Source organism: Rubrobacter taiwanensis, from assembly GCF_004337705.1.
GTDB lineage: Bacteria > Actinomycetota > Rubrobacteria > Rubrobacterales > Rubrobacteraceae > Rubrobacter_C > Rubrobacter_C taiwanensis.
This window is the reverse complement of record NZ_SKBU01000015.1, coordinates 1-56,774: the sequence shown is the minus strand read 5'-3', so window position 1 is coordinate 56,774 and position 56,774 is coordinate 1. Positions and strand designations below refer to the sequence as shown.

General features: G+C 67.4%; 58 protein-coding genes (1 of these 58 running past the window's edge). 48 read left to right on the top strand and 10 right to left on the bottom strand.

The features are described 5' to 3' along the window. The 48 genes from fabG to E0L93_RS07690 all read left to right on the top strand — a co-directional run. Nucleotides 1-709 carry the 3' portion of a 3-oxoacyl-[acyl-carrier-protein] reductase gene (gene fabG, locus E0L93_RS07925; RefSeq protein WP_132690711.1) on the top strand. 32 nt of this gene lie to the left of the window's left edge, so the window shows 709 of its 741 coding nt (coding positions 33-741); its start codon lies off the left edge, out of view; it ends in the stop codon at nucleotides 707-709. A 56-nt stretch (nucleotides 710-765) separates the two neighbouring features. Beyond that, nucleotides 766-1,011: an acyl carrier protein gene (acpP, locus tag E0L93_RS07920; RefSeq protein ID WP_132690709.1), complete on the top strand. Its 246-nt coding sequence runs from the start codon at nucleotides 766-768 to the stop codon at nucleotides 1,009-1,011. Further along, a complete protein-coding gene (gene fabF / locus E0L93_RS07915) occupies nucleotides 1,008-2,252 on the top strand; it encodes a beta-ketoacyl-ACP synthase II (RefSeq protein WP_132690707.1) in 1,245 nt (414 codons plus the stop codon). The genes acpP and fabF overlap by 4 nt, the downstream gene beginning before the upstream one ends. A 13-nt stretch (nucleotides 2,253-2,265) precedes the next feature. Next, entirely contained in the window at nucleotides 2,266-2,925 is a 660-nt protein-coding gene (locus E0L93_RS07910; protein WP_165874239.1) for a ribonuclease III family protein, read from the top strand. Nucleotides 2,926-3,000: 75 nt separating this feature from the next. Then, nucleotides 3,001-6,285, top strand: a complete 3,285-nt coding sequence (gene smc / locus E0L93_RS07905) for a chromosome segregation protein SMC (protein WP_132690703.1) — start codon at nucleotides 3,001-3,003, stop codon at nucleotides 6,283-6,285. A 1-nt stretch (nucleotide 6,286) separates the two neighbouring features. Continuing rightward, nucleotides 6,287-7,315: a signal recognition particle-docking protein FtsY gene (gene ftsY / locus E0L93_RS07900; RefSeq protein ID WP_132690701.1), complete on the top strand. Its 1,029-nt coding sequence runs from the start codon at nucleotides 6,287-6,289 to the stop codon at nucleotides 7,313-7,315. A 43-nt stretch (nucleotides 7,316-7,358) separates the two neighbouring features. Next, nucleotides 7,359-8,684 carry a signal recognition particle protein gene (gene ffh / locus E0L93_RS07895; RefSeq protein ID WP_132690699.1) on the top strand — a complete coding sequence of 442 codons (1,326 nt, stop codon included), beginning with the start codon at nucleotides 7,359-7,361 and terminating at the stop codon, nucleotides 8,682-8,684. A 20-nt stretch (nucleotides 8,685-8,704) separates the two neighbouring features. Next, the gene (gene rpsP / locus E0L93_RS07890; RefSeq protein ID WP_132690697.1) at nucleotides 8,705-8,953 is read left to right on the top strand and encodes a 30S ribosomal protein S16; all 249 of its coding nucleotides are present in this window, start codon (nucleotides 8,705-8,707) and stop codon (nucleotides 8,951-8,953) included. Between the two features lie 63 nt (nucleotides 8,954-9,016). Beyond that, nucleotides 9,017-9,247, top strand: a complete 231-nt coding sequence (locus tag E0L93_RS07885; protein WP_132691318.1) for a KH domain-containing protein — start codon at nucleotides 9,017-9,019, stop codon at nucleotides 9,245-9,247. A gap of 19 nt (nucleotides 9,248-9,266) precedes the next feature. Then, nucleotides 9,267-9,737 carry a ribosome maturation factor RimM gene (gene rimM, locus E0L93_RS07880; protein WP_165874238.1) on the top strand — a complete coding sequence of 157 codons (471 nt, stop codon included), beginning with the start codon at nucleotides 9,267-9,269 and terminating at the stop codon, nucleotides 9,735-9,737. A gap of 10 nt (nucleotides 9,738-9,747) precedes the next feature. Continuing rightward, a complete protein-coding gene (gene trmD, locus E0L93_RS07875) occupies nucleotides 9,748-10,458 on the top strand; it encodes a tRNA (guanosine(37)-N1)-methyltransferase TrmD (protein ID WP_132690693.1) in 711 nt (236 codons plus the stop codon). A 2-nt stretch (nucleotides 10,459-10,460) separates the two neighbouring features. After that, nucleotides 10,461-10,787, top strand: a complete 327-nt coding sequence (gene rplS / locus E0L93_RS07870; protein WP_132690691.1) for a 50S ribosomal protein L19 — start codon at nucleotides 10,461-10,463, stop codon at nucleotides 10,785-10,787. Nucleotides 10,788-10,796: 9 nt separating this feature from the next. Further along, entirely contained in the window at nucleotides 10,797-11,396 is a 600-nt protein-coding gene (locus E0L93_RS07865) for a ribonuclease HII (protein ID WP_132690689.1), read from the top strand. Continuing rightward, nucleotides 11,339-11,746 (top strand): YraN family protein, encoded by a 408-nt coding sequence (locus E0L93_RS07860; RefSeq protein ID WP_207890377.1) that lies wholly within the window; start codon nucleotides 11,339-11,341, stop codon nucleotides 11,744-11,746. Before E0L93_RS07865 ends, E0L93_RS07860 begins: the two co-directional genes overlap by 58 nt. A gap of 130 nt (nucleotides 11,747-11,876) precedes the next feature. Continuing rightward, on the top strand, nucleotides 11,877-13,385 hold the full coding sequence (locus tag E0L93_RS07855) for a YifB family Mg chelatase-like AAA ATPase (protein WP_132690687.1): 1,509 nt from the start codon (nucleotides 11,877-11,879) through the stop codon (nucleotides 13,383-13,385). After that, nucleotides 13,378-14,469, top strand: coding sequence for a DNA-processing protein DprA (gene dprA, locus E0L93_RS07850; protein WP_132690685.1), 1,092 nt, complete (start codon nucleotides 13,378-13,380; stop codon nucleotides 14,467-14,469). The genes E0L93_RS07855 and dprA overlap by 8 nt, the downstream gene beginning before the upstream one ends. Further along, complete coding sequence (locus E0L93_RS07845) at nucleotides 14,466-15,284, top strand: FliA/WhiG family RNA polymerase sigma factor (RefSeq protein WP_132690683.1); 819 nt, start codon at nucleotides 14,466-14,468, stop codon at nucleotides 15,282-15,284. Before dprA ends, E0L93_RS07845 begins: the two co-directional genes overlap by 4 nt. A 149-nt stretch (nucleotides 15,285-15,433) precedes the next feature. After that, a complete protein-coding gene (gene rpsB, locus E0L93_RS07840) occupies nucleotides 15,434-16,390 on the top strand; it encodes a 30S ribosomal protein S2 (protein ID WP_243638160.1) in 957 nt (318 codons plus the stop codon). Between the two features lies 1 nt (nucleotide 16,391). Continuing rightward, the gene (locus E0L93_RS07835; protein WP_243638159.1) at nucleotides 16,392-16,979 is read left to right on the top strand and encodes a translation elongation factor Ts; all 588 of its coding nucleotides are present in this window, start codon (nucleotides 16,392-16,394) and stop codon (nucleotides 16,977-16,979) included. Nucleotides 16,980-16,983: 4 nt separating this feature from the next. Continuing rightward, a complete protein-coding gene (pyrH, locus tag E0L93_RS07830) occupies nucleotides 16,984-17,736 on the top strand; it encodes a UMP kinase (RefSeq protein ID WP_243638158.1) in 753 nt (250 codons plus the stop codon). A 4-nt stretch (nucleotides 17,737-17,740) separates the two neighbouring features. After that, nucleotides 17,741-18,301 carry a ribosome recycling factor gene (gene frr / locus E0L93_RS07825; RefSeq protein WP_132690679.1) on the top strand — a complete coding sequence of 187 codons (561 nt, stop codon included), beginning with the start codon at nucleotides 17,741-17,743 and terminating at the stop codon, nucleotides 18,299-18,301. A gap of 3 nt (nucleotides 18,302-18,304) precedes the next feature. Beyond that, nucleotides 18,305-19,048 (top strand): polyprenyl diphosphate synthase, encoded by a 744-nt coding sequence (gene uppS, locus E0L93_RS07820; protein ID WP_424511425.1) that lies wholly within the window; start codon nucleotides 18,305-18,307, stop codon nucleotides 19,046-19,048. Nucleotides 19,049-19,051: 3 nt separating this feature from the next. Then, complete coding sequence (locus E0L93_RS07815) at nucleotides 19,052-19,828, top strand: phosphatidate cytidylyltransferase (RefSeq protein ID WP_132690675.1); 777 nt, start codon at nucleotides 19,052-19,054, stop codon at nucleotides 19,826-19,828. 8 nt (nucleotides 19,829-19,836) lie between these two features. Further along, nucleotides 19,837-20,946 carry a 1-deoxy-D-xylulose-5-phosphate reductoisomerase gene (gene dxr, locus E0L93_RS07810; protein WP_207890376.1) on the top strand — a complete coding sequence of 370 codons (1,110 nt, stop codon included), beginning with the start codon at nucleotides 19,837-19,839 and terminating at the stop codon, nucleotides 20,944-20,946. Next, nucleotides 20,943-21,995 (top strand): M50 family metallopeptidase, encoded by a 1,053-nt coding sequence (locus E0L93_RS07805; RefSeq protein WP_132690671.1) that lies wholly within the window; start codon nucleotides 20,943-20,945, stop codon nucleotides 21,993-21,995. Before dxr ends, E0L93_RS07805 begins: the two co-directional genes overlap by 4 nt. 72 nt (nucleotides 21,996-22,067) lie before the next feature. Then, a complete protein-coding gene (gene ispG, locus E0L93_RS07800) occupies nucleotides 22,068-23,141 on the top strand; it encodes a flavodoxin-dependent (E)-4-hydroxy-3-methylbut-2-enyl-diphosphate synthase (protein WP_132690669.1) in 1,074 nt (357 codons plus the stop codon). 127 nt (nucleotides 23,142-23,268) lie between these two features. After that, a complete protein-coding gene (locus tag E0L93_RS07795; RefSeq protein ID WP_132690667.1) occupies nucleotides 23,269-23,721 on the top strand; it encodes a ribosome maturation factor RimP in 453 nt (150 codons plus the stop codon). Next, nucleotides 23,718-24,833 carry a transcription termination factor NusA gene (gene nusA, locus E0L93_RS07790; protein ID WP_132690665.1) on the top strand — a complete coding sequence of 372 codons (1,116 nt, stop codon included), beginning with the start codon at nucleotides 23,718-23,720 and terminating at the stop codon, nucleotides 24,831-24,833. The genes E0L93_RS07795 and nusA overlap by 4 nt, the downstream gene beginning before the upstream one ends. A 74-nt stretch (nucleotides 24,834-24,907) precedes the next feature. Then, entirely contained in the window at nucleotides 24,908-26,896 is a 1,989-nt protein-coding gene (gene infB, locus E0L93_RS07785) for a translation initiation factor IF-2 (RefSeq protein WP_424511424.1), read from the top strand. Nucleotides 26,897-26,908: 12 nt separating this feature from the next. After that, on the top strand, nucleotides 26,909-27,190 hold the full coding sequence (locus E0L93_RS07780) for a DUF503 domain-containing protein (RefSeq protein WP_132690661.1): 282 nt from the start codon (nucleotides 26,909-26,911) through the stop codon (nucleotides 27,188-27,190). Next, on the top strand, nucleotides 27,187-27,549 hold the full coding sequence (rbfA, locus tag E0L93_RS07775) for a 30S ribosome-binding factor RbfA (protein ID WP_132690659.1): 363 nt from the start codon (nucleotides 27,187-27,189) through the stop codon (nucleotides 27,547-27,549). Before E0L93_RS07780 ends, rbfA begins: the two co-directional genes overlap by 4 nt. Continuing rightward, nucleotides 27,515-28,471, top strand: a complete 957-nt coding sequence (locus E0L93_RS07770) for a DHH family phosphoesterase (protein WP_132690657.1) — start codon at nucleotides 27,515-27,517, stop codon at nucleotides 28,469-28,471. The genes rbfA and E0L93_RS07770 overlap by 35 nt, the downstream gene beginning before the upstream one ends. Beyond that, on the top strand, nucleotides 28,468-29,337 hold the full coding sequence (truB, locus tag E0L93_RS07765; protein ID WP_132690655.1) for a tRNA pseudouridine(55) synthase TruB: 870 nt from the start codon (nucleotides 28,468-28,470) through the stop codon (nucleotides 29,335-29,337). The genes E0L93_RS07770 and truB overlap by 4 nt, the downstream gene beginning before the upstream one ends. Continuing rightward, the gene (locus E0L93_RS07760; RefSeq protein WP_207890375.1) at nucleotides 29,325-30,218 is read left to right on the top strand and encodes a bifunctional riboflavin kinase/FAD synthetase; all 894 of its coding nucleotides are present in this window, start codon (nucleotides 29,325-29,327) and stop codon (nucleotides 30,216-30,218) included. The genes truB and E0L93_RS07760 overlap by 13 nt, the downstream gene beginning before the upstream one ends. A 73-nt stretch (nucleotides 30,219-30,291) precedes the next feature. Then, nucleotides 30,292-30,558 carry a 30S ribosomal protein S15 gene (rpsO, locus tag E0L93_RS07755; protein ID WP_243638156.1) on the top strand — a complete coding sequence of 89 codons (267 nt, stop codon included), beginning with the start codon at nucleotides 30,292-30,294 and terminating at the stop codon, nucleotides 30,556-30,558. Nucleotides 30,559-30,584: 26 nt separating this feature from the next. Then, complete coding sequence (locus E0L93_RS07750; protein WP_132691309.1) at nucleotides 30,585-32,642, top strand: polyribonucleotide nucleotidyltransferase; 2,058 nt, start codon at nucleotides 30,585-30,587, stop codon at nucleotides 32,640-32,642. A 4-nt stretch (nucleotides 32,643-32,646) separates the two neighbouring features. Beyond that, complete coding sequence (locus tag E0L93_RS07745) at nucleotides 32,647-33,909, top strand: M16 family metallopeptidase (protein ID WP_132690651.1); 1,263 nt, start codon at nucleotides 32,647-32,649, stop codon at nucleotides 33,907-33,909. Between the two features lie 18 nt (nucleotides 33,910-33,927). Beyond that, nucleotides 33,928-35,592: a ribonuclease J gene (locus E0L93_RS07740; RefSeq protein WP_243638154.1), complete on the top strand. Its 1,665-nt coding sequence runs from the start codon at nucleotides 33,928-33,930 to the stop codon at nucleotides 35,590-35,592. Between the two features lie 125 nt (nucleotides 35,593-35,717). Further along, nucleotides 35,718-37,877: an FtsK/SpoIIIE family DNA translocase gene (locus E0L93_RS07735; RefSeq protein WP_132690649.1), complete on the top strand. Its 2,160-nt coding sequence runs from the start codon at nucleotides 35,718-35,720 to the stop codon at nucleotides 37,875-37,877. Nucleotides 37,878-37,907: 30 nt separating this feature from the next. Then, nucleotides 37,908-38,777, top strand: a complete 870-nt coding sequence (locus E0L93_RS07730) for a helix-turn-helix domain-containing protein (RefSeq protein ID WP_132690647.1) — start codon at nucleotides 37,908-37,910, stop codon at nucleotides 38,775-38,777. A gap of 77 nt (nucleotides 38,778-38,854) precedes the next feature. Next, nucleotides 38,855-39,877 (top strand): recombinase RecA, encoded by a 1,023-nt coding sequence (gene recA, locus E0L93_RS07725; protein ID WP_132690645.1) that lies wholly within the window; start codon nucleotides 38,855-38,857, stop codon nucleotides 39,875-39,877. Nucleotides 39,878-39,881: 4 nt separating this feature from the next. Beyond that, entirely contained in the window at nucleotides 39,882-40,493 is a 612-nt protein-coding gene (locus E0L93_RS07720) for a regulatory protein RecX (RefSeq protein WP_132690643.1), read from the top strand. A 76-nt stretch (nucleotides 40,494-40,569) separates the two neighbouring features. Continuing rightward, nucleotides 40,570-42,114 carry a ribonuclease Y gene (rny, locus tag E0L93_RS07715; RefSeq protein ID WP_132691305.1) on the top strand — a complete coding sequence of 515 codons (1,545 nt, stop codon included), beginning with the start codon at nucleotides 40,570-40,572 and terminating at the stop codon, nucleotides 42,112-42,114. Nucleotides 42,115-42,120: 6 nt separating this feature from the next. Further along, entirely contained in the window at nucleotides 42,121-43,023 is a 903-nt protein-coding gene (locus tag E0L93_RS07710) for an ATP-binding protein (protein ID WP_132690641.1), read from the top strand. Next, on the top strand, nucleotides 43,016-44,347 hold the full coding sequence (locus E0L93_RS07705; RefSeq protein WP_165874237.1) for a MiaB/RimO family radical SAM methylthiotransferase: 1,332 nt from the start codon (nucleotides 43,016-43,018) through the stop codon (nucleotides 44,345-44,347). Before E0L93_RS07710 ends, E0L93_RS07705 begins: the two co-directional genes overlap by 8 nt. Before the next feature lie 104 nt (nucleotides 44,348-44,451). Then, on the top strand, nucleotides 44,452-45,168 hold the full coding sequence (locus E0L93_RS07700) for a hypothetical protein (protein ID WP_132690637.1): 717 nt from the start codon (nucleotides 44,452-44,454) through the stop codon (nucleotides 45,166-45,168). Next, nucleotides 45,165-46,412 (top strand): GTPase HflX, encoded by a 1,248-nt coding sequence (hflX, locus tag E0L93_RS07695; protein WP_132690635.1) that lies wholly within the window; start codon nucleotides 45,165-45,167, stop codon nucleotides 46,410-46,412. The genes E0L93_RS07700 and hflX overlap by 4 nt, the downstream gene beginning before the upstream one ends. Nucleotides 46,413-46,492: 80 nt before the next feature. Beyond that, the gene (locus E0L93_RS07690; protein ID WP_132690633.1) at nucleotides 46,493-48,346 is read left to right on the top strand and encodes a heparinase II/III domain-containing protein; all 1,854 of its coding nucleotides are present in this window, start codon (nucleotides 46,493-46,495) and stop codon (nucleotides 48,344-48,346) included. 222 nt (nucleotides 48,347-48,568) lie between these two features. Here E0L93_RS07690 and E0L93_RS07685 read toward each other — a convergent pair whose 3' ends face one another. From E0L93_RS07685 to E0L93_RS07640, 10 genes are all read right to left on the bottom strand, one after another. Beyond that, on the bottom strand, nucleotides 48,569-49,504 hold the full coding sequence (locus E0L93_RS07685) for a tyrosine-type recombinase/integrase (protein WP_279387463.1): 936 nt from the start codon (nucleotides 49,502-49,504) through the stop codon (nucleotides 48,569-48,571). Next, nucleotides 49,491-50,024, bottom strand: a complete 534-nt coding sequence (locus E0L93_RS07680) for an adenine phosphoribosyltransferase (RefSeq protein WP_132690629.1) — start codon at nucleotides 50,022-50,024, stop codon at nucleotides 49,491-49,493. Before E0L93_RS07680 ends, E0L93_RS07685 begins: the two co-directional genes overlap by 14 nt. A 1-nt stretch (nucleotide 50,025) precedes the next feature. Then, complete coding sequence (gene ftsR / locus E0L93_RS07675) at nucleotides 50,026-50,697, bottom strand: transcriptional regulator FtsR (RefSeq protein ID WP_132690627.1); 672 nt, start codon at nucleotides 50,695-50,697, stop codon at nucleotides 50,026-50,028. Between the two features lie 14 nt (nucleotides 50,698-50,711). After that, complete coding sequence (locus E0L93_RS07670; RefSeq protein ID WP_132690625.1) at nucleotides 50,712-51,152, bottom strand: FHA domain-containing protein; 441 nt, start codon at nucleotides 51,150-51,152, stop codon at nucleotides 50,712-50,714. Continuing rightward, nucleotides 51,145-51,375: an RsiG family protein gene (locus E0L93_RS07665; RefSeq protein WP_132690623.1), complete on the bottom strand. Its 231-nt coding sequence runs from the start codon at nucleotides 51,373-51,375 to the stop codon at nucleotides 51,145-51,147. The genes E0L93_RS07670 and E0L93_RS07665 overlap by 8 nt, the downstream gene beginning before the upstream one ends. A gap of 39 nt (nucleotides 51,376-51,414) precedes the next feature. After that, nucleotides 51,415-53,892, bottom strand: coding sequence for a sugar phosphate nucleotidyltransferase (locus tag E0L93_RS07660; RefSeq protein WP_165874235.1), 2,478 nt, complete (start codon nucleotides 53,890-53,892; stop codon nucleotides 51,415-51,417). Then, a complete protein-coding gene (locus E0L93_RS07655; RefSeq protein WP_132690619.1) occupies nucleotides 53,889-54,410 on the bottom strand; it encodes a CDP-alcohol phosphatidyltransferase family protein in 522 nt (173 codons plus the stop codon). Before E0L93_RS07655 ends, E0L93_RS07660 begins: the two co-directional genes overlap by 4 nt. Nucleotides 54,411-54,431: 21 nt before the next feature. Beyond that, nucleotides 54,432-55,724 (bottom strand): ribosome biogenesis GTPase Der, encoded by a 1,293-nt coding sequence (gene der / locus E0L93_RS07650; protein ID WP_132690617.1) that lies wholly within the window; start codon nucleotides 55,722-55,724, stop codon nucleotides 54,432-54,434. Beyond that, nucleotides 55,721-56,332, bottom strand: coding sequence for a lysophospholipid acyltransferase family protein (locus E0L93_RS07645; RefSeq protein ID WP_132690615.1), 612 nt, complete (start codon nucleotides 56,330-56,332; stop codon nucleotides 55,721-55,723). The genes der and E0L93_RS07645 overlap by 4 nt, the downstream gene beginning before the upstream one ends. 1 nt (nucleotide 56,333) lies before the next feature. Continuing rightward, nucleotides 56,334-56,774, bottom strand: a 441-nt coding sequence (locus E0L93_RS07640) for a (d)CMP kinase (protein ID WP_132690613.1), incomplete at its 5' end; no start/stop codon positions are given.

Genomic DNA, 56,774 nt, shown 5'->3' with positions numbered 1-56,774 from the left:
CGGGCGCGGGATAGGCCGGGCCGTCGCCGAGCGTTTGGGCCGGGAGGGAGCTCGCGTGGCGGTCGTCTACCGCTCCAACGATGCCGCGGCCGAGGAGACCGCCGGGCTGGTGGAGGCGGCCGGCGGCGAGGTGGAGCTGTTCCGGGGGGATGTCGCCTCCGCCGAAGATGTCAGGGGTATCTTCAAGCAGATACTCGAGACCTTCGGCGGGGTGGACATCCTGGTGAACAACGCGGGCATAACCCGCGACAATCTGCTGCTCAGGATGAAGGACTCCGAGTTCGACGAGGTCATAAACACCAACCTGCGCGGGACGTACTACTGCACCAGGGCTGCGCTGCGGCCCATGATCCGGGCGCGCTACGGCAGGATCATCAACATAAGCTCGGTGGTGGGGCTCATGGGCAACGCCGGGCAGGCCAACTATGCGGCCTCCAAGGCCGGGATCATCGGGTTCACCAAGAGCGTGGCGCGCGAGCTGGCCGAGCGGGGTATCACCGCCAACGCCGTTACCCCGGGCTACATCGAGACGGACATCACCGGGGAGCTGCCGGAGTCCGTGCAGCAGCAGATACTCGCCCAGATCCCGGTGGGGCGCTTCGGGCGGCCGGAGGAGGTGGCGGAGGTCGTGGCCTTTCTGGCGCGGGAGTCCGCCGGGTACATCACCGGTCAGACCATCGGGGTGGACGGCGGAATGGTGATGCAATAGTCTTTTGGGTTACACTACGCAGCTAGCGAGAGGAAGCGTTGACAAGGAGACCCTGTATGACGAGAGAAGAGGTGTTCGAGAAGATCCGGGAGATCTCCGCCGACCGGCTCGGGATAGACGAGAGCGAGATAACCCCCGAATCCTCCTTCCGGGAGGATCTGGAGGCCGACTCGCTGGACCTCGTCGAGCTCATCATGGAGCTGGAGGAGCAGTTCGGCATGGAGATCCCGGACGAGGAGGCCGAGAAGATCACGACCGTCGAGGAGGCGGTTGATTACGTGATGGAGAACCAGCCCGCGTGACCGGCGGCAACGGTCACGCCCTCATAACCGGCACCGGGGCCGTCACCCCGCTGGGGACCGGCACGGAGGCCTTCTGGGACGCTGCCCTGCACGGCAAGAGCGGTATCGGGGAGATCACGCTCTTCGATCCGACGCCCTTCCCCTCGCACATCGCGGGCGAGTGCCGGGACTTCGATCCGCTGGATTTTATGTCCAGGAAGGAGGCCCGGCGGATGGACCGATTCGCCCAGTTTGGCATCGCCGCCGGGATTCAGGCGGTCGAGGAGGCTGGGGTTGCGGAGGCGATCCGGAAGAATCCGGAGCGCACGGCTATAGTCATGGGGAGCGGCATCGGGGGGCTCTCGACCTGGGAGCGGGAATACCGCGTGATGCACGAACGGGGGCCGGGGAGGGTCAGCCCGTTCATGATCACGATGATGGTCCCCAACATGGCCGCCGGGCAGTTGGCGATCATGCTCGGGGCGACCGGCCCGACGCAGTGTCCGGTGCTGGCCTGCGCCACCGGTGGGGAGGCGATCGCCGAGGGGTTGGAGATGATCCGGCGCGGGGATGCCGACATCGTCATAGCGGGGGCCTCCGAAGCCCCGATAACCCCCCTGTCCATGGCTGGTTTCTGCGCCATCCGGGCCATCTCCCGGCGCAACGACGAGCCGCACCGGGCGAGCCGCCCGTTCGACCGCGACCGCGACGGCTTCGTGATGAGCGAGGGCGCGGGAGCCGTAGTGCTGGAGAGCCCGGAGCACGCCGAGCGGCGCGGCGCCGAGCCGCTGGCCGCCGTGGCCGGGTACGGACGCAGCACCGACGCCTACCACATCACCGCGCCCGACGAGGAGGGACGGGGTGTGGAACGGGCGATGCGGCTGTGTCTTGAGGATGCCGGGCTCTCGGCGGAGCAGATCGGACACGTCAACGCTCACGCCACCGCGACCCCTACCGGGGACGGGCCGGAGAGCAAGGCCATCGCCCGCGTCGTGCCGCACGCGCTGGTCTCGGCCACCAAGTCCATGACGGGACACTCGTTCGGCGCGGTCGGGGCCACGGAAGGGATCATGTGCGCCCTGGCGCTCAAGGAGAGAGTCGTGCCGCCGACCATAAACCTGGAGAATTTGGCCGAGGACTGCGAGAGGCTCGACTACGTGGCGGGAGAAGCCCGGGAGGCGCCGGAGCTGGAGGCGGCGTTCAGCAACTCGATGGGCTTCGGGGGACACAACGTGGTTGTGGCATTCTCCAGCGTGCGGTAAGCTCTATTACATAGTGTCGATAAGAGAACTCATAGGGATACTTCCGGAGCCGCTCCGCCAGCGGGCGCTCACCCACCCCAGCGTCGCCGACCCGTACGACTCGAACGGGCGGCTGGAGTTCCTGGGGGATTCGATCCTGGGGGCGCGGGTGGCGGAGCTGGTCTTCCATGCCTACCCGGAGCTTCTGGAGGGGGATCTCACGCGCATCCGGGCGCACCTGGTGCGCAAGTCCTCGCTGGCGGAGGTCGGCCGGAGCGAAGGGATAGAGGAACTGATCGAGAGCTCGGTCATCAACGACTCGGTGATCGCCGACACGGTGGAGGCGATCATCGGGGCGGCGTACCTGATAGATCCGGAGCTCGTCTACCGCACGATAGATGAGATCTTTAACCCGGCCGAGGTGGATACCGAGGAGCTGCGGGACTGGAAGACGCTCCTGCAGGAGACGCTGCAGGCCGAGGGTTTGCGGCCCACCTACCGGGTGCGCTCCAAGCACGGTCCACCGCACCGGCCGGAGTTCGTCTCCGCCGTTTCGGTGAACGGCCGGGAGGTCGCCTCCGGGAGGGGGCACTCCATCAAGGAGAGCGAGCAGGCCGCAGCCCGGGCGGCGCTGGAGATCCTGGGGGCGCGCCCCTCGGTGCGCTCGCCGGTGGAGATTCACGTCGGAGCGTAGGGCCTCCCCTTCGAAGAAGGGCCGTTTGCAGCCCTTTTCTCTTTCTCCTCCGATTGCTAGTAAAATGCCGCGTTGATGCTGCGGGCCATATATATCAAGGGGTTCAAGACCTTCGCCCGGCCGGTCCGGATGCCGCTGGGGCGTGGCATCACCTCCGTGGTGGGCCCCAACGGGTCGGGCAAGAGCAACATCGCGGACGCGGTCGCCTGGGCGCTGGGCGAGCAGCGGCCGAACGTCCTGCGGGCCGGGACGATGACGGACGTGATCTTCTCCGGCTCCGAGACGCTGCCCGCCGCCCGCGCCGCCGAGGTGACGCTGGTGCTGGATAACGGCGGGGGTGAGATCTCGCTCCCCTACCGGGAGGTCGCGCTCACCCGCCGCCTCACGCGCTCGGGGGAGAGCGAGTACAGGATCAACGGTGTCCGGAGCCGCCTGCAGGACGTGCGCGCCGTGGCGGGTGAGGCGGGCATCGGACAGCACAGCATCCTGCGGCAGGGAGCCGTGGACGCGATAGTCTCCGGCGGGGCGGAGGCGTGCCGCAGCGCGCTGGAGGAAGCCGCCGGGCTTGGCATCTACCGCCGCCGGCGGCATGCGGCGGCCCGCCGGCTGGAGCGCGCGGCCGAGCGGCTGGAGCGCAGCCGGGAGCTGGAGCGAGAGGTCGCCGGGCGGCTGCGGCAGATGGAGCAGGAGGCGGCCGCCGCGCGAGAGTACCGGGAGCTGGAATCCCGGCTGCGCCGGCTCTCTCTTGCGCACCTCTACCGGATGGCGACCCGGGGCGTCGGGGAACGCGAAGAGGAGGTGCGGCGCCGTGAACGGCGGGTGGCCGAGCTCTTCGAGCGCGGGGAGAGACTCCGGACGCGCCGGGAGGAACTGGAGCGCTCGCTGCGGGACCTAGACTCCGGCGTCCGGGAGCTGGATGCCGCGATCAGGCGTCTGGAACGGGTCTCGGGGGATCTGGCAGGGGAGCTGGTGCGGGGCGAGCGGATCTCAGCCCGGCACGCCGCCGCGGGCTCGCGGCGCGAGGGGCTCAAGCGGGCTCTGAACCGGCTCGGGATGGAGCAGGAGAACGCCGCCCGCGCCGCGGAGGAGCTGGAGGAGAGGGTCCGGCGTCTGGAGCGGCTCCACTCCCGAGAGCGGCAGGCGCTGGAGGAGGCCGAGGAGCGCCTCCGGGAAGAACGCGACCGCAGCGCCGCCGCGGCCTCCGGAGTCGAGCGCCTAAAGCGGGAGCTGCAGAGGCTGCTGGACCGCCGCGAGAAGCTGCGCCGGGCGCTTGAGAATGCCCCGGACCCCCTCCCGGAGCCCCTGCTGCGGCGCATCTCATCTCTCAGGGAAGAGCTGGATACGCTCACCCTCCGGAGGGGAACGGGCGGGCCGCTCCCCGGACGGCTGGCGCGCGCCCGCAGGACCGCCCGGCGCCTCGCGGCGGAGCTGAACCGGCGGGAGGGAGCGCTCGCGGCCGTGGTGGGACGGCTCGAAGCCGAGGTGCGCGCGCTGGAGCCCCGGAGAAGGGAGGGCGCAGCGCGGCTTGAAGACTCCATCCGGGCTCTGCCGGGCTACGAGGCGGCAGTGGAGGCTGCACTCGGCGAGCTGGCGGGCGGCGTGATGGTGGAGAGCCTGGAGGGCGGCCGGCGTGCGCTGGCCGCCGGTGAACGCGTCGCGGTGCGGCTGGACGCCGAGCGGGTCGCCGGCCGCCCGCCCGGCCGGCCCCTGATCGAGTGCGTCCAGATCCTCAAGGGAGAGCACGCCGACGCCATAGAGAGCCTGCTCGGGAGCTTCTTCGTGGTCGAGGAGCCGAACCCCCGGGTCCGGCTGAACGGCTGGATCGCGGTCACCCGGGACGGCATGCGCATCACGCGCGCCAGCGTGAGCCGCCGCGTGGAGGAGGGCGAGTTCTCCCGCCGGGCTCGCTTCGAGGCCGGCGTGGAGCGCCTGCGCCTGCTCCGGGAGGAGCTCGGGGGGCGCCTGCGGAGCCTGCAGGACACGGTCCGCGACGCGGAGCGGAGGCTGGACGGCATCATGGTCACCGGGGATGCGCTCTCCGCCGTCTCCCAGAGGGTCTGGCGCCTGAGCGACCGGATCGGGGCCGGGGTCGAGGGCAGGTTGCGGACGCTGGAGTCGGAGCTGGCGCACTCGGGCCGGATCCGGGAGGAGCTGGATGAACTGGAGCGCGAGATCGCCTCCCTGAAGCGCGAGCTGTCCCGGAGCCGCGGCGAGCTGCAGGCCGGGACCGAAGATCTGAAGCGGGCCGAGAAGGCCGCGGAGAAATCCCGGGAGCGGCTCCAGAGGCTCGACGCCCGGCTCACCGGCGATCAACTGCGCCGCGATCAGGCCCGCGAACGGCACCGGCGGCTCACGCGGCGTATCCGGCGTCTTGAGCGCTTCGCCGACTCCGAGCCCGGAGCGCTGCACCAGCTCGCCCGGCGCGCCCTCCAGACCGGAGAGCGCGCCTCCCGGACGCTCACCCGGCGGCTGGACGAGCTGCGGCGGCAGCGGGATGGCCTCTCCCGGAGGCAGCGGGAGACCTCATCGGAGAGAGACCGCGTCGCCAATCTCCAGCTGGAGGCGGCCGGGGAGCTGGCCCGGGCTCGGGCCGAAGCGGAACGGGCCCGGGAAGAGCTCTCACGCCTGCACGAGAGCTCCCGCCGGGCGCGGGCCGAGATCTCCGACGAGTGGGGTGCCACCCTCGAGGAAGCGCAACAGGAGTCCGAAAGCCTCCCGGAAGAGATCGAGAAAGAACGCCGCGAGCTCGCGCGCCGGGTCAACCGATTCGGCGACGTGAACCTGCTCGCCATCGCGCAGGAAGATGAGGAACGCCGGCGCTACGAATTCGTCTCCGGCCAGCGCCGGGATGCCGAAGCCGCCGCAGAAGACCTAAAACGCATAATACAAGAGATAGATCGGGAGCTAAAGGAGCGTTTCGACCGCACGTTCCGGAGGATACGGGCGGCGTTTCGGGAGATCATACCGCGCATGATGGCCGAGGCGTCGGGGGATCTGGAGCTCACGGAGGAGGGGATAGAGATCGGTCTCCGGCTGCGGCGCAAGGGGTGGCGTCCGCTGCACATGCTCTCTGGGGGGGAGCGGGCGCTTCTGGCGCTCTCCTATCTCTTCAGCATCTTCCTGGCGCGCCGGGGCGTCTTTTGCATTCTGGACGAGGCCGAGGCTGCGTTGGACGACGTGAATCTGGCCCGCTTTCTGTCTGTGGTAGACTCTTACCGGTCCGGTGGCCAGTTCGTGCTGGTCACCCATCAGAAACGTACGATGGCTGCGGCGGACGTGCTCTACGGCGTCACGGTGGACGCCTCGGGGGCATCTGCGGTGGTATCCAAGCGGTTGTCGGGAGAGGTTGCAGAGGGATAGCATGGCGCGTTCCTGGCGGAACTTTTTCAAGTGGGGTACTGAAGAAGAGGAGCGGCGCGAGGAGGGCTCGGTCTCTACCGAGGAGGTCTCCGGTGACGCCGGGCCGGAGCGGGTCCAGGAAGAGGCCGGGTGGTTCGGGCGTCTGCGGCGGGGGCTGCATAAGAGCCGGCAGGCGTTCGTCGGTCAGCTCAACGCGGCGGTCTCCGAGTTCCGGGACGCCGAGGACGAGGAGTTCTGGGAGCGGATCGAGGAGATTCTGATCTCCTCGGATGTGGGTGTGAACACCACGGCGAAGCTCGTCGCGGAGCTGGAGCAGCGGGCGTTGGAGCGTAACATAACCAGCGGCCGGGAGCTGCGGGAGCTGATGGTAGATATCACGGCCCGGATGCTGGAGGGGGACGTTTCGCTGGATCTCTCGCACAGGCCGAGTGTGATCCTGATGGTCGGGGTGAACGGGACCGGCAAGACGACTACCATCGGCAAGCTGGCGCGCTACCTGCCGGGCGAGGTCATGTTCGCCGCTGCGGACACCTTTCGGGCGGCGGCCATCGAGCAGCTGCAGTTGTGGGGCGAGCGGACCGGTGCGCCCGTCATCGCGCGCGAGCGGGGCGCGGACGCGGCCGCCGTGGTCTATGATGCCGTAGACGCCGCCCGCCGGGAGGGCACCGACGTCCTCATCATAGACACGGCGGGCAGGCTGCACACCAAGGTCAACCTGATGGCCGAGCTGGAGAAGGTGCGGCGTGTAATCGAGCGCCAGATGCCCGGAGCGCCGCACGAGGTGCTGCTCACGGTGGACGCAACCACCGGCCAGAACGGGCTGCGGCAGGCCAGGCTCTTCAAGGAGTCGGTGGGGGTGACGGGGGTGGTGCTCACCAAGCTGGACGGCACGGCCCGGGGCGGCATCGCGCTGGCCATCGCCGACGAGGTGGGCGTACCGATCAAGCTCATCTCCGTCGGCGAGAAGGTGGAGGATCTGCACCCCTTCGATGCCCGGCAGTTCGCCGAGGCGCTCTTCGGGGAGCTGTAGTTGAAACTCCGCGGCGGGGATGTAAGATCAGGGCGGAATAATCATGTTTGATACATTAAGCGAGAGACTGAACACGGCTCTGGACGGCGTCCGGGGCTCCGGGACGCTGACCGAGGATCAGGTCAAGAAGGTGACGCGCGAGATCCGGCTCGCGCTGTTGGAGGCCGACGTCAACTACGGTGTCGTAAAGGAGTTCGTCTCCAACGTGCGCGAGCGGGCGACGGGGGCGGAGGTTTCGAAGGCGCTCTCGCCGGGTCAGCAGGTGGTGAAGATCGTAAACGAGGAGCTGGCCCGGCTCATGGGCGGCTCGGCTCACAAGCTCAGCTTCGCCTCCCGGCCGCCGACGGTCGTGATGCTCGCGGGGCTCAACGGGCACGGCAAGACCACGGCGGCGGGCAAGCTGGCGCTGTTCGTGCGCAAGCTCGGCAAGCAGCCGTTCATGGTTGCGTGCGACACCTACCGGCCGGCGGCCGTCGAGCAGCTGCAGCAGATCGGCCGGGAGATAAACGTGCCGGTCTACGCTGAGGGTGTTGAGCCCGCGCCGGAGGAGATCGCCGAACGGGGCATCCGGGCCGCCCGCGACGGCGGCTACGACTTCGTCATCATAGACACGGCGGGCCGGCAGGTCGTGGACCTGGAGATGATGGAGGAGCTCAAGCGGGTTCGGAAGGCGGCGCGGCCGCACTCGGTGCTCCTGGTTCTGGATGTGGTGACGGGTCAGAACGCCGTCGAGGTGGCGCAGGCCTTTCAGGAGTACGCCGACTTCGACGGCATGATCCTGACCAAGCTGGACGGTGACGCCCGCGGCGGCGCGGCGCTCTCGGTGGTCTCGGTGACCGGGCGGCCCATCAAGTTCGCCTCTGAGGGCGAGAAGATGAGCGAGTTCGACTACTTCTACCCGGACCGGATGGCGGGCCGCATCCTGGGGATGGGAGACGTGCTGACGCTCATCGAGAAGGCCGAGCAGCAGGTAGATAAGGCCGAGGCCGAGAAGCAGGGCAAGAAGCTGATGGCCGGGAAGCTCACGTTCGAGGACTTCCTGGAGCAGATGCAGATGGTCAAGAGGATGGGACCTCTCTCGGGGCTTCTGGGCATGATCCCGGGGCTGAACAAGCAGCTGCAGGGGGTTGAGATAGACGACCGGGTGCTCAACCGGGTGGAGGCCATGATCACCTCCATGACGCCGGAAGAGCGGCGCAACCCCAAGCTGTTGCAAAACCAGAGCCGGGTGCGTAGGATAGCGCGCGGCAGCGGGTCCTCTCCCCAGGAAGTCCAGAAGCTCATCAAGCAGTTCAACCAGATGCAGAAGATGATGCGGCAGATGGGCAAGGGCAGGGGGATGCCCCGGCTTCCTTTCAGGACAGGTTGAGACAGGAGGTGAGCTGTAGTATGGCGGTTAAGATTCGACTCGCCAGGCACGGATCGAAGAAGAACCCGTTCTACCGCATAGTGGTGGCAGACTCGCGGAGCCCCAGAGACGGGCGTTTCATAGACCGCATCGGGACCTACAACCCGCGCACGGAGCCCTCGGATATCCGGGTCGACGTGGAGAAGGCCCGGGAGTGGCTGAGCAAGGGTGCGCAGCCGACAGATCAGGTCCGCAAGCTGTTGCAGATCTCCGGCGCTCTGGAGAGATAGATCATAGGAAACGCTGATCCTCTGCGGGCCCGCCACGGTGATGGAGGAGGGCCGATGCCGCAGTTGAAGAGGTTGCTGGAAGTTCTGGCTCAGTCGCTCGTGGACGATCCCGACGGCGTGAAGGTCACGGCCACGGAGCTGGAGTCCACGGTGGTACTGGAGCTGCGGGTCGCTCCGGACGACATAGGGAAGGTGATCGGCAAGCAGGGGCGCATCGCCCGGGCTATCCGGACCGTCGTGAAGGCCTCGGCCGTCCGCTACGGCAAGAAGGTCATAGTCGAGATCGTAGACTAGAGCCTTGGAGGAGAGGGTCGTGATCGGCGTGGTCCGCGCGCCGCACGGTGTCCGCGGCACCCTGCGGGTCTCGGCCCCCGGTTCCGGACGCCACCTGCGCGAGGGGGTGAGGCCGCTGGTCGATGGCGAGCGGCGGCGCATCGTGCGGGTGAGGAAGACGCCGAAGGGCTTTCTGGTGGATCTTGAGGGCGTGGAGAGCCGGGATGCCGCCGCCGCGCTGCGCGGTGCCGAGCTCGCTCTGGAGCGCACGGAGCTGGACGAGCTCGGTCCCGAGGAGTTCTACTTCGACGAGCTGATCGGGCTGAGGGCCGTGGAGGAGGGCGGGGCGCCTCTCGGGGAGGTGGTCGGGGTGCTGGAGAATCCGGCGCACGAGACGCTCGTGATCCGGGACGGCGGGCGCGAGGTTCTGGTGCCTTTCGTCTCCGAGCAGGTTCTTAAGGTGGATCTTGAGAAGGGGGTGGTGATCGTCCGCCTCCTGCCCAGCCGGTAGGAGGGAGGCCGTGTCCCGGATAGACGTCTTCTGCCTGTTCCCCGAGGCCGTTGAGGCCGCCGTCAGGGTGGGCGTGGTCGGCCGCGCCCTCGAGCGGGGTGTGGTGGAGCTGCGCACCTTCGACCTGCGGCGGTTCTCGGAGACCGGGCGTGTGGACGACATGCCCTACGGCGGCGGGGCCGGGATGGTCATCCGGGTCGACGTGGTGGCCCGGGCGCTTGAGGAGGTCTACGGGATGCCACCCCGCGAGGTGAGGCGGCACCGGCGGGTCATACTCACCGATCCCGCCGGTCGCCGGCTGGACCAGCGTTACGTGCGCGAGTTGGCGGATGCCGGGGAGCTTACGGTCATCTGCGGCCGCTACGAGGGAGTGGACGAGCGGGTGCGCACCGAGCTGTGCACCGAGGCCGTCTCTTTGGGCGAGTTCGTGCTCTCCGGGGGGGAGATCGTCGCGGCTGCGCTGGCCGACGCCGTCTTCCGGCTGCACGAGGGGGTTCTGGGCAACCGGGAGAGCCTGGAGGGCGAGTCTTTCACCGCCGAGGGAGTCATGGGACCGCCGCAGTACACCCGGCCCGCCGAGTGGGATGGAGTCCGGGTGCCCGACGTGCTATTATCCGGCAATCACGCCGAGATCCGGGCCTGGCGGGAGCGCCGGGCCAGGGAGCGGTTCTCGGGGGCAGGTCCTAGCCGAACCGAGACTTCTTCAGCGAAAGGAGTATAACCATGGTCACCACCGAGCAGGCTTCCAGGAACATCGTAGACTTCCGACCGGGCGACACCGTGCGGGTACATTACCGGGTGATCGAGGGCAACCGCGAGCGCATCCAGGTCTTCGAGGGGCTGTGTATCGCCCGGCAGGGCGGCGGTCCGAGCGAGACGTTCACGGTGCGCAAGAACTCCTTCGGGGTCTTTGTGGAGCGCATCTTCCCGTTGCATTCGCCCAAGATCGCCAGGATAGAGGTCGTCTCGCGCGGGGACGTGCGCAAGGCGAAGCTCTACTATATCCGGGAGAAGGTCGGCAAGAAGGCCCGGGTCAAGCGGGCCCGGTAAGAGGGGGCCGTGGGCGGGCCCGCTTGCCTGTACGCCTTCGATGCGGCCTGGTCCTCCGGGCGCGGGGGACCGCTGTGCGGAGCGGACGAGGCCGGACGCGGGGCCTGGGCCGGCCCGCTGGTCGCGGCCGCGGTGGTCCTGGGCGAGCGTGAGATCCCGCTTCTGAACGACTCCAAGCGCCTGAGCCGCGAGCGGCGCGAGGAGGTGTTCCGGGGGGTGCTCGGGCGGGCCGCGGCGGTGAGTGCGGTCCTGCTGCCGGCCTGGTGGGTGGACCGGCACGGGCTCGGGGCGGCGAACCGGACCGCCCTGGAGCGCGCTATCTCAGCCCTGAGGTCCCACGCCGGGTGCTTCCTCGCGGATGGTCGGCTGCGTCTCGGGGACGGAATAGTAGCGCTGCCGCGCGCGGACGGTGAGAGTGCTGCCGTGGCTGCGGCGAGCGTGGTCGCCAAGGTGTTGCGGGACCGGGCGATGCGTGCGCTCGGGGAGCGCTACCCGGGGTACGGGTTCGGGCGACACGCGGGCTACGGGACGCCCGAGCACCGGCGGGCGCTGTGCGAGCTCGGTCCCTGCCGGGTTCACCGCCTCAGCTACGCCGGGGTGGAGAGCTGAGCACCCGCGATGCCGGGAGGGCCGGGGAGGAGATCGCGGCCCGCTACCTGGCGCGAGCGGGGTACGAGCTCGTAGCCCGTAACTACCGCACACGGTTCGGGGAGGTGGATCTCATCGTGCGCAGGGGCGCGCTCCTCGTCTTCGTGGAGGTCAAGCTGCGGCGGGGGCTGGGCTTTGGGGAGCCTGTAGAGAGCGTCACGGCCCGCAAGCGGCGGAAGATCCGGCGCGTGGCCGAGCATTACCTGGTCCGGGAGGGGGCTGAGTTCGAGGAGCTGCGCTTCGACGTCGTCGGCGTGCTGGCGGGGCGTGACGGGCGGATCAGGGTCCGTCACGTCGAGGGCGCATTCTAGAGCAGGCGTCCGTTCTCCGGCGAGTCTGGATCGCATATAATACAGGTTGGTTTCCTGAAGCATACGAAGGAACGGCTCAGGGGACAGGGAGATAGGCACAGAGCTCTAGGGAGGATGGCTCCTTACCCATATGTCTTTCTGTCGAGCTTGGAGCCTGGCGCTGGTCGGCATAGATGCGCTGCCGGTCGAGGTGGAGGTGGACATAAGTTCCGGCCTGCCGGGCTTCGCCGTGGTGGGGTTGCCGGATGCCGCGGTACAGGAGTCGAGGGAGCGGGTGCGGGTCGCCATCTCCAACAGCGGCTTCCGGTTCCCCGGCAGGAAGGTCATAGTTAATCTGGCTCCCGCCGATCTGCGCAAGGAGGGGCCGGCCTTCGACCTGCCCATAGCTCTGGCGATCCTGGCCGTCTCGGGCGTGTTGGAGCGCGGCGTGCTGGAGGACGCGGCTTTTGCGGGGGAGCTCTCGCTGGAGGGGGGAGTGCGGGGCGTCCGGGGGGCGCTCTCGCTGGCCGAGGGGGCTCGCCGGCGGGGGCTGCGGCGGCTCGTGATACCCGCGGAAAACGCGGCCGAGGCCGCGTGCGTCCGGGGGATAGAGGTGTACGGGGTCCGGAGTTTGCGGGAGGCCGTGGATTTTCTGGCGGGAGAGCGGACCATTCCCCCCGCCGGGCCGGGCGGTCTTGACTCGGCGGAGGAACGGGTTCCTCCGGAAGACTTCGCCGACGTCTTCGGCCAGCGGCACGCCAAGCGGGCGCTGGAGGTCGCGGCGGCCGGGGCGCACAACGTGCTCATGAGCGGCCCACCCGGTTCGGGGAAGACGATGCTCTCCCGGAGGCTGCCGGGTATTCTGCCGCCGCTCACCACGGAGGAGGGGATCGAGGTTGCCAAGATCTACAGCGCCGCCGGGGAAGGGGGCGGGCTGCGACGGCGGCGGCCCTTCCGGGCACCGCACCACACCATCTCGACCGCCGGGCTCGCCGGGGGCGGAAGCAATCCCCGGCCCGGGGAGATCTCACTGGCGCACAACGGGGTGCTCTTCCTGGACGAGTTCCCGGAGTTCGGCCGGGCTGCGATAGAGGCCCTGCGCCAGCCGCTGGAGGACGGGTGCGTGACCATCTCGCGCGCGGCGGGGTCGCTCACCTACCCGGCTCGGATCACGCTCGTCTGCTCCATGAACCCCTGTCCGTGCGGGTATCTGGGAGATCCGCGGCGGGAATGCCGGTGTTCGGCCGGGCAGATCGAGCGCTACCGGAGCCGTCTCTCCGGGCCGCTGCTGGACCGGCTGGACATCTTCATTGAGGTGGCGCGGCTTGCACGGCGGGAGCTGCGGGGAGAGGAGCGCTCCGAGCCCTCGGCCACGATCCGGGAGCGGGTGGTGCGGGCCCGGCAGATACAGCTCGCGCGGCAGGGGGTGCCGAACGCGGCGCTGCCGGTCCGGAAGCTGCGGGAGGTCTGCCGTCTTGGGCACGACGCCGAGGCGCTGCTCGCCCGGGCGATCGACGGCCTGGGGCTCTCCGGCCGGGCGCACGACCGGGTTTTGAAGGTCGCGCGCACCGTGGCCGATCTGGAGGGGGAGGGAGAGATCTCCGCCCGCCATCTCGCCGAGGCGCTCAATTACAGGAAGGCCGGGGTTGCGGATGGTTAGCGCGCGTGAGGCCTTCCTGTTCCTCTCCCTGCTGCAGGCCGCCGCGGGGAGCAGCTTCACCTCCCGCATGGACGGGATGCCGCCGGAGAGCGTGCTGGAGCTGCCGCCCGAGGAGTTCTGCGAACGGGCGGGGCTGCGGGGCGGGGCGCGCCGGATCTACCGGCGGCTGCGGGAGAGCTACGATCCGGAGGAGCTGCTTGCGCGGCTGGCGCGCTCCGGGGTTCGGGCCGACACGCTCGCCGATGCCGCCTACCCCGGGAGGCTGCGCCAGATCCCCGATCCGCCGCCGGCCCTCTTCCGGCTGGGCAGAGAGTTTCCCGAGGAGCGTTCCGCGGTCGCCGTGGTCGGGTCGCGCAAGGCCACGGCGGGCGGCCGGGAGATTGCGCGGGAGCTGGGACGGGGGCTCGGGGAGCGCGGGGTGTGCGTCGTGAGCGGTCTGGCGCTCGGCATAGACGCCGCGGCGCACGCCGGTGCTTTGGAGGCCGGGGGGAGCACTGCGGGGGTGCTCGGATGCGGTGTGGACGTTATCTATCCCCGGCAAAACGCGCGGCTCTTCAGGGGCGTGAGGGAGGCGGGGTGCATAATCTCCGAGTATCCTCCCGGCGAGGCCCCGCTGCCGTGGCGCTTCCCGGCCCGCAATCGGATCATCTCCGGGCTGGCCGAGGTAGTGGTCGTGGTTGAGGCTGCCGAGAAGAGCGGGGCGCTCATCACGGCCCGCCACGCTCTGGAGCAGGGGCGGGACGTCTTCGCCGTCCCCGGTCCTGTGCGGGCGCCGGAGTGCCGGGGCTCGAACCGGCTCCTCGCCGACGGGGCGGGCGTGATCTGGGACGTGCGGGAGTTTCTGGAGCTCGTCGCCCCCGGTGGAGAGCCGGAGCGTGGTGACGGGCCGCTGTCCGGCGAGCTGCCCGCGGTGGAGGCGGCGGTGCTGCGGGAGGTGGGCTGGGAGCCGACGCCGGTGGATGAGATCGCCACGCGCGGTGGGTTCGGGATGGAGGAGCTCCTCCCGGCGCTCTCGATGCTGGAGGTCAAGGGGTATGTGGTGCGGAGCCCCGGCAACGCCTACGTCCGGGTGAGGGTGGAATGACCCGCGAGACGCTCGGATCCCTTTGGCAGCGGTACTTCGAGGCCCGGCGGCGGCTGGCGGAGGCGGACGCCTCCCGTGGGCGGGAGCTCCGCCGGCGGGCGGACGGCTACCGGGACCGGTTGGTGACCAACTACTCTCCGCTCGTGAAGTACGTTGCGGGCAGGGTGTACGCACGCGTCGGCAAGCATCTGGACCTCGGGGATCTCATCTCCTGGGGGCTGGTGGGTTTGCTCGAGGCCGTGGAGAGCTTCGAGCCGGAGCGCAACGTCAAGTTCGAGTCCTACGCCATCTCCAAGATCCGCTGGGCCATGCTCAACGAGATCCGCCAGCAGGACTGGGTGCCGCGCAGCGTCCGCCGCAGGGCTCAGGACGTGGAGCGGGCCACCAACGCCCTCATCCATCGCCTCAGGCGGACCCCCAGCGACGAGGAGGTGGCCGAGGAGCTGGGCATAAGCTTCGAGGAGTACCGCAGGTTTCAGAGCCAGTACTCCCGGTCTCAAGTGGCCTCGCTGGAGGCGCGCATCGAGGGCGAAGAGGGTGTGGAGTTCCAGTCGCTCATAGCCGATACCGGGGCGCCGGACCCCCAGTCGTGGGCCGATCGCAGGGAGCTTCGGGAGCAGCTCATCGCCGCCATAGAGACGCTGGATGACAGGGAGCGGCTCGTGGCCATGTTCTACTTCTATGAGGGGCTCACACTGAAGGAGATCGGCCGGGCCATGAATCTGACCGAGGGCCGGGTCTCCCAGATCCGGCAGAAGGCCCTCAGGAAGCTCCGGGAGCATCTGGCCCACCACCCGGTGGCGCTGAACCTGTAGAAGCGCGGGGAGGCTTGTGCTAACATTTCGCGGGTTTAACAGGATCACGCACGCCCGCGATGGCCCGCTTCGGGCCCGGGTGGTGGTCCGGAGACCTTCCGGATTGCGAGCGCGGGCGGAGGAGCGAACCACCTCTAAAGGAGAGAGCTTTGGAGACCACAAGCACGCAGGGTATAGGCGTCAGAGAGTTGCTTGAGGCCGGCGTCCACTTCGGGCATCAGGCCCGCCGGTGGAACCCCAAGATGAAGCCCTACATCTTCGCCGAACGCGCCGGGGTTCACATCATCGATCTGGACCAGACGCTGGAGCTGCTGGAGGAGGCGCGCAGGTTCGTCCGCAGTGTGGCCGAGGCCGGGCGTGAGGTGCTCTTTGTGGGCACCAAGAAGCAGGCCCAGCTCACCATAGCCGAGCAGGCCATCCGCTGTGGAATGCCCTATGTCGCCGAGCGGTACATCGGGGGGATGCTCACCAACTTCCAGACCATCCATGGCCGCATCCAGTACTTCAAGGACCTCATGGCCCGGGTGGAGGCGACCCCCGAGGAGGAGCGGACCGGCAAGGAGTGGTTCGCCCTGTACCGGGAGTTTCAGAAGCTGCGCCGGAACTTCGCCGGCATCACCGAGATGGAGCGGCTGCCGGCGGCGCTCTTCGTCGTGGACCCCAGGCGGGAGGAGCTGATCGTCCGGGAGGCCAACCGGCTCAAGATCCCGGTCGTCGCCATAACCGACACCAACTGCGACCCGGACGTCATAGACTACGTCATCCCGGGCAACGACGACGCCATCCGTTCCATCAACCTCATCACCCGCCTCATAGCGGATGCCATCCTGGAGGGCCGGGGCGGTACCGGGGGCGAGTCTTCGGACCGGCCGCTCCCGCCCGTCGTGGAGGAGGCGCAGGTCGGTGAGGAGATAGTCTCGGTCGCCGCGCAGCGGCGGGAGACCGGGGCCGGGCCCGCTCCGGAGGCGGCCGGCGAGGCGATGGGCGAGGAGCAGCCGGAGGCGGAGGAGGCGTCGGCGTTCGCCGCCCAGGAGCCGGCCGAGGCCGGGCGGTCCGAGGGCACGACGAGCGGCGCGGAGACCACCGACGAGACCGAGGAGAAGTAGAGTGGCGAGCACCATAGAGAAGATCAAGCAGCTGCGGGAGGAGACCGCGGCGGGGATGATGGACGTCAAGAGGGCTCTCGAGGAGTCCGGTGGAGATCTCGACGGCGCGCGCCGGATCCTCAAGGAGCGCGGGCAGGCGATCGCGGCCAAGAAGAGCGCCCGCGAGACGAACGAGGGCCTGATAGACGCCTACATACACTTCAACGGCAGGGTTGGGGTTCTCGTCGAGGTCAACTGTGAGACGGACTTCGTGGCCCGCACGGAGGAGTTCAGGCAGCTCGTGCGCGACATCGCGATGCACATCGCCTCGATGAAGCCCCTGGTCGTAAGACCGGAGGACATCCCTGAAGAGGTGAGGGCGCAGGAGCGGGCCATCTTCGAGAAGCAGGCGGCCGAGATGAACAAGCCCGAGCAGGTGACGCGCTCCATCGTCGAGGGGAAGCTGAAGAAGTGGGAGGCCGAGCAGGCCCTCATGACCCAGCCCTTCGTCAAGGACCCGGAGAGGACCGTCGGCGAGCTGGTACAGGAGGCGATCGGAAGGATCGGAGAGAACATAACCGTCCGGCGGTTCACCCGCTACGAGCTCTAACGAGTTGGCCTCCGAGATCACGCTGGGCCCCGTAAGGCGGGTCGTGCTCAAGCTCTCCGGCGAGAGCATGGCCGGGGACGAGGGCTACGGCATAGACCCGAAGAGCCTGGAGGTGACGGCCACCCAGGTCGAGGAGGCCGTCGAAGCGGGGGCCGAGCTCGCCATCGTGGTCGGGGGCGGAAACATCTTCCGCGGCTCACAGGTGGCCGAGGAGCTGGGGATAGAGAGTGCCACAGCGGACTACATGGCCATGCTAGGCACGGTTATCAACGCCGTGGCCCTGCAGTCCGCGCTGGAGCGGCGGGAGATCCCCACCCGGGTGCAGACCGCGATCCAGATCCAGGAGGTCGCCGAGCCGTACATCCGCCGGCGCGCCATAAGGCATCTGGAGAAGGGCCGGGTGGTCATCTTCGCGGCCGGGACGGGCAACCCCTTCTTCACCACCGACACCGGGGCGGCGCTCAGGGCGCTGGAGATCGGGGCCGACGCGCTGCTGATGGCCAAAAACCGGGTGGACGGCGTCTACGACAAGGACCCGCTCAAGCATCCGGACGCCCGGCGCATCCCGTACCTGGACTACATGGAGCTCCTCTCCAGGAACCTCCGGGTCATGGACCACACGGCCGCCACGCTGTGCAGCGGGGAGCGCTTGCCGATAGTCGTTTTCGATATACTTAGATCCGGCAACCTCCGCAGGATCCTGCAGGGGGAGCGCGTAGGGTCCCTGATCTGGAACGGCGGCGAAAGAGGAGATTGAAGAGATGACGGACGTTGTGGACCTCTCCGGTGCCGAAGCGCGCATGAAGAAGTCGGTCGAGGCCGTCCGGCGGGAGTTCGCCACCGTCCGCACCGGACGGGCCAACCCCGCCATCCTGGACCGCATCGAGGTTGAGGCCTACGGCTCGCGGATGCCGCTCAGGAGCGTGGCCGGGATAAACGTGCCCGAGGCTCGTCTGATCACGGTCACCCCGTTCGACCCCAACACCATCAAGGCCATCGAGAAGGCCATCCGGGAGTCGGACATCGGGCTGAACCCGCAGAGCGACGGCAAGGTCATCCGCCTGCCCATCCCCGAGCTGACCGAGGAGCGGCGCCGGGAGCTGATCCGGGTCGTGCGCGGCATGGCCGAGGAGGGGCGGGTCTCCATACGGAACATCCGCCGGGCCGAGATGCGCGAGATTGGCGAGTGGCGCCGGGAGGGTGAGATCTCTGAGGACGACGAGCGGCGGGTGGAGGAGGAGCTGCAGAGGCTGACCGACCGCTACATCGGCCAGATAGACGCCATGCTTAGGGACAAAGAGGCCGAGCTGATGGAGGTCTAGCCGATACTCAGGCTCGCTCACAAGGACCGGGCGGAGGAGGTCCTCGCCCGACTGGACCCCGCGAGGGTCCCGCGCCACGTCGCCATTATCATGGACGGCAACGGCCGCTGGGCCCGGCGCCGCTGGCTGCCCCGGACGGCCGGTCACCGGGCCGGGGTGCAGGTGCTCACGCCGCTTCTGGAGACGGCCGGCCGGGCCGGGGTCAAGTACCTCACCCTGTACGCCTTCTCGACCGAGAACTGGGTGCGGCCGGAGGAGGAGGTCGACGCCCTCATGTCGCTCTTTCTGGAGACGGCTCGGGGCAAGGTTCCGGAGCTGCACGAGCGCGGGGCGCGCCTGCGCTTCCTCGGCCGCCGGGACGGGTTGCCGGAGAGCGTGCTGCGGGCGATCGGGGAGGCCGAGGAGCTGACCCGCCGCAACGAGAGGCTCAACGTCTACATAGCGCTCAACTACGGCGGGCGGAGCGAGATCGTGGACGCCGCCCGGCGCATGCTTGCGGCCGGGCTGTCCCCGGGCGAGGTGGACGAGGAGACCTTCGCCCGCCACCTCTACGCGCCGGAGCTTCCGGAGGTGGATCTGCTCATCCGCACCAGCGGCGAGCTCAGGATCTCCAACTTCCTGCTCTGGCAGATAGCCTATGCCGAGTTCTACGTGACCGATACCCTCTGGCCGGACTTCTCGCCGGAGGAGTTCCTGCACGCGCTCGACGCCTACGCCAACCGCTCCCGCCGGCGGGGTGGAGTGTAGGGGATGCTGAGGTGGCGATTCGCCACCGCCGCAGTTCTGGCGCCGGCGATCCTGGCCGCCATCTATCTGGGCCGCTGGACGGTGGTGGCTGCTGTGCTCATCTTCGCCGGGCTCGCCGCCCGCGAGCTCTCTCGAGCCCTGCGGCCGCTCTCTGCTCCGGCCGCGATCACCGTCGCGCTCGCTCCCGTTGTGCTCGCGATCCCGCTGGATGAGGTGGGGGCGCTGGCGGGGGTCATGCTGAGCCTGCCGGTGATCCTCCTCTGGCTCGTTGTGCGGCCGGAGCGGCGCTCGCTCCGCTCGGCGGTGGGGGCTTTGCTGGGATCTGTCTGGATCGGGGCGGCTTTTGCGCACCTGATCCTGCTCTCCGAGCTGCCGGAGCCCGTCGTGCCGCTGCTGATAGCCGTCGTAGGCCCCTGGATATCGGACGCCGGGGCTTACTTCTGCGGCCTCTTCTTCGGCCGGCATCGCATCTTCCCGCTCGCCAGCCCCAACAAGACGGTGGAGGGGGCCGTCGGTGGGGGCGCGCTGACCGTGCTGGCCGTCGGGCTCGCCTCCGCGGTCTTTCTGGGGCTTCCGGCGCTTGCAGCCGTCTTTCTGGGGGGCGTGGTGGCGCTCTTCAGCCAGGCAGGGGATCTCTTCGAGTCGCTGCTGAAGCGCATTCTGGACATCAAGGACACCGGCCACATGCTGCCGGGCCACGGCGGGGTGCTGGACCGGATAGACAGCCTGCTCTTCACCGCGCCTGCGGTATACTACGCGCTCCTTATCATCCATCCATGAGGCGGCGTGTGACAGTACTCGGTTCGACCGGCAGCATCGGGCGTCAGGCGCTCGATGTGATCCGCCGCCACCCGGAGAGGTTCGAGGTCGCCGGGCTGGCGGCGGGAGGCTCCAGCGTGGAGGTGTTGGAGCGGCAGGCGGCCGAGTTCCGCCCGGAGTACGTGGCCGTCCGGGACGAGGTTCCGTCCGTCCCGTCCGGAACGAAGCTTCTCTGCGGCGAGCGGGCCGCGGAGGAGCTGGCGGCCGTCCCGGTGGATGTGGTGCTCAACGGCATCGTGGGGTTCGCCGGTCTGGCGGCGACGGTGAGCGCCCTGCGGGCCGGTAACAGGCTGGCGCTGGCGAACAAGGAGTCGCTGGTGGCCGGTGGAGAGTGGGTGATGTCGCTGGCCGGGGAGGGGCAGATCATCCCCGTGGACTCCGAGCACTCGGCCATCTTCCAGTGTCTGGAGGGAGGCGGCGGGCTGGCCGGTGTGCTGCTCACCGCCTCCGGCGGGCCGTTCTTCGAGCTGGAGAAGCGGGACCTGCTGGAGGTGGGGCCGGAGGACGCCCTCAAGCACCCGAACTGGGAGATGGGCGCGCGGGTGACAGTGGACTCCGCCACGATGATGAACAAGGGGTTGGAGGTCATAGAGGCGCACCATCTCTTCGGCGTCCCCTACGACGACATAAAGGTGGCCGTGCACCGGCAGTCCATCGTGCACGGCGGGGTGATGCTAAAGGACGGGTCGGTGATCCTGCACGCGGCCCTCCCGGATATGCGCATCCCCATAGCCTACGGGCTCTCGCACCCCGAGCGCGTGGAGACGGGGGTGGAGACGGTGCCGTTCGACGCGGTCTGGACCTTCCAGGAGCCGCGGGATGAGATCTTCCGGTGCCTGCCGCTCGCGCTCGAGGCCGGGCGGGCCGGGGGTGCGTACCCGATCGCGCTCAACGCGGCCGACGAGGTGGCGGTCGCGGCGTTTCTGGAGAAGAGGATAGCGTTTCTGGAGATCGCGGATATCATAGAGGGTGTTTTGGAACGGATCCCCGCGGCCGGGAGGCCGGACTCCATGGAGGCCATAACCGCCGTGGACCGGGCGGCGCGGGAGCTTGCTGAGAGAGAGGTTTCACACCGGTGACGATTCTCATAGCGATACTCGGTCTGAGCTTCCTGATCGTGGTGCACGAGGCCGGGCACATGCTGGCCGCGCGGGCGATGGGGGTGCACGTCAAGGAGTATGCTGTGGGGTTCGGGCAGCCGATTCTGCGGAAGAAGATCGGCAAGACGCACTACTCTCTGCGCTGGATCCTCTTCGGCGGCTTCGTGCGCATGAAGGGCATGGACGACGGCGAGGCGGGGCCGGACTCCTACAGCTCCAAGCCGCCCTGGCGGCGGGCGTTCATAATCTTCGCCGGGCCGCTGGCCAACCTCGTCGCCGCCGTGCTCATCGCTTTCGCCTTCTTCGCCCTCGCTCCCGCGCCCGTGCCCCGGGCGGAGGTGGCGGAGGTCAGTCCGAACAGCATGGCCGAGGAAGTCGGCATCCGGCCGGGAGATGAGCTGATCGCCGTGGACGGCGAGCGCATAGAGGGCTGGGAGGGGTTCGTAAGCGCCGTGGCCCAGCGCTCGCCGGGGGAAGAGGTTACGGTCGTCGTCGAACGCGGGGGCCGCGAGCTGGAGTTCAGCGGCACGCTCACCGCCAGCCCGGAGGACCCGGACCGCCCGCTGGTAGGCGTCTCGCCCGTTACGGTGCAGGAGCGGCTGCCGGTGAGCGAGGCTCTCGCGCGGGCGGTGCAGTTCAACGTGGCGATCCTGCTGGCGCTCGGGGACTTTATCGGGCAGATCATCACCGGTGAGCAGAGCTTCCGGGAGAATGTGGCCGGGCCGGTCGGGATCGTGACCATAACGGGCGAGTCCGTGCAGCAGGGGTTCTTCTTCCTGCTGCTGGCGTTCATCAGCCTGCAGCTCGCCATCTTCAACCTGCTGCCGTTCTTGCCGCTCGACGGCGGGCACCTGCTCTTCATCGCTGCAGAGAAAGTTCGTGGGCGCCCCGTGAGCCGGGAGACGATGGGCAAGATCGGGTTCATCGGGTTCGCCGTGCTTATTCTCTTCGTCATCTTCGTGACCGTCGGAGACGTGGGACGGCTGATATCCGGCGAGCCGTTGATCCCGGAGCAGCCGCCGGAGTAGGCGAACGTTAGCAACGGGCTGCAAAACGGGTAAAATCAGGGGCCGGAGTGGAGCCAGTCCCACGGGAGTGATATGACCGAGACAGCAGCGCCGGAGAGACCTGTTACCAGCCGCCGGATCATGGTCGGGGACGTGCCGATCGGGGGCGGGGCGCAGATCGCCGTGCAATCCATGACCAACACGATGACCTACGACGTGGAGGCGACCGTGCAGCAGATCTACGACCTGAGCAGCGCGGGCGCGGATCTGGTGCGCGTCTCGGTCAACGGTTCCAAGGCGCTGGCCGGGTTCCGGGAGATCGTTCCCCGCTCGCCGGTGCCGCTGATCGCCGACATACACTTCGACTACCGGATGGCGCTCGGAGCGGCGGATGCCGGAGCGGCGTGCGTGCGCATCAATCCCGGCAACATCGGAAACGACGACCGCTTCCGGGCCGTGATCGAGAAGTGTCAGGAGAAGGGGATCGCCATGCGCATCGGCGTGAACTCCGGCTCGGTCGAGAAGCGGTTCTGGCACCTGCCGAAGGCCGAGGCGATGGTCGCCAGCGCGCTGCACAAGGTAGAGATAGCCGAGGAGATGGGCTTCACGAACTTCAAGGTCTCGCTCAAGGCCAGCCACGTCCCCGTGATGGTCGAGGCCAACAAGAAGTTCCGCGAGCACTCCGACGCGCCGCTGCACCTGGGGGTCACCGAGGCCGGCACCAAGCTCCCCGGAGCGATCAAGAGCGCTGCGGCGCTCGGACAGCTGTTGCCCTACGGCATCGGCGACACCATCCGCATCTCGCTGGCCGAAGATCCGCTGGAGGAGATCCCGGTCGCCTACCAGATCCTGGGTGCGCTGGAGCTGCGCCACCGGGGGCCGAACGTTATCGCCTGTCCGAGTTGCGCCCGTACCTTGGGCTTCGACGTGATCGGGATGGCCGCCAGGGTCGAGGAGAGGCTCAAACACTACGAGGACCACTTCACGGTTGCGGTCATGGGCTGCATCGTCAACGGTCCCGGCGAGGCGCGGGACGCAGACTACGGCGTCGCCGGCGGCAAGGATGACGGCGTGATCTTCGCCAAGGGCAGGCCCCTGCGGAAGGTGAAGGCGGAGGAGATCTTCGACGCCCTCTTTGAGGAGATAGAGAAGGACGGGCGCAGGTAGCTTACAAGGCGCGCCTTGTAACTCTCATACGTTGCTGTATAATCATCGGGAGCGTTGCGGAGCAAGGGGCTCTCACGGGCCCGTTGCTTTTTTAACGTCTCGGCGAGGAAGTAGGTGATCGGAGACGGTGCGGCTGGAGAGAATCACGGAGATCGTGGAGGGCGCTCTGCCGCCGGAGGCCGAGCTTTTGGACGCGCGGATCTCGGGCGGGCGGGAGCCTCTGCTGACGCTGCAGATCGACCGGTTCGACGGTCCGGTCGACCACGAGTTCTGCGCGCGCATAATCTCCGAGGTCTCGCCGGTGCTGGAGGGCGAGGGCTTCGGCGGGATGCTGGAGGTCTCGTCTCCGGGGATCGAGCGTCCGCTCACCAAGCCGGAGCATTTCCGGCGCTACGCCGGCAGGAAGGCGCGGGTGCGGACGGTGGAGAAGATCGGGGACCGGAGGAACTTCACCGGGGTTATCGAGCGGGTGACGGAGTCCGGCGTGGTCCTCAGACCCTTGGAGGGGGGAGCGGAGGTGGAGATCGGGTTCGGCTCCATCGCGCGGGCACACCTCAAGGAGGAAATAGAGGAAGCATGAATACGGCACTACTTTCGGCACTGCATGAGATAGAGACGAACAAGGGCATTCCGTTCGAGAAGCTGAAGAGCGTTCTTGAGGAATCGCTGCTCACGGCGTACCAGCGCCGGGAGGATGCGGTAGAGGGCGCCCGGGTGGTGATGGACCGGGAGACCGGTGAGCTGCGGGTTATGAAGGACGGGGAGGACGTGACGCCCCACGATTTCACCCGCATGGCCGCGTACCACATGCGCCAGACCTTCTACCAGCGGCTGAACGAGGTTATCAGCGAGGAGCTTCTGGCCGAGTACGGGGGGCGTGTCGGGGATGTGGTCAACGGCATAATCCAGCAGACCCACCGCCGGATGACGCTCGTAGATCTGGGCCGGGTCGAGGCGCTGCTGCCGCCGAGTGAGCAGGTCCCGGGCGAGCGGTACGAGAACGGTCAGCGCATCAAGTGCTATCTGCTCGAGGTGCGCGAGTCCGGCCGCGGGCCCAGCCTGATCGTGAGCCGCCGCCACGAGGGGCTTCTGAGGGGGCTCTTCGAGCTGGAGGTGCCCGAGATCTACGACGGGCTGGTGGAGATAAAGGCCGTTGCGCGGGAGGCCGGGCTGCGTTCCAAGGTTGCCGTGTGGTCGGAGGAGCCCGGCATAGATCCCGTGGGGGCCTGCGTAGGGCCGCGGGGCAGCCGGGTCCGGGCCGTGGTCTCGGAGCTCAGAAACGAGAAGATAGACATCATCCAGTGGGACCCCGATCCGGCACGCTTCATAGCGAAGGCGCTCTCTCCGGCCCGGGTGCGGGAGGTGTACCTGGATGAGGACGAGCGGCAGGCCGAGGTCATCGTACCGGACGACCAGCTCTCCCTGGCGATCGGCAAGGAGGGGCAGAACGCCCGCCTGGCGGTGAAGCTCACCGACTGGAAGATAGACATAAAGCCGGAGAGCCAGGCCGTGGAGTACGAGGAGGAGGACGACTGGGAGCCCGAGGAGTCTTCGATGCACCGGTGCCGCGCGATCCTCGCCAACGGCCGGCGCTGCGCCAACATGGCCCTGCCGGGCTCGCTCTTCTGCGGCATCCCCTCGCATCAGGCCCAGGCGGAGGAGTTTGAAGGCCAGAGAGAGAGCGGCTCCTAGGAAGGGGGGATAGCGTGAGCAACAGGCGAGTCTACGAGATAGCCAGGGAGCTGTCGCTGGACACGAAAGAGGTCATGCGGCGGCTGCAAGACGCCGGGGTGGAGGTGAAGAACCACTTCGCGGCGGTGGATGACGAGCTCTACGAGCGGGTGTTCGGCAACGGGCGGAAGCAGAACTCTCCCCGGGGAGGCAAGGGCTCCAAGAAGCGCCGGCGCGTCGTTATCGACGCCAGTGCGACCAGCAAGCCTTCTCGCGCCGCCGGCGGTGACCGGCCGGCGCCCGCAAAGAAGGCCGAGCCGGAGCCCGAGAAGGAGCGGGGAGACGGGGTGATCCGACTGGAGCCCGGCGCGACGGTTAAGGATCTGGCGGATGCGGCCGGGGTTCCGCCGGCCCGGGTGGTGAAGATCCTCTTCAGCCTGGGGGAGATGAAGACCCAGAACCAGACGCTCACCGAGGAGGAGATCGAGCTCGTCGCCGAGGAGCTGGGGGTGCGGGTCGAGCTCACGGAGGCCGTGGATCTCTCCGCCCCGGAGCCGGAGGTCGAGGACGCTCCGGAGGATCTGATCGAGAAGCCCCCGGTGGTCACGGTGATGGGGCATGTGGATCACGGCAAGACCTCGCTTCTGGATAAGATCCGCCAGACCGAGGTCGCCGCGCGCGAGGCCGGCGGCATAACGCAGCACATCGGGGCCTATCAGGTGGAGAGCGGCGGCCGGAAGGTCACCTTCATAGACACCCCGGGGCACGAGGCGTTCACCGAGATGCGCGCCCGCGGCGCGAAGATAACGGACGTGGTGGTGCTCGTGGTGGCTGCCGACGACGGTGTGATGCCGCAGACCGAGGAGGCCATCGAGCACGCCCGGGCGGCCGGGGTCCCCATCGTCGTGGCCCTGAACAAGATCGACGTGCCGAATGCCAACCCGGACATGGTGATGGGGCAGCTCGCCGAGCGGGGACTGACCCCCGAGGCCTGGGGCGGCGATACGGTCACCGTGCCCGTCTCGGCCAAGACGGGCGAGGGGATAGAGGACCTGATCGAGAACATCCTCATCGTAGCCGAGCTGGAGGAGCTGAAGGCCAACCCCAACGCTCCCGCGAGCGGGTACGTGATCGAGAGCCAGCTCGATCCCGGCCGGGGCACGGTCGCCACCCTGCTGCTGACGCGGGGCACGCTGCACCGGGGAGATATCGTGCTCGCCGGCACCTCCTACGGCCGCGTGCGCGCCATGATGGACTACACGGGGCACCGCGTGGAGGAGGCCGGACCCGGTATGCCGGTAGAGATCCTGGGCCTGCAGGGAGTTCCCGAGGCCGGCACCGGCTTTGAGGTCGTCGAGCACGAACGCATGGCGCGCGCCCGGGCGCAGCAGGCCGAGGCGGCGTTGCGGCGGCAGGAGCTGGCTCAGGGCGGCCCCACCCGCCGGACTCTTGAGGACCTGCTCGGCCAGAGCGGGGTGAAGGACCTCAACCTCATCGTCAAGGCGGACGTGGCCGGCTCCGTGGAGGCACTCCGGGACGCCCTCACCCGGCTCTCCACCGACGAGGTGCGCGTGAACATCGTGCGCAGCGGCGTGGGCGCCATCAACGACGCGGACGTGAAGCTCGGTGCGGCGAGCGAGGGTATCGTGCTCGGATTCAACGTGCGCCCCACGGCGACGGCCAAGCAAGTGGCCGAGCGCGAGGGCGTCGAGATCCGGACCTATGGCGTGATCTACCAGGCGCTGGAGGAGATCGAGGCCGCCATGAAGGGCATGCTGGCCCCGGAGACCGCCGAGCGCGAGACCGGCGTTGCGGAGGTGCGCCAGACCTTCCGGGTTCCGAACGTGGGTACCGTAGCCGGCTGCTACGTGACCGAGGGCGAGATCTCCCGCAACGACCGGGTGCGCGTGGTGCGCGACGGCACGGTGATCTACGAGGGCGAGGTGGCTTCGCTCAAGCGCTTCAAGGACGACGTGCGCTCGGTGCGGCAGGGGTTCGAGTGCGGCATCGGCATCGAGAACTTCAACGACGTCAAGGAAGGCGACGTCCTGGAGTTCTTCAGGATCGTAGAGGTCGAGCGGTAGCCTTCGCCCGGGATGTTCTGCGTTCTGCGGCTGGAGCTGGAGCTGCCCCACGCCTTCAGCCTCAAGGATAAGCGCCAGACGCTCCGGTCCGTGAAGGACCGCCTGCGCCGGAGGAACATCTCGGTGGCCGAGGTGGACCGCCACGATTCGTGGCGCCGGGCCACGCTGGAGTTCGCCGCGGCCGCGGTCTCGCACGGGGCCGCGGACGAGAAGCTGCAGGAGATCCGGCAGATCCTCCTCGCCTACGACGACCTGTTCATCCTCGACTGGCACGAGGAGGTCATCAAGCTGTGAGCGAGCGGACGCGCAAGGTGGAATCTCAGTTGATGGAGATCATCGGGGAAGAGGTGGACTCCCTCTCGGACCCGCGCATTCATGGGCTGGTGACCGTGACCGGCGTGCGGGTGAGCCCGGATCTGGGACACGCCACGGTCTACTACAGCGCGATGGAGGGCGCCGAAGAGGCGCGCGAGGGGCTGCAGAGCGCCGCCGGCAGGATACAGGCCGCAATAAACCGGCAGATGCACCTCAAGCGGACCCCGAAGCTCGCGTTCGAACCCGACCCCGCCGTCGAGCGGGCTGAGAAGATAGAAGCGGCTCTGAAGGAGATAAGGCGACATGGTAGTGAGCAAGACGGTCAACACCACCGCTGAGGTCGCGGGGTTCCTAAAGCAGCAGGACCGGGCCGCGATCACGACCCACGTCGGGCCCGACGGGGACGCGATCGGTTCAGCCGTCGCGCTCCTGTACCTGATGCGCTCGCTGGGGGCCGAGGCCGTCTTCTGCCACCGGGAGGAGATCCCGAACTACCTCCGCTGGCTTTTGCCCGAGCCGCCGCTCAGGGAGCTGCCGGCCGGGTACCCGCTGCTGGTCGTGGATACCTCGCGTGAGGACCGGGCCGCCGTGGCGCACGACCGGACAGCCCTGAACATAGATCACCACGAGGACAACCCGCTCTACGGCGAGCTGAACCTGGTGTGGCCGAAGGCCGCCGCCAGCGCTCGTATCGTGCTGGAGCTCTTCCGGGAGCTGGAGGTTCCGCTCACCGTGCAGGCGGCCGAGGCCATCTACACCGGCATCATGACCGATACCGGCGGCTTCCGATTCCGCAACATCTCCCCGGAGGTGCACGAGATCGCCGCCGGCCTCCTGCGCGCCGGCGTCGTCCCGGCCGAGGTGCACGACCGGCTCAACCGCGCCGCCACCGTCGAGCAGCTGAACATTATCGGGATCTCGCTCGCCCGCGCGGTGCGCTACGGCCGGGCGCTCGTCTCAATCGTGGATGCCGAGGACTACCGGCGCGCGGGCGCCACCGAACTGGACTCCAAAGAGGCGATAGACTACCTGCGGATGGTCGCCGGTGTGGAGGTCGTGGCACATCTGCGCGAGACCCCGGCCGGGACCAAGGTCTCCCTGCGCTCCGAGAGCGTGGATGTGGGCGATATCGCACGCCGGTTCGGCGGCGGGGGTCACAGACTGGCCGCCGGTTATACCTCCCCGCACTCGCCGCTTGTGGCACGCGACGAGCTACTCAAGGCCCTGGCGGACGTCGTGGACCTCGGAGGTGAGGCATAACACCCGCAGGCCTGCTGCTGCTGGACAAACCGCCGGGCATCACCAGCGCCCGGGCGGTCTCCCGGGTGAAGCGCCTCCTGCCCGCAAAGACGAAGGTCGGACACACCGGCACCTTAGACCCACTGGCCTCGGGACTGCTGGTGCTCGCGGTGGGACGCGCCACCCGCCTCGCACGCTACGTCACCGCGCTGGACAAGACCTACACGGCGGCCGCCCGCTTCGGCGCGGTCTCGGACACGCTGGACGCAGAGGGTGAGATCTCAGAGCTCGACGTCCCCCCCGTGGATGAAGACGCCCTCCGCCGGGCCATCCCCGCTCTTACCGGCGAGATCTCCCAGCTGCCTCCCATGGCCTCGGCCGTCAAAGTCGGCGGAAGGCGTCTCTACGAACTGCACCGGCGGGGCGTGGAGGTGGAGCGCGAACCCCGCCGGGTGACGGTGTATGAGTTCGAACTGACCGCCTTCGAACCCGAAGAACAGAGGGCCGAGTTCCACATCTCCTGCAGCAGCGGAACCTACGTCCGCTCCCTCATAGCCGACCTCGCCCGCTCCCTCGGCTCCGGAGCCTACCTCACCGCCCTGCGCCGTACCCGGGTCGGACACCTGAGCGTGGAGGACGCCGCCACCCCCGACGAACTGAAGACCCCGGCCGACCTCCAGAGCCGCATAATACACATGCGTGCGGCTGTGCAGCATCTACCGGTGGTGGAGATCGGCTCCGGGCTGGCGGCGGTGGTGTGCGGGGGTGGGCGGTTCGCCTGCAATCTGGAGGGGAGCTTCCGGGTGGAGTCGGGGGGCGAGTTGCTGGCGGTTTACCGGGGGGATGGCAAGGTTGCGCGGGCGGAGGTGGTATTGTGGCCGCGGTAGTAGCGCTCGGGACGTTCGACGGGGTGCATTTGGGGCATCAGGCGGTGGTACGTCGGGCGGTTGTGGAGGGCAGGAGGCTGGGGCTGTCTTCCGTTGCTGCCACCTTCCATCCGCATCCGCGGTCCGTGGTGCGTCCGGGGACTGAGCCGGCGCTTCTGACGCCGATCGGGGTGCGCCGCGAGCTTCTGTTGGGGCTCGGGGTAGATGAGGTGGTTACGATACCGTTCACGCGGGAGCTCTCGCTGAAGACCCCGGAGGAGTTCGTCCGGGAGGTGCTCGTCGGGGAGCTTGATGCGGCCGGGGTTGTAGTGGGAGAGAACTTCCGGTTCGGCCGGGGAGCTGTCGGGGACGTGGAGGCGTTGCGGCGTCTTATGGATGGTTTTGGCGGCCGGGTGTGGAGCGTGGGGGTGCTTGAGGCTGGAGGAGAGGTAAGCTCGACCCGGATCCGGCGGGCGGTAGCCGAGGGTCGGGTCGAGGAGGCGGCCCGGTTGCTCGGGCGCCCGTTCACGCTGCGGGGGAAGGTTGTGGAGGGGGACCGGCGCGGGCGCACCATCGGGTTCCCGACGGCGAATCTGATCCCGGAAGCGGGGGTGGTGGTGCCTGGGCGCGGGGTATATGCGGGGGAGGCTGTGGTAGGGAGGGAGCGGTTCGGGGCGTGCATAAACGTGGGGATTGCGCCCACCTTCGGGCGTGGGGTGCCGCGGGTGGAGGCCTACATACTGGACTTCGACCGGGACATCTACGGGTGGGAGATAGACGTGTACTTCACGCACCGTCTCAGGGAGGAGAAGAAGTTCGGCGGGGTGGAGGAGCTTGTAGCTCAGTTAGAGCAAGATGTAAGGCAGGCGCGGGAGATAGCCGCGGCTCGCAATAAAAGCTAAAAAGTATGTGTTAGCATATATGCTGGAAGAAGAGATAAGAGGCAAGGATAGAGAAGAAGAGGATAGAGAGAAGTTGGCGGCAGTGGAGAACAAAGAGAAGATCATCGAGGAGTACAGGACCCACGAGAGCGACACCGGGTCTCCCGAGGTGCAGGTGGCGATACTTACCGAGCGGATCAATCACCTCACCGAGCACCTGCGGGTTCACAAGCACGACTATCATTCCCGGCGGGGGCTTCTAAAGATGGTCGGCCGCCGGCGGCGGCTGCTAAGGTACCTGCAGAATCAGGACGTCGAGCGCTACAGGGCGCTCATCTCGCGGCTCGGCCTGCGCCGGTAACGAAGATCCAAGAGGAGAAATACATGATGCGCCTAGAGATACCCATCGGCGAGCGCTCGCTCGTGCTTGAGACCGGGAAGCTGGCCCGGCAGGCGGGCGGTGCGGTAACCGCGCGGCTCGGGGACACGCTCGTGCTCTCCACGGCCACGCGTTCGCAGACGCCGCGGGAGGGGGCAGGATTCCTGCCGCTCAGCGTGGACATAGAGGAGAGGATGTCGGCCGCCGGCAAGATCCCCGGCGGCTACATCAAGCGGGAGGGACGTCCGAGTGAGAAGGCCATTCTGACCGCCCGGCTCACCGACCGGCCGCTGAGGCCGCTCTTCCCGGAGAACTACTTCTACGAGGTACAGATCATCGGGACCGTATTTGCCGCCGATCAGGAGACGCCCTACGACACGGTCAGCATGGTCGGGGCTTCGGCGGCGCTGGCGATTTCGGACATCCCGTTCCGGGGGCCGATCGGGGCGGTGCGCGTGGGGCGGGGCCCCGACGGCGAGTTCATCCTCAACCCGACCTACGATCAGATCGCCGAGAGCGATCTGGACCTCGTCGTGGCCGGCACCAGGGAGGCCATAACGATGGTCGAGGCCGGGGCCAACGAGGTGCCCGAGGGGCTGATCGTGGAGGCCATGGAGTTTGCGCAGCAGAACGTTGCGGCTCAGGCGGAGGCCATCGAGCGGTGGGCGGCCGAGGTCGGGAAGGAGAAGCAGGCCGTCCCGGAGGAGGAGCCCAACCCTCTGCTCGGGGAGCTGCGCGAGCGGTACTTGGGCCGCGTCAAGGACGCCATCGTCACCACCGACCGCCGGGCGCGCAACCGGGAGCTGGATGAGCTTCTGGAGGAGATGCTTGCCGGGCGCGAGGACGAGGAGGAGGTGCTGCGGGTTCAGGAAGCCTTCGGGACGCTCAAGAAGGAGGCGTTCAGGAAGCTATATCTCGAGGACCGCAAGCGCACCGACCTGAGGGCTTTCGACGAGATCCGGCCCACCACGGCCGAGGTAGGCGTGTTGCCACGGGTGCACGGGACGGGGCTCTTCACCCGGGGCGAGACGCAGGTCTTAAGCTCGCTGGCGCTCGCAGATCTCGGGCTGGTGCAGCGGCTGGACACGGCCGAACCCATAACCGAGAAGCGCTATCTACACCACTACAACTTCCCGCCGTACTCGACGGGCGAGACGGCGTTTCTGCGGGGGCCGAAGCGGCGCGAGATCGGGCACGGCGCTCTGGCCGAGCGGGCGCTCCTGCCGGTGATCCCGTCCGAGGAGGAGTTCCCGTACGCCATCCGGATCATCTCCGAGGTCCTGGAGTCCAACGGCTCCTCCTCGATGGCGAGCGTCTGCGGCTCCACGCTCGCGCTGATGGACGGGGGCGTAGGGATCAAGGCCCCGGTCGCCGGGGTGGCGATGGGCCTCGTAAAAGAGGGAGATGACTACGTCATCCTCACCGACATCCAGGGGCTTGAGGACCACCTGGGCGACATGGACTTCAAGGTCGCCGGCACGCGCGAGGGGATCACGGCGCTGCAGATGGATATGAAGATCACGGGCGTCTCCTCCGGGCTGCTGAGCGAGGCGCTGAAGCAGGCCCGCAGGGGGCGGCTGGAGATCCTGGACATCATGCTCAAGACCATCCCCGAGCCGCGGCCGGAGATCTCGCGCTACGCGCCGCGGGTGGAGAGCCTGCGCATAGACACGGACAAGATCGGGCTGCTTATCGGTCCCGGTGGGAAGACGATCAACGCGATCCAGGACGAGTACGGGGTCAGCATCACGGTCGAGAACGACGGGACGGTCTTCGTGGCCGGCGTCAATGCCGAGGCCGTCGAGCAAGCGCTCTCGGTCATCCGGGGGATGGTCAAGGACATCGAGGCCGGGGACATCTTCACCGGGCGGGTCGTGAAGACCACCAACTTCGGCGCGTTCGTCGAGTTGAAGCCCGGCAAGGACGGCCTGCTGCACATCTCCCGGCTGGCCCCGGGCCGCGTCGAGCGGGTGGAGGACGTGGTGAAGACCGGAGATGTGATCAAGGTGCGGGTGCTGGACGTGGACAGCCAGGACCGCATCTCGCTGGAGCGGGTGGAGGATTAGGCTCTTGGCCGACGCCAACGTTCGCTTGAGGACGCTGGAGAACGGGGTCCGGGTCTATACCGAGCCGATGCGCGAGGCGACGAGCGTCGCGCTCGGGGTCTGGATCCGGGCCGGCAGCCGGGACGAGCCGGAGGAGAGGGCCGGCATCACGCACCTGATGGAGCACATGCTCTTCAAGGGCACGCCGCGGCTGGACGCTTTAGGCCTCGCCCAGGCGTTCGAGAGCATCGGGGCGCAGGAGAATGCGGCCACCAGCCAGGAGTACACCTTCGTCTACGCCCGCTTCCTGCCGCAGCACCTCGAGAGGGCGCTCGAGATCATGACCGACATGGTCGTAAACCCGACGCTCGCGGACCTGGAGCGGGAGCGCGAGGTGATCGTGGAGGAGATCAAGATGTACGAGGACCGGCCGGACCAGATGGTCGGCGAGTATCTCTCGGGCCTGATCTTCAACCGCGATCCTCTGGGGCGGCCCGTGATCGGCACGGCCGAGACCGTGCGGAGCGTGGACCACAACACCCTGCGCGACTTCCACCGCGGCGCCTACACGGCGCCCAACGTCTTCGTCGCAGCGGCCGGACGCCTAAATCCCGAACGCCTGGAGCGCCTGGTCGAGGAGAGGCTCTCCGGCCTGCCGGAGGGCCGGCCCTTCGAGCGTGCCGCGCGGCCGCAGCCGCCGGAGAGTCGCGCCTCGTTCACCTTCAAGGAGACCGAGCAGTACCACGTGGCGCTCGGCGCCTCCGGCATCTCCGCCTCGGACGAGGACCGGTTCGCCATGGCCGCCCTGAACAACATCCTCGGCGGCGGGATGTCGAGCCGGCTCTTCCAGGAGGTGCGGGAGAAGCGCGGGCTGGCCTACGCGGTCTACTCCTACCACCAGAGCTACTCGGACGCGGGGGAGCTGGAGATCTACGCCGGCTCCACCGCCGGGAACGTGCAGGAGGCGGTGCGCGTGATCTCCGAGCAGATCGCCTCGCTGCGCGAGGAGCCGGTCTCAGAGGAGGAGCTCTCCCGCACCAAAGAGCAGCTCAAGAGCTCCACGCTGCTCGCGCTGGAGAGCACCGGCGCCCGCATGAGCCGCATAGGCCGCAGCGTCATCACCGGTGCCGAGCTGCTCACGCCAGAGGAGATCGCCGGGCGCATAGACGCCGTGACCGCCGAAGACGTGCTGCGTCTGGCACGGCGGCATCTGGCGCCAGAGCGGATGTATCTGGCAGCGATCGGTCCGAAGGAGCTGGATCTGCAACGCTACATATCCGCGAACTAGAGAAGAACCTGGAGGCAGATGGATAGCACCGCGCTGAGAGTCGTCCCCCTCGGCGGGTTGGGCGAGATCGGCAAGAACATGACCGCCTTGCGGCAGGCGAGCGGCATGATCCTCATAGACGCCGGCCTCTCCTTCCCGGACGAAGAGATGCCCGGCATAGACCTCGTCCTGCCGGACTTCACGTACGTAAGGGAGCACGCTTCCGAGCTCAGAGGCGTCTTCCTCACCCACGGGCACGAGGACCACGTCGGAGCCCTGCCCTACCTGCTGCGGGAGTTCCCGGAGGTCCCGGTCTACGGGACCCGGCTGACGCTGGAGCTGGTGCGGCCCAAGCTGCGGGAGTTCGGCATCAAGAACGCCGAACTGCGGGAGGTGAGGCCCGGAGAACGGGTGGACACAGCAGGCTACACTTTGGAGTTCATCCACGTCAACCACTCCATCCCGGACGCAGTGGCGATAGCCGCCCACACGGCGGCCGGGCTCGTGGTCTTCTCCGGCGACTACAAGATAGACCTGACGCCCATAGAAGGCGGGACCACGGACCTCTCACGCCTGGCCGCTCTAGGCTCCCAGGGCGTCCTCGCCTACTTCGGAGACTCCACGAACTCCGAGCGGCCGGGGTACGTGCCCTCCGAGCGGGTGGTCTCCAACGCCCTGCGCGACATCTTCGACGAGGCCCCGGGCCGCATCATCGTGGCCTCCTTCGCCTCGCACCTGCACCGTATCGGCCAGGTGGTGGAGGCCGCGAAGCTCCACGACCGGCTCATCGCCGTTACGGGACGCTCGATGGTGCGCAACGTCCAGATCGCGCGCGATCTGGGCTACCTGAACATCCCGGCCTCTATGATGGTCGAGCAACACGAGATCAACAACATCCCCGACCGGGATCTGGTCATCCTGACTACCGGCTCCCAGGGCGAGCCGCTTTCTGCGCTCTCGCGTATCGCCAACGAGACCCACAAGACCATCCGGGTGCGTCAGGACGATACCGTTATCATCGCCGCGCACCCGATCCCGGGCAACGAACGGAAGGTCTCGCGCGTCATCAACGACCTCATGAAACGCGGGGCCGATGTGCACTACAGCCCCTTGAAACCCGTGCACGTCTCCGGCCACGCAGCCCAGGAGGAACAGAAGATAATGCTCTCCCTCCTCAAACCCCGCTACCTGGTGCCGGTCCACGGCGAATACCGCCACCTGCGACACCACTTTAACACCGCCGTCTCGATGGGATTCCCCACCGAACGCATCTTCCTGCTGGAGAACGGATCGCAGCTGGAGTTCCGCGCCGGCGAAGCCCGCCGCCTGCAGAACGTCCCCGCCGGTATGTTCCTCATCGACGGTGCCAGCTTCGGCGATACGGCCTCGGACGTGGTCGTGCGCGAGCGCCAGCAGCTCTCCGCCGACGGTATGTTCGTCGTCGTCGCCCGCATCAACGCCCAGAGCGGCGAACTGCTCGGTGCCCCAGACGTCATCTCGCGCGGCTTCGTCTACATGCGCGATGCCGACGGCCTGCTGCAAGAGGCCATAGAGGTGGTGAGCTCCACCCTGCAAGAGACCGCCCGCCACCACATAACCGACTGGGGAGAGCTCAAGAACTCCATCCGGCGCGACCTCTCACGCTTCCTGGCAGACCGGACCGGAAAGCGCCCGATCATCCTTCCCCTTATAGTTGAGGTCTAATGGCCCCTGTGGTTGAGCTTCACGGTTCGGAACACCACAACATGTAGCGTCTCCTGTTACAAGCCCGCCTTTTGCGGTAGACTGGGACGCGTAAGGCAGGCGTAGTAAGAGATGGAGCGGAGGGCATGGCATCGTCCAGACGCACGGCCAACCGGCGCGGGACGAAGCGCAGGAAGGGTAGTAGGCGCGGTAAGCGCTGGAGCCTCGCATCGGGGAGGCTTTTCCGCCCTGAGGTTCTGGGGGCGGTTCTGGTGGTTTTGGGCGTCTTCTTTACGGCTGCGTTTCTGACCGGTCACGGGGCGCTTCTGGGTGAGGTGGGGAGGGTTGCTCTCACGCATCTTCTGGGGCTGGCCGGTTTTGCGGTAGCTCCGCTGGCGGTGGCGGGCGGGGTTCTGCTGCTGTTCGGGAGGCTGCGCGGGCGGTGGGTGGCGGGGGCGGCTCTAGTTCTGCTGGCGACTGCCACGGCGCTTGCGGCCTTCGTTCCGGAGGTCCGGCTCTTCGAGCGGGCGGTCTACCCGGAGTACGGGGGGATTGTTGGCAGCGCGTTCTACTACGGGGTGGGGCGGGTAGGGGGTCTCATAGGTACTGTTGTCTTCGTTCTGGCCCTCTACGCTGCCGGCATCTCGCTGCTCACCGGTCTGACCTTCACCGATCTGCGGACCTTCGCCGGCTTTGTGGGCGAGAGTGCGGGGCGCATCCGGGATGCTGCTGCTGCGCGGCTGGCCGAACGCCGGCGGGTGGTGCGGCCCCCTGCCCGGAGGCCGCTTCCGGAGCGGCGCGAGCCGGTCGGGGAGCCGGAGGAGCCTGCTGCTTCTGAGGAGTTCAAGGTGGTGCTTCCCGAGGAGGTTGAGCCGGGGGATACCTCGGAGGAGCCGCTTTTTACCGGGGACTACACGCCGCCGCCGGTCTCGCTGCTGCGGCGGGGGCGTGCTGGGGTTGAGCACGACGCTGGGGAGATTAGCCGCCGGCTTACCGGAGCGCTTGCGGAGCTGGGGGTTGAGGCGCGGGTCATCCGGGCTGTGGTCGGGCCGCGGGTGACGCGCTACGAGCTGCGGCTTGGCTCCGGGGTCAAGGTCAGCAAGGTGCGCAACCTGCAGCAGGACATAGCCTACGCGCTGGCGGCGACCGAGGTAAGGATCCTGGCTCCCATACCCGGCAAGAGCGCCGTGGGGGTGGAGGTGCCCAACACCCGGCCTGCTCAGGTCACGCTCGGGGACGTCTTCCAGGAGTATCCGGCCGGCAACGACTGGCGGCTGCCGGTGGGGCTGGGGAAGGACATCTCGGGCCGGGCGCAGTTCATAGATCTGGGGGACATGCCGCACCTCCTGATCGCGGGGACCACGGGGAGCGGGAAGAGCGTGATGCTCAACGCGATGCTCACCTCGCTGCTTCTGACCACCGACCCGCGCGAGGTCAAGATGGTGCTCATAGACCCCAAGAGGGTCGAGCTCTCCCAGTTTGCGAAAGTGCCGCACCTCATAACCCCGGTAGTTACGGACGTCAAGCGGGCCTCCAACGCCCTCTCATGGGCGGTGGCCGAGATGGACCGCCGCTACGAGGTTCTGGAGCGGATCGGGGTGCGTTCGATCGAGGGGTACAACGCCCGGGCCGACGCTCCCATGCCCTACGTGCTCATCGTCATCGACGAGCTCGCCGACCTCATGATGACCGCGGCGGCCAAGGTCGAGGACGCCGTGATCCGCCTCGCGCAGAAGGCGCGGGCGGTGGGGATACATCTGGTCGTGGCCACTCAGCGGCCGAGCGTGGACGTGATCACGGGCATGATCAAGGCCAACATCCCCAGCCGCATCGCGTTCGCCGTCTCCAGCCAGGTGGACAGCCGCGTGATCCTGGACTCTCCGGGGGCCGAGGCGCTGCTGGGCCGGGGGGACATGCTCTTCAAGCCCGTCTCTGCTTCGCGCCCCGTACGCCTGCAGGGGGCCTTCATCTCCGAGGAGGAGGTCGAGAAGGTCGTCGGGGTTGCGGCCGAGCGGGCCCGGCAGCGCTTCGTGGAGGAGGTCACCGAGCCTCCCAGAGAGGCGCGGGAAGAGGAGGAGATGGAAGACGAGCTGCTGCGCGAGGCTGCCAGCTTCGTGGTCTCCACGCAGCAGGCCTCGGTGAGCGCCATCCAGCGCCGCTTCCGCGTCGGATACTCACGTGCCGGGCGCATCGTGGATGCGCTGGAGCGCAAGGGGGTTGTGGGGCCCTATGAGGGGTCCAAGAGCCGGTCGGTGATCGTCGCCGAGCACGAGCTGCCCGCCATCTTCGGCGAGGAAGATGATTAACCGCCGGGTCTGCGGTAGACTGGAGGCAGTATGAGCACCAACGGGGAGGATAACGCCAGAGCCTACCAGGGGCCCGGCATAGGGCGGAGGCTGGAGCAGGCCCGCATCGAGAAGGGGCTTTCGCTTAAAGACGTGGAGCGGGAGACCAAGATCCGGGCCCGCTATCTCGAAGGGCTGGAGCAGGAGGACTTCACGGTTCTCCCGGACGCCGTCTACGTGCAGGGCTTCCTCAAGACCTATGCCAACTACCTCGGTCTGGACGGGGAGCAGATGGCCCGGGAGCTCAGGGCCCACCGCTCGCCCCGCCGGGACCGCAAGACCGAGCAGTACGCCCGGCCGCCGGAAGAGGAGAGCGACTTCAACAGGCCGCTCATCTCTCCGGGCGGGCTGGCCGGGACCGAGCGGCGGCGCTTCTCCGGCCCCACCCTGTTCACCATCGCGCTGGCGGTCGTGATCCTGCTCTCCGTCGTGGGCACGCTGTACTGGATCGGCCGCGGAGCTCAGCCCGAGGAGGGGGACGGCGGGGTCGCGGTGCAGGAGGGGGGAGCGCCCGCTCAGCAGCAGGCTCCCGACGAGGGCCAGCCGCCGCCCGCCGGAGAGGAGCAGCAGAACGGGGCGACCGGCGGCGAGGATCCCGGGGCGGAATCGGAGACCTTCCGGGTAGAGGTCAGCGTGCAGGAGCGGGAGGCCTGGCTCGAGGTCGCCGCCGATGGCGAGGTGGTGCTGGCGCAGGTCGCACCGCCGGGCTTCACCCGGAGCTTCGACGCCCGGGAAGAGGTGAGCATAACCTCCGGAGACGCCGGAGCTGTGACCGTCTCGGTCAACGGGCAGGATCTCGGCCCGATGGGCCGGAGCGGCGAGGTGGTAACCAGAACCTACGAGCACAAGGCCGGCGGCTGAGAGGGCCGTTGGGAGACACCTTCCCCTCAAGTATAATCTGGGTGCGCCAAAGAGCTTGAATCTCTGGAGGATGCCTTGTGGACAAGCACAGAGCTGTAGATACGGCGGTATCTCAGATAGAGAAACAGTATGGCAAGGGGTCCATCATGCGCATGGGCGACCGGGGGCCTCAGCAGGTGGATGCCATCTCTACCGGATCTCTGGCGCTGGATCTGGCGCTCGGGGTCGGGGGCATCCCGCGGGGCAGGATCGTGGAGATATACGGCCCCGAGTCCAGCGGCAAGACCACGCTCGCGCTGCACGTCATCGCCGAGGCGCAGAAGGGCGGCGGGCTCGCGGCGTTCATAGACGCCGAGCACGCCCTCGATCCGGCCTACGCCGAGGCGATAGGCGTGGATCTGGAGAGCCTCTACTTCTCCCAGCCCAACAGCGGCGAGGAGGCGCTCGGGATCGCGGATATCCTCACCCGCTCCGGCGCTCTGGACGTTATGGTCGTGGACTCGGTGGCCGCGCTGGTGCCCCGGGCCGAGATCGAGGGCGAGATGGGCGACTCGCACGTGGGGCTCCAGGCCCGCCTGATGAGCCAGGCCCTGCGCAAGCTCACCGCCAACCTGAGCCGCTCGAAGACCGTCTGCATCTTTATCAACCAGCTGCGGGAGAAGATCGGGGTGACCTTCGGCTCGCCGGAGACGACCCCCGGAGGACGCGCCCTGAAGTTCTACTCCAGCGTCCGGCTGGACATCCGGCGCATCGGGGCGCTCAAGGACGGAAGCGAGACGGTCGGCAACCAGACGAAGGTGACCGTCCGCAAGAACAAGGTCGCCCCGCCGTTTAAGGTGGCCGAGTTCGACGTGATGTACGGCGAGGGGATCTCTAAGGAGGGCAGCCTGCTCGACGTGGGTATCGAGCACGGCGTGATCCAGAAGAGCGGCGCCTGGTTCGCCTACGGCGAGGAACGGCTCGGCCAGGGCCGGGAGAAGGCCCGGCAGTTCCTCAAGGAGAATCCGGAGCTCCGGGAGCGGATAGAGGCCGAGATCTACCAACGAGTGGGAATCGCCCGCCCGGCCCCCGCCTCGGAACCGGTCGAACAGACCGGCTGATACCTTGCCGCGCATAACCCGGGCCGTCCGGCGCCGGCGAGGCCTCCTAACCGTCTACGTGGACGGTGAATACTGGAAGACCCTCGACGCCGGAGCCGCCGAAGAGCACGGTATCCTCGAAGGAGCGGAGCTCTCCACAGAGGAACTGCAGCGCGCCGGAGAATCCGCCGAGTACGCCCTGGCCCTCCGGCGCGCCATGGACTTCCTCAGCTACCACACCCGCTCCGAAGGCGAAGTGCGCGCCCGGCTGCGGCGCTTCGGACACGCCGAACGCGCCATCGAAAGGAGCGTCGCCCGCCTGCGCGAGCTGGACTACCTGAACGATCGCGAGTTCGCCCGCGCGCTCGTCCGCCGGCGCGCCGGCGAGTGGGGACGCCGCCGCCTGCACGCCGAACTGCGCAAAAGAGGCGTCCCCGAAGAGACCGCCGCCGCAGCGATAGAAGAACAGCTCGGCGGACGCCCCGAACTAGAGGACGCCCGAAATTTGGCGAAAAATAAGTATAATACTGAGGAGCGTTCCGAGTCCCAGGCGCGGCGGGTGTATCAGTTCCTTGCACGCCGGGGGTATTCTGCCGAGGTATGTGCGGCGGTGGCCAGAGAGTATCTCAGCGGTTAAAGTTTACGGGAAAGCTGTTTAGTTGCTAGAGACCGGGGGCCGTTCGCTGGGGCGGTCCCTCATGGAGGAAGAGAAGATGGAGATTGTGCTGTTAATCGCCGGGCTAATAATAGGTCTGGCGGGCGGTGCCGTTTCCGGGTATTTGGTTGCGAAGTCCCGGATTGAGGCCCGGCAGGCCGAGGCTCGTTCGGATGCGCGTTCGATCATAGAGGATGCGAACCGGGCGGCGGAGGCGACCCGGAGGGAGGCTGAGCTGGCTGCCAAGGAGGCTGCGCTCCGGATGAAGGACGAGGCTGAGGCGGAGATCCGCCGGCGGCGGGCGGAGCTGAGCCGGGTTGAGGATCGGCTGGAGAGCCGGGACGAGGCGCTGGACAGGCGCGAGGAGGAGCTGGATGAGCGCCGCCGGGAGCTGAGGCGTTGGGAGGAGAGCCTTGAGGGCCGGGACTCCCAGCTGCAGGAGCGGGAGGCCGAGCAGCGGCGGCGGCTGGAGGAGATCTCGGGGTTAAGCCGGGAGGAGGCCGAGCGGCGGCTCTTCTCCTCGCTGGAGGTGGAGCTTCAGGATCGTCTGGGCCGGATGGTGCATGAGAGGACGGTCGAGGCCGAGCTGCGGGCCGATACGGAGGCTCGGCGGATCATCTCCACGGCGCTGGAGCGGCTGGCTTCTGAGCACACCTCGGAGGCCACGGTCAAGGCGGTCTCGCTTCCTTCGGACGACATGAAGGGCCGGATCATCGGGCGCGAGGGGCGCAACATCCGGGCGTTCGAGGCGGCCACCGGGGTGGATGTGATCATAGACGACACGCCGGAGACGGTCGTGATCTCCTCCTTCGATCCGGTGCGCCGGGAGGTGGCCCGGGTGGCGATGAGCCGGCTGGTTGAGGACGGGCGCATTCACCCGGGCCGGATCGAGCAGCTGGTCGCCAAGGCCCGGAAGGAGGTGGAGAAGGACATCAAGAACGCCGGGCGTCAGGCGCTCTACGATGCCAGGATCTCGGGCGGCATGCACGGGGAACTGATAAAGCTCCTTGGCGCCCTGAAGTACCGCAGCTCCTACGGGCAGAACGTGCTGGCGCACTCCGTGGAGGTAGCCAATCTCTGCGGGATAATGGCACATGAGCTGGGAGCGAACGTGAAGGTCGCCCGCCGAGCCGGGCTCCTGCACGACATCGGGAAGGCGCTGGATCACGAGATGGAGGGACCGCACGCCATCGTCGGGGGGCGTTTCGCTAAGAAGCACGGCGAGTCAGACGAGGTGGTGCGCGCCATCCAAGCCCATCATCACGAGATCGAGATGGAGACCGTCGAGGATGTGCTGGTGGCGACCGCCGACGCCATCTCCGCCGCCCGTCCCGGAGCCCGGCGGGAGACGACAGAGACCTACATCGAGCGACTGCGCGCTCTGGAGGATATCGCGCTCTCGCATCGCGGGGTGGATAAGGCCTACGCCATCCAGGCCGGGCGCGAGATCCGGGTCATGGTCCAGCCCGCAGAGGTCGACGACCGGGTCGCCGCCAAACTCGCCCACGATATCTCCCGCCAGATAGAAGAGGAACTGGAGTACCCGGGGCAGATCCGGGTCACCGTCATCCGGGAGAGCCGCGCCACCGAGTACGCGCGCTAGGAGAGGATGCAGGGACCCTACAGAGATCTCGGCCGCGGCCTCGCCCGCCTTGCCGGACCCGAAGGCGCCCGCCGCAGCCCCTCACGTATCACCTCCATAGAGCATGCCGCCCGAGAACTGGTGCGTAACGCCCGCGACGCCGGAGCCCGTAACATACTGGTCGCCTCCACCCTCAAACGCCGCCGCTACCGTACCCTCACCGTTATAGACGACGGCTGCGGTATACCAGAACCCCACCGGGAGACCGTCTTCGAACCCGGCGTCACCAGCCGGCACCTGAAGCCCGTAGCAGACGAGTTCGGAGCCCACGGCGCCGGGCTCTCCCTCTACCATATCCGGCGCTCCGCCCTACACGCCAGGGTACTCTCCACCCATAACCCCACCTCCATCCAAACCACCTTCGATACCCAAACCCTCCCCGAACGTACACTCCAGTCCGCATCCCGCCCATCTAACTCTAACCTGCAGGCCACCCTCTCGAAACTGGCCCGGAAAAACCCCGGCGTCTCCATCTTCCTCGGCACCCCCTCCACCATCCTCGCCCGCCTGTTAGAAGATCATATAATACAAAAGAGCGGATCGAAGGAGCTCCGGGCCGAGGCTGAGAGGCTGGGGCTTGAGGTATCGCTGCGCACGGTACAGCGTGTTTTGCGGGGGGAGGTAGAGCCGGCGGGGAGGGTTAGAGAGGGAGGGGCGGGGATTCGGAGGCGGGCGGGTGGCAGAGGAGGGGGTGGCTCTGGTCCGGTGTTGAGGCTGGAGCCGGATGACGTGCGGAGGATAGGGGATATACTGAGCGAGGCGGCGCGGGCGAGCTATCTCGCCGTAGACCGCGTTGAGTCTGAGAGCGGGCCCGGCTACGTCAGCCTCAGGGTCCGGGTCTACGAGCCTGAGGAGGAGTATGATGAGTAGGATGCGCGTTGCGATCACGAAGAAGCCGGCCGAGTCTGGGGCGAGGAGCGCTCCGGCGGGGGAGCTCAAAACCGCCTGCATCCGGACCTTCGGCTGCCAGATGAACGTCCACGACTCGGACCGCATGCGGCGCATGATCCTGGACGCCGGCCTCTCGGAGGTGCAGGACTACGAGAGCGCAGACCTCGTGGTGCTGAACACCTGCTACGTGCGCGAGAACGCCGTGGACCGCGTGCGCGGGCACCTCGGCCAGCTCAACCGCCTCCGGCGCGAGGGCAAGGTCAAGAAGATAGCCCTGACCGGCTGCATCGGAGCCGCCGAGGAATCAGCCGAGCTCAAGGAGCAGTACGGCATAGATCTCGTCCTGGGCACGCATAATACTTACGAGCTGGCAGAATTCATCGGCCTGCCGACGATGCGGGAGACGTACACGCCGAACCTGCCGGGGGTAGAGGGGAGGCACAGCGCGTTCGTCACGATAATGACCGGGTGCAACTACCGGTGCAGCTACTGCATCGTGCCGGCGGTACGGGGGCGCATGATCTGCCGCTCGATGGACGACGTTCTGGAGGAGGTGCAGCGACTGACGGCCGGGGGCACCGAGTACATCACGCTGCTCGGCCAGACGGTCGACGCCTGGCGGGAGAGCGGGAAGCGGTTTGCGGATCTCTTGAAGCGCGTGGCGGAGATAGCACCGCGGGTGTGGTTCACCACCAGCCACCCGTCCAACATGGAGGACAGGACGCTCAGGATAATCGGTGAGAGCCCCTCGATAGTAAAGCGGCTGCACCTGCCGGTGCAGTCCGGGTCGGATCGGATGCTGAAGATGATGCACCGAGGATACAAGTCCGACCGCTACCGGCGCAAGATAGAGGTCTTCAGAGAGGAGGTAGCGGACGGTACGCTGAGCACGGACATAATAGTGGGGCACCCCGGCGAGACGGAGGAAGATCACGAAGCCACGCTGCGCCTGGTCGAGGACTGCAGATTCGACACCGCTTACATCTTCAAGTTCTCCCCGCGAAGGGGCACCGAGGCCGCAGAGATGCCGGACCGGGTCCCGGACGAGGTGGTGCAGCGGCGCTTCTTAGAGGTCCTGCGCGCAGTAGAGCAGAACGCGCTCCGGCAGAACCGGGACAAGATCGGCAGCATAGAAGAGATCTTCATCCGCGAGGGCCGAACGCGAAACGGCCGGGCCATCGGAGAGACCTGGAGCGGGCACGCCGTACACGTCCCGGCCGAAGCCGAACCCGGCAGCTACGTGAAGGCCAGGATAGAGTCGGCGGGACCGCACGTACTCTACGCAGGAGAGCCGGCAAACTGAGTAGAGAGCTGCTCGTAATCTGCGGGCCCACCGCGAGCGGGAAGAGCGAGCTGGCCGACGCAGCAGCCGAAACCCTCTCCTCCAAGGCCATCGTTATAGACTCGATGCAGGTCTACCGGGAGATACCGGTCATCTCAAACCAGCACCGCCGGCACCCCGCTTACCTGACCGGTATCATCTCCGTGGAAGATAGCTGGACCGTGGCCGACCACTCCCGGGCCGCCAGAGAGATCATAGAGCGCTCGGAAGCCCCGGCCGTGCTCGACGCCGGAACCGGCATGTACCTGAACGCCACGATACTGGAGATACCGCTGGCCCCCGCCGTGCCGCAGGAGATCCGCGCCCGAGCCCAGAGACTAGCCCGCTCCGCCGAAAACCCCCGGCGCCGTGCCCGCGAGCTGGAGCTCCAGCTCGCGGGCACCCCGGCGAGAGGCTCCATCTGGGAAGGCAGACCAAGATACGACGTGCAAATCATCTACCTGCGCCCCGAACGCTCCCGGCTGGACGCCAGAATAGCCGCCCGCTCCCGCCACATCACCCGCCACGGCCTCCAAGAAGCCCAGAGACTGCTCCAGATGAACCCCAACCCCTCCGTGAGAGATGCGGTCGGGGTGCGGGAGATGATGCAGGCGGCCCGCAGAAGAATCTCCCCGCAGGAAGCCGAAGAGAAGATAAATATCAGGACCAGACAGCTGGCCAGACGCCAGCTGCGCTGGTTCGATAAGTTGATCCGTACCCTGCCGGAAAATACCCCGGTCACCGTAGCCGAAACCCCTCAAGAAATCATGCATTCTATGCATGATATAATCTGCGCACGATGAACGGCATCAGCAGAGCGATACTGGTTGCGGCGGGGGAGGACCGGCATCTGGACGAGCTCGGGCGTCTGGCGGCGACGCTGGGTCTTGAGGTCTGCGGGCGGCTGGAGCAGCCGCGCCGGGATGGGGCGGGGTATCTGGGCCGGGGCAAGCGCCGGGAGCTGGGGCGTCGGGCCTCAGAGCTCGGTGCCCAGGTTGTGGTGACCGACGATGAGCTGACCGCTTCTCAGGCGCGGGTGCTGGAGCGGGATGCCGGGCTACCGGTTATGGACAGGACGGAGCTGATCATCAAGATCTTCGAGTCCCACGCCCGGGATGCCGCCAGCAAGCTGCAGGTCGAGCTGGCGGAGCTGGAGTACCTGCTGCCCCGCACCCGCGGCATGTGGACCCACCTGGAGCGGCAGGAGGGTGGTGGAGGCCGCGGTCTGCGGGGGGCCACGCGGGGGCCGGGCGAGCAGCAGCTCGAGTACGACCGGCGCATGATCCGGGACCGCATCCGGACCATAAGGAGGAAGCTGAAGGATGAGCGGGCCTCCCGCCGGGTGCGCTCGTCCCGCCTGAAGAAGAGCGGTCCTCCGGCCGTGGCCCTCGTCGGATACACCAACGCCGGCAAGACCACCATACTAAACTCTCTGAGCGGCGCCGGCCGCTCCGTGCGCGACTGGCTCTTCGAGACCCTTGAGACCAGCACCCGGCTGGTCGAAGGCGGCCGCGAGGACGGCGTAGTCCGTCCCGACTTCGTCGTCACCGATACCGTGGGCTTCATCCGCAAGCTCCCGACGCAGCTCGTGGAGTCGTTCGCCGGCACGCTGCAGGCGGCCCGTGAAGCGGATGTGGTCGTGATCTGTGCCGATGCCTCGAGCCCGGAACTCGCGGAGGAGATAGACGTCGTCAGGGAGACCCTAGTCGCCTCCGGTGTGGATGCAGAAGACGCCATCCTGTGTCTCAACAAGCTGGATGCGGTGCCCGAGGAGGCAAAGAGGGAGATAGAGCGCCGCTACCCGCAGGCGGTAAAGATAAGCGCGCTTAAGAGCACAGATCCCCTCAAGCAGAGTATATACCGGAGCATCGCCAGCCTCCGGCCCAGGATGCGCATCCTGATACCTCACTCGGACTACTCCGAGGTCGCCGGCCTTTACGGAACGGCCGAGATACACAGCAGCGAGAACACCGCCGAAGGTGTTATCATGGACGTCACCCTGCCCGAGGAGAAGAGGGAGAGGTACGCCAGATACACCCTCGGCTAGAGGTTCAGGCATGGAGGAGGGGGGAGGCTCTGCTCACTCGCCGGCAATTCATCCGGCTCTCGGGAGCGCTGCTGGCCGGAGTGTTAGCTGCGGGGCGTGCCCGGGAGGCGGGAGGCGCCTCCGGCAGGCCCCGGCTGCTCGCCACGGCGGGGGACTTCGACCGGTTGCGGGGCCGGATAGCTGAGGCTCCGGCGAGCAGCTGGCTCAACCACTACTACGCGTCCCTCAAGGAGGAGGCGGATGCCATCCTGCGGGAGCCGCCCTCCAGGTACGGCATCCCGGATCCCGTAGGAGGCAACCACAATCTGCTGCGCACCGCCCGCCAGGTCCTGCGCCGGGTTATGACCCTGGCTCTCATCTTCAGACTCATCCCCGATGAGCGCTACGCCCGGCGGGCCTGGCAGGAGATGCACGCGGCGGCCCGGTTTCCGGACTGGTACCCGGACCACTTCCTGAGCACGGCCGAGATGACGTTCGCGCTCGCCGTGGGGTACGACTGGCTCCACGGCCATCTGGGGCGGGAGAGGCGCACGCTATTGCGGGAGGCCATACACCGGAAGGGGCTCCGCCCCGCCCTCAGATGCTACAGGGGCCTGGAGCCGCACCGGGGCCGGTGGGTAACGGCCGATACCAACTGGAATCTGGTCTGTAACGGGGGCGTTGGGGCCGGGGCGCTCGCCGTCTTGGGGGAGGACGTGGACGGAGATGCGCGGGAGGTGCTCGAGGGCGCGCTCTCCTCCATAGAGCATGCCCTGGGAAGGTTCGCGCCGGATGGCGGGTGGCCGGAGGGTTACACGTACTGGGGGTATGGAACCTTCTACGCCACGGTGTTCATCGAAGCCCTGCGCACCTCGGGGCTTCCGCACCCCGACCTCGCCGGCAGTCCGGGGTTTTCCGAGACGGGCCTGTTCCCGCTCTATCTCACCGGACCCGGGATGAGGGTCTTCAACTACGGTGATACGGATGGTGATCTCTGGAATCCCTCGCCGCAGCTCTATCTGCACTCCCGGCGCTTTGGGCATCCCGAATACGTCTGGCTTCACCACCGGCAGCTCGAAGAGGGCACCGCCTCTCCGCATCCGCTGGATCTCCTCTGGTACGATGCCCGGCAGCTGAGTCCCTCCCGGGCCGGCCTTCCCACCTCCAGGCTCTTCAGAGGACTTGGCGTAGTGACCATGCGGGGATCCTGGGAAGATGCAAACTCCACCTTCCTGGGCTTCAAGGCGGGCAGCAACCGGGAGAATCATGCGCACCTGGATCAGGGCTCGTTCGTCCTGGATGCCCTGGGCGAACGCTGGGCTATAGACTTGCGCGGCGAACCCTACACCTCTCCCGGATATAACTGGCGGGAGGGACGCCGCTGGGAATACTACCGGGCGCGGGCCGAAGGACACAATACGCTGGTTATAGATCCTGGCTCCGGCCCGGATCAAGACCCCGAAGCCTCGGCCGGGATAGTCCGGTTCGGCCGCGCTCCTTACCGGACCTTCGTTATCGCAGACCTCACCCCGCTCTACTTCGGCCGCGTCGAAGACCTCCGGCGCGGCATCGCCATGCTGGATCGCAACTGCGTCCTTATCCAGGACGAACTCTCCGCCCAAAGCCCGGTCGATGCCTTCTGGTTTATGCACTTCCGGGCCAACGTCCTCGTCTCGAAAGACGGCCGCAAGGCTACGCTCTCCCGCGGAGACAGGCGGCTCCTGGCCGTGATCCTGGCACCCTCAGCTCCCGACGTGCGCTTCTCCGTGATGGACGCAGCGCCCCTCAAAAGCTCCCCAAACCCGCCGCAGGCGTCCAACAACGGCGTCCGTAAGCTCGCCATCCGCCTGCACCGCAAAAGACGCTCCCGCCTGGCCGTACTCCTCCTGCCCCTGAAAGAAGGAGAAGCCCCAGACGGCAGCCCGGTCTCCGTCATACCCCTCTCCCAATGGTGAATTTCCGATAAGAGGAATTCTCGGAAATTCATGCGAGGGGGTGGGATCACATTCTGGGTGGTTGGATCCTGCTATCCTTTTTCTATGTGTTTGAGAGATGTTTGAGGGGTGAGATCGCTTTGAGGGAGCTTGTGATCATGGTCGTCATTATGACGATAGCTATCGTCATCGTCTATACGGCGTTCCTGCTTCAGAGCCCGGCGCCGCCTCCGCCGTGAGCGCTCATTCGAGCGGCAGCGTGTTGTAGGTGTGGGCCTGGCTCGACAGCTCCTCGGCGCGGCGGATATAGCGCATGGTGGTCTTGGGGTCCGAGTGACCGAGGAACTGCTGGATCACGAGCAGCGGCGCCCGGTTGAGGGCCATGTTGGTGCCTGCCGTGTGGCGTATGGAGTGCGGCGAGATGGCCTTGGTTATTCCCGCCTCTCTTACGTACTTCTTCACGATGTACCTTACGGCCCGCGTGGTCAGCGGCCGGTCCTTGCCCTTCCTTGAAACGAAGAGCGGCTTGCGGGCATCAGCATGCGAAGCGAAGCTGCGCCCGCTCAGCAGCACGAACCGCTGCACCAGCTCCCAGAGATCCCGGCCCACCGGCACACTCCGGGGCTTCTCACCCTTGCCGACCACCCTCAAGAAGACCTGCCCGTCATCCACCTCCCCGAAGTCCCCGATCCTCACACCCACCACCTCCGCCTCCCGTAGACCACAACGCGCCATCACCGCCAGCATCACGTAGTCCCGGTAGCTCCTCCGCCGCGCAGCCTCCAACACCCTGGAGAGCTCCCTCGGCGTAAGTACGTTGTAGGACGAATCCTGATGCACCCTCGGACTCCGGGCAAAGTACTTCACCGCCTCCGGATTTACACGCGTCGCCCCACCCATGTACGCAAATACCAGAAAACGCCTCAGCGCCGCCAGCTTCTTCGCCGCCGTCGCCGGAGCATACCTCCCCGCAATGTGCTCCCTGTATAGCGAAATGTCCTCCGCCGTTAACTCCTCTAACCCCTTGCCCAACTCCCGCGCCAGATAGCGCAAAAACATGCGCAGCTCTGTATTATACGTTTTTACCGTCTGGGGGCTGGAGAGGGTCCGGAGGAAGACGTTAAGGAGCTTATCTTCCGGGGTCTTCCGGGTTTCGGGGAGGGTATTATTCTCCGGCATCGTAGGAGAGGATCGAGACCACATGGTAGGGTTCGAGGGTCTTGCGGCCGTTCAGGAAGGCGAGCTCTATGAGTACGGCGACGCCGGCTACTTTTCCTCCGGCGTTCTCCACGAGCTGGCACATGGCGCGGGCGGTACCGCCGGTGGCGAGGAGGTCGTCCACCACCAGCACGCGGGTTCCTGGGGTTACGGAGTCGGCATGAATATGCAGGGCGTCCTCTCCGTACTCCAGCTGGTAGGTAGCGGCGACGGTCTCCCGCGGCAGTTTGTTGGGTTTACGGGCGAGGATGAGTCCTTTGCGGGAGCGGTATGCGAGGGCGGTTCCGAAGACAAATCCCCGGGCTTCGGCTGAGAGTATGCGTTCGTAGTCGAGGTCGTCGGTGGCGCGGGCCAGGAGGTCCACGGCGGCGTGGAAGGCACTGCCGTCCTCGATAAGGGGGGTTATATCCTTAAAGGAGACGCCGGGTCTCGGGAAGTCCGGGACCTCTCGGATGTAGGAGCGGATCTCGGCGGCGTTCATGCTAAGAGGCGAAGCTCTCGATAATATTGGACATCATCAGCTCTTTCATGCGGGAGTCCACGGAGGCCAGGTGGCGGGCCTTGTGCATCGCCTCGGCCACTCGCTGCTCATCTCCCGAGCGGAGGTCGGGGTTCAGGATCTGCTTAAACATGGCCGCCTCCCGCTCGACGGCGGCCATGATGCCGCGCAGGTGCCGGGGCTGGATGCCGTACCGGGCCAGGTCCAGGGCCAGGCGCGCGATCTCGGCGTCCCGGTGCGTGATCTCGCCCCCCCGCCCGATGACCTGCACCGAGAGGAGCTCCTCGACGAAGCGTGTCTCGACCCCTAAAGAGTCGGCGAGCTCCTCCTTGGTGTAGGTGCGGTCCTCCAGAACGCGGGCGTATTCGGAGCCCGAATCACCGGTGCGCATGGAGGGAGCTCCGGCCTCGATGCGCTTCTTTATCACCTTGAGCGGCAGGTACTCCTCCTCCTGCATCTTCAGGATATAGCGCAACAGCTCTATGTCCTGCGGCGTGAAGAGCCGGTACCCGCCGCGCGTGCGCGAGAGGTTTATCAGGCGGCGGCGCTCCAGATAGCGCACCTTGCTGACCGAGAGCGTGGGGAACTCCTTCTTCAGCCTGGCTACGACCTCGCCTATGGTGTACTGTTCCTTGCGGTCCTCGCTGCCTTCCACCTGAAGAGCCCTCCCTAGGTTACGACGAACTTGAACCTGAACTTCCCGATCTGTATCTCATCCCCGTTTCGCAGGTCCACGGAATCCACCCGCACCCGGTTGACGTAGGTACCGTTGAGGCTGCCCACGTCCCGGATGCGGTAACCCCTCTCGTTGCGCACTATCTCCGCGTGCTCGCGGGAGACGGTCACATCGTCTATGAAGATGTCGCTCTCCGGCGAGCGGCCCACCGTCACCCGCTCGTCCGTAATATCGTGCATCCGGCGGCCGGCGGTGCCCTCGACCTGGTCGAGCTCGATCAGGGCAGCGCTCCCCGCACCACCCGCCGCCTCGTCCTCCTCGAAGAGCGGCGAGTAGGAGATGGTGGAATCCCCCACGCCGAGCCGCACCCCGCACTCGCTGCAGAACTTGGCCGTCTCGGGAACCTCGGTGCCGCAGTTGGGACATCTAATCATCTGCCCGGCGCCCCTCCATCAGGATGTCCGCCAGCTCAGCGGCGGAGAACCCTCCGCCGCGCCGGACCAGCTCGGCCCGGATGAGGTCTATCCTCCCGTGCAGCACCCGGCGCCGGTAGCTGAGCTCCCGCTCCTGCTCCACCAGCTCGTTCAGCAGGTCCCGCAGCTCCTCTTCCCCGAGGAGCGTGAGGTCCGGCATCTCCCTCCACTCGATCTCTCCCATATGCTGCATTATAGCTTCGCCTCAACCTGAAGTGAAATGTCAGGTGGAGCGCACCAGTTCTTCGACCAGCCGGGAGTACTCCGCGGCCAGCGGCTCGGAGGCTTCCGACTCGGCATAGACGTAGAAGAACGGGTGGTCCGGGTCTGGGATCATGAGCACCCAGCCGCCATCCAGATTGAGCTTCACGCCGTCGGTGAGCACCACGTCGGGATCGCTGCCGAACTTCTCGGCCAGCAGGCGCATGACCCGCCCCTTCTCAGACCAGGGACATTCCACCCGGCGCCGCACGACGTTTCCGACCGACTTGCCGAACTCGCGCCGAACTCTGGAGAGGGAGGCATGTCCGAAGACCTCCAGCGCCCGGCCGATGGTCACGAAGCAGTCCGGGGCTGGGATGAATCCGGCGAACAGGTACCGGCCGTCGGCCATCCCCCCTATGTCGGCGTGCGCGTCGGCGAACTTCTGGGAGAGGTTGCCGAAGCCGGTGCGGCTGTAGATAACCTCCCCGCCGTTCCGGCGCACCAGCTCCGCGAACTCCTCGCTCAGGTTGACCGGGATCACGGCCCGCTCCGGGCGCGTCTCCTGCAGGAAAGAGGCGAACATCACGTCCGGCGGCACGTAGGCTCCGGCGTCGTCCACGAAGTGCACATCCTCCCCCGTGGGCCCGACAACGCACCCGAACGCCGCCCCCACGGTCGGCACGATCCGGCTCACCCGCTCCAGGCTCTCCTCCAGATTGAAGCCCGTCTCCGGCCGGGCGACGTTGGCGTTGGAAAACCCCGAGACCACCACGGCGTCCACCTCCAGGCGGCGGAAGACCAGGCTGGAGACCAGCTCGGCCACCCCGCCGGAGAAGTCCACGACCAGGGCCGCCCCGGAGGTCCGCTCGCGGTCCAGCGCCCGCTCCAGCCGCTCCACGTACTGCTCCACGACCCGGCCCGGGTAGATTATGTCCCCGATGTCTCCTAGGAAGGCCCGGCGGTACTCCTCGCGCACGTAGACCTTCTCCACGCTGCGCTGGCCGGCCTCATCCACCGGGGTGGCGTCCGAGGAGTAGAGCAGGATCTGCACCTCCTGGGGGTCCTCCCCCTGACGCACGTAGACCCCGGCCGAGGACTTGCCGGAGCGCACATCGTGGCGCACCACGCCTACGTGGGCGGCCCTGAGGTCGCGCACGTTCACGCCCGTGGCGTTCAGGCCCGAGATGATGGAGTAGCGGATCACACGCGCTGAAAGCGAGGAGTCGCGGCCGCAGGTCACGATCGTGCCGGGCTCCAGCGTCGAGCCCAACGACTCCGCAAAGCGCATGGCGAACTCCGGCGTGATCTCCAGATTGAACTTACCCCGCACCATCCCGCCCCTGAAGAGCGTCCGGATCCCGGTGCTCTCGTAGATGATGCTCTGGGTCACGTTCGCTTCGGCCTCGATCTCCTTGTGGGGGAAGATCTTGACGTCCGGCGCTACCGTGGCGCCCTCCCCGACGGTCACGTCATCCCCGAGCGCGCTGCGCTCCAGGATGCGCGCCCGCGCCTGGATGTAGCAGGAGCGCCCGATGAGCGCGTCGCGAACCTCGGCCCCCTCGTCTATAAAGGAGCCCTCGGCTATCGTGCTGCGCTCGATCCTGGCCCCGGCGTTCACCACGGTGTTGGGGGCCAGCACGGTGTACGGCCCGATCTCGGCCTCCGGCGAGACGCGGGCGTTCTCCCCGATGACGACCGGCCCCTCCAGCCTCTCGTCCTCCACCTGGGCCCGGCGTCCGACGTAGACGTTCTCCCGCAGCCGCACCCCGGCCGGACGCACGCCCCGCACCCGGCCGTCCAGCACGTCGCGCTGGGCCTTCATGTATTGCTCCAGGGTGCCGATGTCCTCCCAGTAGCTCTCCGTGACGTGCCCGTAGAGCCGGCGGCCGCCGGAGAGGAGCTTGGGGAAGAGCTCCTTGGAGAAATCGTACTCCACGTTCTCCGGGATCTCCTCCAGCACCTGCGGCTCCAGCACGTAGATACCGGTGTTTATCGTGTCGGAGAAGACCTGCCCCCATGCCGGCTTCTCCAAAAAGCGCGAGATGCGGCCGTCTTCCTCGGTGATCACGATCCCGAACTCCAGCGGGTTCTCGACGCTCTTGAGCACCATCGTCACCTCGGCCTCCCGCTCTTCGTGGAAGCCGAGCACCTCCCCGAGGTCCACGTCCGTAAGCGCATCTCCGCTAATGACCAGAAACCGCCCGTCGTCCAGATGTTCCTCGGCCAGCTTCACCGAGCCCGCGGTCCCCAGAGGCGCATCCTCAACCGAGTAGTGGATCTTCATCCCCCAGTCCGAGCCGTCGCCGAAATAGTCCTGGATGACCTGCGGCATGAACTGCAGCGTGACGACGACCTCCTCAAAGCCGTGCCGGCCGAGCAGGTTGAGGATGTGCTCCATGCACGGCGTGTTCACGATCGGGATCATGGGCTTCGGCTGATTGCTGGTCAGGGGCCTGAGGCGCGTCCCCTGTCCCCCGGCCATGATGACTGCCTTCACGGTTTGACCTCCTTCCGCCGGAGGGCCTCGGCGGCGTAGATCCCCCCGGATACTAACGACAGAACGAACCCGCCGTAGAAGAGCAACAGCCCCAGCTCCCGCAGCCCGAAGATGAGCGCCGCGAGCGCGGCCATCAGCGCAGCGGTGGCCAGCTTGCCGACGAAGTTGACCCTCAGGCGCCCCCTGAAGACGAGCCCGCCCGTCACGGCCAGAAGATCCCGGGCCACCAGAATGACAACAGCCCAAACGGGGAGTATCCCGCGTACGGCCAGAACCACGGCACATCCCGAGAGCAGCAGGCGGTCGGCCGCCGGGTCCAGCAGCTGGCCGATCTGAGTCGGCGCGCTGCGGCGCGCCAGCCGGCCGTCGAAGAAGTCCGTAACCCCGGCCGCCACGAAGGCCAGCGCCGCCAGCAGATCCCGCTCGGCCAGCAAAAGCCACAGGATCACCGGCACCAACAGCAGCCGGAAGAGGGTGAGCGCGTTGGCCGCGGTGAGTATCCTGTCGCTGGTCTGCATCGCTAGAAGACTAACACACGCTTACCGGCTGCTCTTGAGCCTGATCCCGAGGCTTACCCCGTGAAGATCGTAGCGCTCCCGGAAGGCGTTCTCCAGATAGCGCACGTAGCTCTCCGGTATGTCCGCCGGACGCGTCGCGAAGAGCGTGAAGACGGGCGGCGCCTGCCCGGTCTGGGTGGCGTACCGGATCTTGACCCCGCCCGGCGGCGCGCTGCGCCCGACCACCGAGCTCACGAACTCTGCCACCTCGTGCGTCCCGAGCCGGAGGTTGAAGGCCCGGTAGAGGTCCGCCGCGAAGGGAATGACCCGGTCCACGCCCCGACCGGTGAGCGCAGAGATCCCGAGCAGCTTCGGCTTGAGGTCCGTCATCCGGTAGGCGACCTGCCCCTCTATCTCGCGCAGCCGCCCGGGCGTGACGAGATCCCGCTTGTTGACCAGCACCCCGAAGGCCCGGCGGGCCTCGGCTATCTCCCGCGCTATCTGTAAATCTCCGCCCACCACCCCCTCCCGGGCGTCCACGAGCAACAGCGAGACGTCGGAGCGCCGGATCGCCTCGTAGGTGCGCAGGGCCGCATAGTAAGGAACCCCGGCCTCCCTCTTCGCCCGGCGCCCCACCCCCGCCGTGTCTAGCAGCACGTAGCGCTCCTCCCCCAGTACGAGCTCTGTCTCTATCGCGTCGGTGGTCGTCCCGGCCGCCTCCGAGACCACGGCCCGCTCGGCGTCCAGCAGGCGGTTGAGCAGCGTGCTCTTCCCGACGTTCGGCCGGCCCACTATGGCTATGCGGGGAGCCCGAACCTCCGCCCCTGCCCCCGCCTCCGGCAGCCGGGCTACTATCTCGTCTAGAAGATCCCCGACCCCGAGGCCGTGCTCGGCAGAGATGCCGTACGGCTCCCCCTCGCCCAGAGCATAGAAGCGGTAGCGGTCCGAATCGTCGGCTGGATCGTCGAGCTTGTTTACGGCCAGGACGACCTCTCCCGAAGCCTCCCGCAGCACACGGGCGATGGCCGCATCTACCTCGGTGACGCCCAGCCGGGCATCGGTGAGATGCACCACGACGTCCGCCTCCTCGGCGGCGATCCTGGCCTGCAGCGTGACCAGCGCTTCCAGCCCGACCTTCGCAGCGGGCTCCATGCCCCCCGTGTCCACCAGCGTAAACTCCCTCCCGGCCCACTCCGCCCGCTGGTAGGTGCGGTCGCGCGTGGTTCCGGGCGTCTCGGAGACCACGGCCTTCCTCCGCCGCAGGATGCGGTTGACGAGCGTGGACTTGCCCACGTTCGGAGCCCCCACGATGGCCACGACCGGCGGCCGGCTCATACTCCCCCCTCCTTCTCCGGCCTTAAATCGTAGATGCGCTGCAGCACACCGGCCGCTATCTTGCGGTAGGCTTCTCCGCCCCGGACCCCTTCCTCGATCCTTATCGGATCCCCGATGTATATCTCCAGCCGCTCCCCGCGCAGACGCGCCAGCGGCCCCGGGATGCTCCCCACGTAGACCGGCACGACCGGAGCCCCGGTGCGCACCGCGAGCATCGCAACCCCGCTCTTGGCCTGAGCACGCGGCAGGCTCTCCCGCTGACGGGTCCCCTCGGGGAAGATGCCGAGCGCCTCCCCCTCTCTGAGCAGCTCCATGGAGCGGCGGAGGGCGGCCCGCCCGCCCTTCTGCCGGTCCACCGGGAAAGCCCCCACGAAGTACAGAACCCGGGCGAAGGGACCGAAACTGAAGAGCTCTTTCTTGGCCATCCACTTGACCCACCGGGGCACCGCCATGGAAACTATTATCGGGTCGACAAAACGCCGGTGGTTGGCGGCGATCACGAGCGGCCCCTCAGCGGGAACTCTCTCCTCACCATACACCGTAAACCCCAGAACGACGCGCGCCACGGCGTTCACCACGACACGGGCGATCCTGTAGAAAGGCGGCACCTCAACACCCCCGCTTCACGAGCGCGAGCACCCGGCTTACGACCTCTCCGAGCCCGAGCCCCGTGGTGTCTATCTCCACGGCATCGCCGGCGATCCGCAACGGAGAATCCTCGCGCTCGGAGTCCCGCCGGTCCCGGTCGAGGATCGCATCCCGGATGCGGTCCAGCTCCGCCTCCCGGCCACTCTGGCGCGCCCGACGCCGCGCCCGCTCCTCGGGCGTGGCCGAAAGATAGACCTTGACCTCGGCGTCCGGCAGCACCACCGTCCCGATGTCCCGACCCTCCATAACGACGGACCCGGCAGCCTCGGCCGCCGCCCGCTGCCGCCCGACCAGCACCCGCCGCACCACCGGATGCCGGGAGACCTCCGAAGCCGCAGCACTCACCTCCGGCGTCCGGAGCGCGGAATCCGGCACCTTCTCGCCCGAGATCTCAACCCCCCC

What these genes read in the sequence shown, in the direction of transcription:
- dprA (WP_132690685.1), top strand. Translation starts at nt 13,378, where the DNA reads ATGGTTAGCGCGCGTGAGGCCTTCCTGTTCCTCTCCCTGCTGCAGGCC.
- der (WP_132690617.1), bottom strand. Translation starts at nt 55,724, where the DNA reads ATGAGCCGGCCGCCGGTCGTGGCCATCGTGGGGGCTCCGAACGTGGGC.
- E0L93_RS07855 (WP_132690687.1), top strand. Translation starts at nt 11,877, where the DNA reads ATGTCTTTCTGTCGAGCTTGGAGCCTGGCGCTGGTCGGCATAGATGCG.
- E0L93_RS07730 (WP_132690647.1), top strand. Translation starts at nt 37,908, where the DNA reads ATGAGCACCAACGGGGAGGATAACGCCAGAGCCTACCAGGGGCCCGGC.
- E0L93_RS07670 (WP_132690625.1), bottom strand. Translation starts at nt 51,152, where the DNA reads ATGATTAGATGTCCCAACTGCGGCACCGAGGTTCCCGAGACGGCCAAG.
- E0L93_RS07680 (WP_132690629.1), bottom strand. Translation starts at nt 50,024, where the DNA reads ATGAACGCCGCCGAGATCCGCTCCTACATCCGAGAGGTCCCGGACTTC.
- E0L93_RS07780 (WP_132690661.1), top strand. Translation starts at nt 26,909, where the DNA reads ATGTTCTGCGTTCTGCGGCTGGAGCTGGAGCTGCCCCACGCCTTCAGC.
- rplS (WP_132690691.1), top strand. Translation starts at nt 10,461, where the DNA reads ATGGTCACCACCGAGCAGGCTTCCAGGAACATCGTAGACTTCCGACCG.
- rny (WP_132691305.1), top strand. Translation starts at nt 40,570, where the DNA reads ATGGAGATTGTGCTGTTAATCGCCGGGCTAATAATAGGTCTGGCGGGC.
- E0L93_RS07665 (WP_132690623.1), bottom strand. Translation starts at nt 51,375, where the DNA reads ATGGGAGAGATCGAGTGGAGGGAGATGCCGGACCTCACGCTCCTCGGG.
- frr (WP_132690679.1), top strand. Translation starts at nt 17,741, where the DNA reads ATGACGGACGTTGTGGACCTCTCCGGTGCCGAAGCGCGCATGAAGAAG.
- E0L93_RS07705 (WP_165874237.1), top strand. Translation starts at nt 43,016, where the DNA reads ATGAGTAGGATGCGCGTTGCGATCACGAAGAAGCCGGCCGAGTCTGGG.
- E0L93_RS07845 (WP_132690683.1), top strand. Translation starts at nt 14,466, where the DNA reads ATGACCCGCGAGACGCTCGGATCCCTTTGGCAGCGGTACTTCGAGGCC.
- E0L93_RS07735 (WP_132690649.1), top strand. Translation starts at nt 35,718, where the DNA reads ATGGCATCGTCCAGACGCACGGCCAACCGGCGCGGGACGAAGCGCAGG.
- hflX (WP_132690635.1), top strand. Translation starts at nt 45,165, where the DNA reads ATGAACGGCATCAGCAGAGCGATACTGGTTGCGGCGGGGGAGGACCGG.
- E0L93_RS07655 (WP_132690619.1), bottom strand. Translation starts at nt 54,410, where the DNA reads ATGCAGACCAGCGACAGGATACTCACCGCGGCCAACGCGCTCACCCTC.
- E0L93_RS07700 (WP_132690637.1), top strand. Translation starts at nt 44,452, where the DNA reads ATGCAGGTCTACCGGGAGATACCGGTCATCTCAAACCAGCACCGCCGG.
- ftsY (WP_132690701.1), top strand. Translation starts at nt 6,287, where the DNA reads ATGGCGCGTTCCTGGCGGAACTTTTTCAAGTGGGGTACTGAAGAAGAG.
- E0L93_RS07740 (WP_243638154.1), top strand. Translation starts at nt 33,928, where the DNA reads ATGGATAGCACCGCGCTGAGAGTCGTCCCCCTCGGCGGGTTGGGCGAG.
- E0L93_RS07815 (WP_132690675.1), top strand. Translation starts at nt 19,052, where the DNA reads ATGCTGAGGTGGCGATTCGCCACCGCCGCAGTTCTGGCGCCGGCGATC.
- E0L93_RS07710 (WP_132690641.1), top strand. Translation starts at nt 42,121, where the DNA reads ATGCAGGGACCCTACAGAGATCTCGGCCGCGGCCTCGCCCGCCTTGCC.
- ispG (WP_132690669.1), top strand. Translation starts at nt 22,068, where the DNA reads ATGACCGAGACAGCAGCGCCGGAGAGACCTGTTACCAGCCGCCGGATC.
- ffh (WP_132690699.1), top strand. Translation starts at nt 7,359, where the DNA reads ATGTTTGATACATTAAGCGAGAGACTGAACACGGCTCTGGACGGCGTC.
- smc (WP_132690703.1), top strand. Translation starts at nt 3,001, where the DNA reads ATGCTGCGGGCCATATATATCAAGGGGTTCAAGACCTTCGCCCGGCCG.
- rpsP (WP_132690697.1), top strand. Translation starts at nt 8,705, where the DNA reads ATGGCGGTTAAGATTCGACTCGCCAGGCACGGATCGAAGAAGAACCCG.
- acpP (WP_132690709.1), top strand. Translation starts at nt 766, where the DNA reads ATGACGAGAGAAGAGGTGTTCGAGAAGATCCGGGAGATCTCCGCCGAC.
- E0L93_RS07685 (WP_279387463.1), bottom strand. Translation starts at nt 49,504, where the DNA reads ATGCCGGAGAATAATACCCTCCCCGAAACCCGGAAGACCCCGGAAGAT.
- E0L93_RS07750 (WP_132691309.1), top strand. Translation starts at nt 30,585, where the DNA reads ATGCGCCTAGAGATACCCATCGGCGAGCGCTCGCTCGTGCTTGAGACC.
- E0L93_RS07770 (WP_132690657.1), top strand. Translation starts at nt 27,515, where the DNA reads ATGGTAGTGAGCAAGACGGTCAACACCACCGCTGAGGTCGCGGGGTTC.
- nusA (WP_132690665.1), top strand. Translation starts at nt 23,718, where the DNA reads ATGAATACGGCACTACTTTCGGCACTGCATGAGATAGAGACGAACAAG.
- infB (WP_424511424.1), top strand. Translation starts at nt 24,908, where the DNA reads ATGCGGCGGCTGCAAGACGCCGGGGTGGAGGTGAAGAACCACTTCGCG.